Source organism: Cerasicoccus frondis (assembly GCA_031296915.1).
Classification (GTDB): Bacteria; Verrucomicrobiota; Verrucomicrobiia; order Opitutales; family Cerasicoccaceae; genus Cerasicoccus; species Cerasicoccus frondis.
In genome coordinates this window covers 1-48538 of record JAVDPC010000038.1, presented here as the reverse complement: position 1 = coordinate 48538, position 48538 = coordinate 1, and the positions used below count along the sequence as shown (strand labels likewise).

Below are 48538 nucleotides of genomic sequence, written 5' to 3'. Positions count from 1 at the left end.
CAGGATTTCCTTTTTTTCTTCTTCAGGAAATGGACTTAGAATCTTTGCATATTGTGATTTCATTCTATTCAGCGAACGCTAAGAGTAGCTGACCGTCATGGAGCGCCTAAAGGCGCGGGATGAAGGGTCAGCTACCTCGACTGGTTCGGTTGCTGGTTGCGGTTGCATGGTTGTGGAGTGGGAATCTTTGTAGGTGGGTTTCAGGCAGATGGCAATTCCTCAGTGTGATGGTATTACATTTTCTGTAGCGGAGTGGCTTTGGGTCTCCGGGTCTTGGCGTGAACCACTCATGCGTTTTTGAATCTCACGCAAAGACGCGAAGACCCAAAGGAAATACGAGAAAAAGTATTCTGACCGAACTTAAGTTATACATGAAATTTGTCATGTACAATCTCATGCTTGTGTTGATAGAATGTTGGCTCAATGGGCCTATGAGTCAAGCACTTAGCTTGATTGTAATCCCTGTTTGATGATATTTATGTACGCGAATTATCTTGCATAACATGAAATGGTTTCATCTATTGTTCGCGTACATGAGGGCATGGCTGGAGGAGTTATTGAGGGCGGATGAGCGGCTAAGTGCGAAGCAGCGAGAGCAGTGGATGATTACGCTCAAATGGTATCTTGGCTACTGCGCCAAGCATGGATTGGATTGGCCGGGGGATCGGGATAATGGTCGACGTTTTTGGCGGTCGGCGGTGATGGAGCGTAAGCCGGAGCCGTGGCAAGAAAAGCAGTGGGCGTCGGCGATGAAGTGGTTTTTTGAAAATGCGATGGCCATGGATGATGCGGGGCGGCAGATGCGTCGTCAAATGCGGCTGAAGCACCTGAGTTATCGTACTGAGCAGGGGTACTTGGCGTGGCTGAGGCGTTTTCAGGCTTTCTTGAATCCGGTTAATGCGATGGCTGCCAGTGCTGAGGACGCCGTGCGGTTTTTTAGTCAGTTGGCGGAGGTCGAGCAGGTCTCGGCAAGCACGCAAAAGCAGGCATTTAACGCATTGTTATTCTTTTACCGTCATGTGTTGGGGCAGGCTGAGGTGGAGTTTAAGGGGGCCACGCGTGCGCCGCAGCGCCGTCGCATGCCGGTGGTGCTTTCTACGGCTGAGGTGGAGCGTTTGCTGGGGGCCTTTACGCCGCAGTTTTCACTCATGGCTCGGCTTCAATACGGCTCGGGTCTTCGGATTTCCGAGTTGCTGCATATTCGGGTGATGGATCTGGATTTTGAGCGTGGCCAATTGGTGGTGCGCGGAGGCAAGGGGGACAAGGATCGGGTAACGGTGCTGCCCGGCTCGCTCGAGGCTCCCTTGCGCGAGCAGTTGAAGGCAGTGCGCCGGGTATTGCGGGGAGACTTGGCGACAGGTTTTGCGGGCACGAGTATGAAGACCGCGATGGAGCGCAAATACCGTCAACAGCGAAAAGACTTTAATTGGCAGTATTTGTTTCCCGCCAGCAAGTTGGCCACCGACCCTCGTAGCGGCGAGCAGAAGCGTCACCACGCACTGGAGAACTCCTATCAAACCGCAGTTCGGCGTGCGACAGTGGCTGCAGGCATTGATAAGCGTGTGACTTCGCACACCTTGCGCCACAGCTTTGCGACTCATTTGTTGGAAGGCGGTGTGGACATCCGAACGGTGCAGGAGCTCTTGGGGCATGAGCAGTTGGAAACCACGCAGATTTACACTCATGTCATGAAGAAACCCTTTGGCATCGTAAGTCCCATGGATCGTTTGGCTGGGTAGGCTTGAAAGCCCAAGGGCGACATTCAGTAACATCTCGGTTGTCTTGGAGAAGAAGTCGGCCTGTAGGTTGGATCAAACACGCCCGTATGTTACACTCACACCAGCTCGAAGGTGAGACCATCATACGGGCTTAAGTGTGCCGAAGCGTCGGCGATGCTCCGGAGAAGTGTCGGCGACACTTCGAGTGACAGTCGGCGACGCTTGGTCGCGCAGTCGGCGATACTTAAGGTAGTCTTGAGGGCTTACCTGACGCCTGAGCGGATGTTTTTTAATATGTCAGAAATGGGGGCGGAAGGCAAGATTTCTGAGTAGTAAATTCGCCGGGAGTTTGCTTTTTCCGCAGTGACTCTGGAGAGCTATGCTCACCGTTGCCTACCGCAGCGCTTCGGGGTCCACGCTTTCGACGAACTTGAAGTCGGCGCGGAGGAGGTCGACGAGGAGGTGTTCGGTGTCGCCAGCAATGGCTTCCATGGCGGCCTGAAACTCTTTGGTCTCAGGACCGTATTTGACGGCGTCAGCTTCGAGGGCGCGCTTCGGGCGGGCGACGGGAATTTCCTCGGCCAGGTCTTCGGGCGCTTCGTCGGCGGAGTCGGAGGTGCGGTTCCACTCGTCTTCGGTGGGGCCGTCGTCGTGGTCGCCGCCAGCGGGGTGCTCGGTGTCGATGCCGGTGGCGCGAGCAACGGGGCCTTTGGGCGGCGCAGCAGACTTGGGCATGGCGCCCAGCGGCGGGATCGGCCCGCTACTGGCGGGCGTTGCCGGTGTCTCTATTTTTTTTTGGCCGGCGTCTTGTGGGAGGCCGGCTGCGAGATTGCTAAGTTCCTTGATGACCGAGTCGATCGCCCGGGTGCGGCTTTGGTCGACCGCTCGCAGGAGCGCCACCTCGAAGTTCACGCGTTGGCTGAGGCCGCTGCGCACCTGGCTTTCGCCGGACTGCAGGGCGTCGAGCATGCGGGTGAGCGACTCCGCGGTGAGCGGGGCGCCGAGGCTGTCGGTCGAGCCGCCGTTGCGGATGGCCTCGATCATGGCCTCGCGGGTGCGGGACTGGATGTCGAGCAGCACGCGGTAGAGGTCGCGGCCTTCGGCGGCGATGGCCTCAATGGCGGCAAAAAGCTTTTGGTAGTCGGCAATCGCGATGGCCTTGACGATCTCATCGATGGTGGCCGGGGCAGCGAGGCCATAAACGTCGAGCGCCTTGGCTTCAGTGATGTCGTTGCCGCAGAAGGAAATGAGCTGGTCGAGGATGGACTGGGCGTCGCGCATGCCGCCATCGGCCATGCGGGCGATGGCTTTCAGGGCGCCGTCGTCGACCTTGATGTCGTCGGCCTGGGCAATGATGGTCAGGCGCTCGATGATCTTCTCGTCCGGGATTGGGCGGAACTCAAAGCGCTGGCAGCGGGAGACGACGGTCGGGAGCACCTTGTTGGCTTCCGTGGTCGCGAAAATAAACTTCACGTGCGAGGGCGGCTCTTCGAGGGTCTTCAGGAGCGCGTTCCACGCCTGATTGGAGAGCATGTGCACCTCGTCGATGATGTAGATCTTGAACTGGCCTTGCGTGGGGGCGTATTGGCACTCCTCGCGCAGGTCGCGGATCTGGTCGACGCCGTTGTTGCTGGCGCCGTCAATCTCGATGACGTCCATGCAGGAGCCGCTCATGATGGCCTGAGAAATCGGCGTGGAGTCGTCGGGCGCGACCTGGGGGCCGCCTTCGGCGTTGAGGGCCTTGGCGAAGATGCGGGCGGTGGTGGTCTTACCGGTGCCGCGGGGCCCGACAAACAGGTAGGCGTGCGCGATGCGGTTGGTTTCAATCGCGTTCTTCAGGGTGCGGACGATGTGCTCCTGTCCGACCATTTCGTCGAACTGTTTGGGGCGCCAGCGCCGCGCGATGACTTGATATGCCTCTTGCGCCATTTGGGAGAAGAAACATTGAAGCGCGACTTGCGAACCTGCAACCTCGAATCTACATTCTTCCGCAAAACCTTAACCCTCGGCGCGTAACGCCTTGATGAAACGTAAGATACTGAAAATCCTCGGCTGGTTCACGGCCGTCGTATGCGTGATTTTTCTCGTCACGCTGGCGACGGTGGACTCCTGGGCCCCGTCCGTGATGCGCCCACTGCTGAAGGAATATGGGGTGACGTTTGCGGAAATCTCGCGGGAGGACGGGCATTACACGTTGACGGATGTCTGGTATCTGGAGGACGGCCTCGAAGCGAAGGTCGATACCCTTGAAGCGCCGACGCCGTGGCGTCTCATTTCGAGACGTTGGTTCGGGAATGATTCAGATGCTAAAGTAGTGCTGAATGCTGTTCTGGTGAAGGCTGTGTCATCCGAAAAGCCTGATCAGGAACCCAGTGAGGAGGGGAGCTTGAACCTACCAGCGTTGATGACGGATGTTCTTGGGTATTGGGATGAGGCCTTTGGTTGGATTAACAGGGTGCATCTGAGTGACGTTGAATACCGCCAAGATGACGAAGAGCTGGTGAAGTGGCTTGATATCAGTGTGGGGCCGCAGCGAATTGAAGTGGATTATTTCAAAGCTGGCCGTAGCAACTTGCGCGGTTTGATTCAGCTTTTCGTCGAGCGTGAAGCCGAGGACCAATTGAGTTTTGAACTGAAGAAACCTGCGGATATGGAGCTTCCGCTCCTCTTGCAGGGAAAGGTTGTCGTAAGCGATCAGATAGAACTCACGGGTGATCTGCAGATCGAAAAAACTCCGAACAGAATGACTTTTTCAGCTGTTGTCGGCTCCGAAGGCTACATTCCGACCAGCGCGCATGCCGAGACGACGAACTTCATTTTCCCGGCTAACATCTATGACCTACCAGATTACGAGCAGCCGAGCATTAACCTGAAAGCGGACTGGGATGGCGCGAAAGCAGACATCTCACTCAACGCGGAGGCCGCGCCGGAGAAGCAGGATTTGCCGCCGCTCAAGGTGGCTTTGGAAGCACGCGGCGATGACCAAGTGGTTAACGTGGAGCAGTTGCTGGTGGATGCGTGGTCGAGCCACGTTGAGTTGTCGAAGCCGTTGCGGGTGGAGTTAAACAACCTCAAGGACCTGCCAGACGCCGAGCTGACCGTGGACTTGAACTTGAGCGACATTCCCGAGCAGAAGCTGGATGGGCGCTTGCAGGGCGCGTTGGTCGTCGACCACCGACCAGGCGAGGCTTGGCCGCTGTTTACGGCAAACTTTGCAGGACAAAGCTTGCGCTACGATGAATTCAAACTGGAGTCGCTGGCCTTCAAGGCGCAGTTGGATTACCCGCAATTGACGATTGAGGAGCTGGATGCGTCGACGGGGGAGGGGACATCGCTAACCGCCACGGGCAAGGCCGATGTCGAGCAGCGGCATGTGGAAGATTTGAACCTCGACCTCGTGGCGGACCCGAAATTTCTCAAAGCGCTGGAGCCGCTCATTGGCGAGCAGGCTATAGACTATGAAACGATCGAGCTGAAACTGACCGTGAATGGCGACATGGAAACCCCGACCCATTCTGGCACGGCGCGTATCGGTAGCTTGCAGCATCAAGAAAGCGCCCCCGCTCATTTGTCGATGGACTGGGAGGCGGACTGGTTGGAGTTTTCGCACTTGGCGATTCAGCTTAGCAGCGAGCGCAGTGGCATTGATTTAAAAGGCAGCGCATCGCTGGGGGGGACGACGCGCACGGTGACGATTGACGCGTTGAAGCTCGACGTGCAGGAGCAGCCGGAGCTGACGCTGGCCGCACCGTTTACGGTGACGCAGAGCGACGAGGGCGTGAGCATTTCGCCCTTGGAACTTGATGGCGAGGCTGGCGGCGCACTGAGCTTTAAGGGCGATATCGATTATCCGCGCGCCGGTAAGCTGAAGCTGGAGGCGCGCGATGTGTCGGCGGTTTGGCTGGATCTGGTGTTGGACAAACCGCTGCCCTATGACGTGAAGCTGGACTCGCTGACTTTGTTGGCTGGCTGGGATCAAGGGCCGCTGCAAGCCAAGCTCAAAGCGAAGGCAGGGCTTCAGCCCAAGGAGCAGGACGAGCTCACGTTGTCTGTCGACTTGACCTTGGATGAAGGTAAGCTGCTCCTGCCACAATTGCATGTTGCCCAGGGTGAGTTCACGCTGTTGCAGGCGCAGGGAGAGGCCCCGTTAATCATCACGCCCGCCGGTCCCAAGTTGTGGGATTTGAGCGAAGATGAACCCATCGATTTTACGTTAAAGGGCGAGCCGGACGAGTCGCCGGTTTGGAAATGGGTTGAGGCGCAGGCTGGAGTGGACTTCGTCGACCCTGTAATCGATTTTCGCATCACGGGCGACGTGACGGCGCCGGAAGGCAAGCTCGACCTGCGTTTTGCGGCGTTGGAGGCACTGGCGGACGCCGAGCGTAAGTTGCCTCGGGTGCAAAACGCCGAGATCGTGATCGACCTGTCGCCGGATCAGTTTGCAGTGACTACGGGCAAAGTAAACATCGCCGGAAAGCCCTTGACGGTCGTGGGGCAATTGCCGATGGGCCACGATGCCTGGCAGGCTTTGATCGAGGAGGGGCAGGCGCCGGATTGGTCGGAAGCAACCGGCGAAGTGAAGTTTACTGATGTTCCGCTGAACGCTTTTCGCGACTGGTTGCCGGATGTGTTGCGTGAAGACGGAACTTTGTCCGTGACGGCGAATTTATCGCGCGGTCATGACATCGTTGGGGCGCTGGATATCAAGGGCGTGAAGACGCGACCACTGGCGCAACTAGGTTCAGTGAACGACATCAACGCCGCGTTCCGTATGCAGGGACGAACGCTGACAGTGAAGCAGGCTGAGGGCCTCGTGGGAGGTGCGCCAATTGGCATTACGGGCACGGTCGATTTGGACCCGGAATGGAAACCCATCTTTAACCTGAAGCTGGCGGGTGATAATGTGCCATTGGCGCGGTCTCCGGGAATGATTTTACGGGGTACGCCAAAGATTACGTTGAAAACCGACAATGAAGGCGTCACCACGATTGGCGGCGAACTGAAGCTCAACGAAAGCTTTTTCACGAAGGACCTCGCTTCGTTCCAAACCGATGGCGGCGGGGCTGCAGCGGGTGGCGGTGCATTGCGGCCTCCCTATTTCTCAATCACCGATGAGCCGTTGTCCGACTGGCGTCTGAACTTGCAGATCGAAGGCGACCGCTTTCTACGCGTGCGAGTGCCTACTTTTGAGGGCGTTGTGTCGGCGGACTTCAGTTTGCGCGGCGCGCTGCGCAATCCCTACATGTATGGGCAGGCGGAGTTGGAGCAGGGGATCATCATGTTTCCGTTTGCGACACTGCGGGTGGATGGCGGCGCAGTGGAAATCCCGCAGAACAATCCCGATGTGCCGCGGTTAAATGTCACGGCCAGTGGTCGCGCCTACGGTTATGATTTACAGATGCGCGTGACGGGGACGGCGAACGAGCCTATAGTATCTTTTTCTTCGACGCCGAGTCTGGAGCAGTCGGATATTATCTTGATGGTTACGTCCGGCCAGATTCCGGACCACGCGCGCTCGACCGAGAGTCGCCTGAGCGGCATTGGCATTTACATCGGTCGTAGTTTCCTGGTGGACCTGGGCTTGATTGATCCGCTCGACGACACGTTACAGGTTAACATTGGTGAAGATGTTTCGTCTTCCGGCAAGGACACGATTAACATTCGCTATAAGATCAACGAAGATTTGGACATCGTGGGCGCCTACGACAAGTACGATGCTTACTACCTTGATTTGGAATGGAATATCTACCGCGACTGATCCGGCGCCTAGCGTTGCTTTGCCTTATGCTGGCTCCGGGAATGCTCGGAGCAGGCTCGTTTTTCGGGCTCATTGGCGACCCCAATGTGGAGGTGTCGGGCTTTGGCTATTTCTCGGATCTTTACCTGGAGCGCTCGCTGGAAATCCTAGATGTCGAGGGCAAGGAGCGTGAAGACTACGACGGCCTGTTTCTCGAAGACGCGGTGTGGATTCTAGCCGGTGAAATTAAGCAAAAAGGCTACCTCGATCCCGAGTTGGATGTTCAATTGCTGCAAGGCGAGGAGGTCGTCTTTACTTCTACCTGGGCGGATGGCGACCTCGATCCCAACCCGCCGCGTGATGTCGCTGGCGATTCCGTAAAGTTTAATGTCCGCGCCGGGCTCTTGTATTACATCAGCTCGATCAAGATCGAAGGCGTGCCTGATGACCTGCCTTCGAAGGTCGAGAGCTACTTTTACGCGACGGACCAAATGATCGTCAGCGACACGGATCGCTACTTCACGGAGGGGCGCTTTCAAGCGGGGCTCAACCGGATCGTGCAAACGTTGAAGGACCAGGGATATCGCCGCGTGGAGGTGGTGGAGAAAGATTTTTCAGTCAATGATGAGACAGGCGAGGTGAGTTGCACGGCAACGATAGAGCCTGGGCCGGTCTTCTACACTGATCAAATGGAAGTGGTGATGTTTAAGCCTGATCCGCCCGAGAACGCTAATTTGGATGCCGAGAGTGCGCCGGAAAATGTGGTCAACCAACTAGCCGATGGCAGGGTGGAGGAAGCGCCAAAAAGTCAGATTGAGGAAACGCGGGAAAAGACCTTTGCCGAAGCGCGCTTGCAGCCGGACTGGGTCGGTGAAGCGATCCAAAATCTGCGTCGTGAAGCCTTTGCAAAGGGCTATCCCGAAGCGCATGTAGAGGCGGATTTTGAAGTGATCGAAGAAGACGCGAACCGCATTTACGGAAAGCTGATTTTGAACGTTCACCCCGGTGCGCATGCGACCCTGCATGGCGTGAAGTTCGAGGGCGGCGAAGAAGTCGCGCCCTGGTTGCTGGAGCAGCAAGCCAACGCGAAGCCCGGTGAACCGCTCAACCGAACTGCCGTGGAAGAAGGCCGCAGCCGCTTGAGCAAACTCGGCATTTTTCGGCGTGTGCAGATTGACTACGAAGAGGTTGAGCCGGGGGAGTGGGACGTGGTTTACGAGCTTACGCCGAAAGGCCGCACCGAGATCGATTTGATCTTCGGCGTGGGCAGTTTCGACATCGTGCGGGGCGGCTTTCAAGTGGAGCGAAATAATCTCTGGAATATCGCGCATCGGGCGGATCTGCGTTTTGTGCAATCCTTCAAAGCCACTTATGCTGACGTGGATTACTGGATACCGCAGCTCTTGGGCTACGACCTGGATTTCTTCTCGAACATCAATTACCTACGCCGCGAGGAGTTGACTTTTAACCGGCAGGAATGGGGCGCCCGCGCGGGCTTTCAGCATTTCATTTCGGCGCTGAATATCAGCAGCTCGGTGAGCTATTCGCTGGACAATGTGAAGGCGACAAACCGCGACTTTCTGGTGCCACCGGGGCCGCTGGAGGCGCGGATTGGCGCGATGGGTTTTAAGTTCGTGCAAAGTGAGTTGGACAACCCGGTGTTCCCGACAAAGGGCTATCACTGGTTTTTAGCGACGGAGTTTGCCCGCCCGTTTTTCGGTGGAAACGTCAACTACGACAGCGCCGAGTTAGGCGGGGCTTATCACCACCCGCTGGGAAATTTTGGACTGACGCTGCACCTCGGCTTCAAGCATGGCGTGATTACCACGAGCGGTTCTGCGCAGGATGAAATTCCCGTGAACCGCCGCTTCTTCTTAGGCGGTGAAAACACGGTGCGCGGTTACAAGCGGGACCAGGCGTCACCCGTCAATGCGCAGGGGCAGCAGATCGGCGCGGTCAGCTACATGCTGTGGCAGGGGGAGCTTGAGCAGCGCATCAACGAAACTTTTTCTTTCGTGGTCTTCTGTGACACCGTAGGCAACGCGGCCCAGATCAGCGACTACCCGTTTAATGAAGTGCTGGTCAGCGTAGGCGCAGGCATCAGCATCCGCACGATTGTTGGTCCGCTGCGTTTCGAATACGGCTACAACGTCAAGAAGCGCGACATCGATCCGGACGGTCGCTTCCAAGTGGGGCTGGGCTTTCCGTTCTAAGAGGGCGTTCAAAAACTCAATTGACCTTCGTTGGAGAGCGTCTTCGTGGTCAAAATTCCATTTCTTCACCTCGACGAAACTGGTTTCGCCTCGCTTCAGAAGCCGAAATTTTGCCTCTCGAATACATCTCGCCGACTCGATCAGACTTTTTAGACGCCCTCTAAGAGGCGCCGGTCGCCGTTTGCTCAAATTACTTGCTTGGATAAATTGTCGCCCAATCGTCTTTCATGCTGACGACGAGCCAGCCTTCTTTGGTGGCGGCGTCCCAGGCCTTGTCCAATCGGCCAATGTGGGATTCGCGATCATAAGCCCATTCGCGTTCACCGTCATCGTGGTGGACAATCAGGCCAAAGTGCGCCTTGGTGTCGCTCTGACTGCGCGGGATGGTGGTGTATTCGAGCATCTGCATGTCTCCATCGGAGTTGCCTGCGGCAAAGACCGGGCGTTGGCCGATGTATTGATAAATGCCAACTGGCTTGCCTTCTTTATCATCGACCAGGATGATCTTATCCGTTTTGACGATGGTGGGAATGCCGTCGCGCATTTCGAACTTGGAATCCATGGTCGAGCCAATGACTTGGCTTGGCGGAATGCCATAAGACTTTTCCGCAAAGACACGGATGAAGTCCACGCCACCGCCGGAGACGATGTAAGTTTTGAAATCATTGGCGCGGAGGTAGGTGAGCAGCTCCAGCATCGGCTGGAAAACGAGGTCGGTATAAAGGACGTTTTTGGTCGGGTGTTTGGCGGTTTCGAGCCACTTGCTGACCGCTTCGTTAAACTCCTCATTGGTGATGCCGGTTTGAGTGGCTGCGGCCATTTCAACCAATGCTGGCGTGCCGCTGGCCATTGCCTGCTCGTAGTTGCCCTTGAGCACCGAGGCAAAAGGTTCCTTCTCAGCCCATTCAGGATGCTGCAGCGCCAGCTCCTTGACACGGTCAAAAATGAAGAATAGCTGAAAATAGAGTGGCTGCTCGGACCACAGGGTGCCGTCGTTGTCGAACACGGCGACCCGGTCGCTGGGGGGGATGTAATCGGTGGAGTCAGGATTGGTTGCTCCGTCAACGAAGGCCTTGATTTCTTTTTTCGCAGCGGTGTTATTCCAGGAGGGTAGCGGGTCGGCCATCAGCGGCAGGACCAGGAGATTCAGTGTCAGGATTGAGAGGGTGGCTATGAGAGCTTTCATGGGCGAAGGATGGTGAGAGATGCATGAGCCCTTGAGGTGGGCAGTAATATGATGTTCGGCTCAACTGAAATGTCGAACTTAAATGGCAATTCATATTATTGATGGTTTATTTTGATCAAAATTTCTTTGTTCGTGCAAAGCGACCTGTTTGGCCATTTCCGTGCCGAGAAAACTCTGGGCGCAATGGCTCACTTCAACGAAAAGCGAAGTCTTCAGAGATGATGCGTTCGCGGGGGATGCCGAGCTCAAGGAACTGCTTGGTGAAGGCTTTGTTGAAGGGCGTTGTGCCGCAGAGCATGACGGCGTAGTCGTCAATGTCGCCGATGTTCTCGTGAATCTGCTTGGCGGTTAGTCGGCCCCTTTGCTTTGTAATCCAAAGTTCGTAGTCGATGTAGGAATCGGCTTGTTGATAGCGTGAGCGGATTTCCGCATCGTAACCCGCGTCTTCGGGGGTGCGGACTATGTAGTAGAGCCAGATGCGGCGAAAGTCATTGTTAGTCAACTCGTAGGCGAGCATCGATAGAAACGGTGTGATGCCGATGCCGGCGCCGACTAGCACCAGCCGACGGTAGCGCACAAAGTGGTTGGGCGTGAAACCGCCAAATGGGCCATAGACATCCATCGCGGCGCCGGGCTCGATCTTGCGCAGGGCTTGCGTGTAGTCCCCAATGGCGCGGATCGAGAACCGTAGTTCACGGTTGACCGGCGTGGAAGAAATCGTGAACGGGTGAAGCTCAGTGGGGAGTGTTGGGTGCTCGACGGCGGAGATAAACGCGAACATGCCGGGATCGTAATTCATACGGCGTTCGGTGGGCAGCAAGACGAGGTCGAATGATTCGTTGGCCGTGCGCTGAACTGCTTCCACGCGGTAACGGTAGCGGGGGCCAAAGCGCTTGAAAAAGAGGATGCGGTAAAGCCAGGAAAGGCTGCCCGCAGCGCCGATAAGGACGATCCAGGTGCTGAGTGGTTCAAACTCAGTGATCGAGCCCGGCACAAAAATAATGTGCAAAAAGAAGAAGACGTAAAGGGCGCCAAAGAGCTGATGGATACCGAGCCAGCGTGCGTAGGGCAGGCTTTTGTTATAGGCGAGGAAGGCCAGTAGGAAAAAGCCGTAGGTAACGAGGATGTCTGGTGTGCGCGCGGTGGGAGAATACCACGGAATAAACAGATCGCCCACGAGCTTGCCTGCGGCCTTCCATGGTGGAATGAGCAGCAGTAGGTGGATAAATAGAATGATCATCGCCCAACGGCCGAGCTTTTTATGGAGTCTAACCGCGCGATCCAACCCGCCGAAAACGCCTTCCAGCGTGCGGCTGCGGGCGCCCGCTATGAGCGCCAGTCCCATGTAGACCAGCGACAGCAAGCCAAGCAATTGTGATGGACCGCGCCACGGCCAGAGATCAGGCGGTTGCACGGTCGCGAATTTTGCCATCAGCCAGAGCTTGGTGGTGATGATCGTGACCAGGCTCACGATGATCACTTCACGGCGCAGTAGTTGTTTCAAAGCCATGTCACGCGGGATCTAAACTCATCTAGGCGCCCACCGCTAGCGAAAAAGTTTCAAAGCTTAATCCGCCAACAACTTGGCGAGCGTCGCAGTCGTCTGGCGAAGGTTTTCACGCCAGGAGAGCCCTATGATGGGCTGGCCGGTTTCGGCGTCGTCGAATGGCAGGCGCTCGTGGTCGCCAACAATGAGACGGTAGTCGATGGTTAGCTCTTCGCCGGGAGCGATGTCGCGCAGCGCAAAGACAAAGCCCAGGTGCCAAAGGCCATTCGGCGTGAAGCTGTGGTTGATGTAGCACTCGTCTGGCCAGTCGAGGCTTACCGTGTAGTGGCCCTCAAACCAACGTACGGAGGCGGCGTCTTCGGGTGAGTCGGGCCCGAAGGCGTCTAAGTCCGCGCGGGTGTAAGTGCGGTCTATTTTATCCGGCGAGACAATGACCGAAGCCGCCTTGATTGCCTCAGTGAAGAACACGCCTTGTCCAGCGCCAGGGATGCCGGATGCGTCGATGCGGTAAGCAGGCAGTATCATCGTGAATGGTCGTTAGGCTTTGAGCGCGGTGCGTTGCTCCATGCGGCGGAGAAATTCGCTCATCACGCGGCGATAGAGTTCGTCGCGCAGAAGCTCGTCTTCGACGCCCGCATCGATGCTAGGGTTGTCGTTGACTTCGATAACCATGACTTCGCCGTTCACTTCCTTCAGGTCGACGCCGTAAAGACCGCGGCCAATCGCATTGGCGGCTCTGAGCGCGGCGCGCAGCACCTTGGAGGGAACTTGCCCGGGAGGGATGGCTTCGGATCGTCCGGCGCGGGTGTTGCGTTGGCTGGTCTGCTTGTAGATTTGCCAATGCTTGTGCGCCATGAAGTATTTGCATGCAAAGAGCAATTCGCCGCCGAGCACGGTGATGCGCCAGTCGAAGTCCGAAGGCGTGAAGCTTTGCGCCACAAGCAACTCCGACGACTCGAACATCGCGGTGGTTTCAGCCAGCCATTCTTCTTTGGTTTCGGCTTTCTTGACCCCCATGGAGAAGGACGAGTCCGGTTTTTTGATGACTACGGGCAGGCCGATCTGCGCCAAGGCGGCGTCGCGCATGTCCTTGTCGAAGAGAAAGGTTTGTGGCGTGGGGATTTTCAGGCGGGCTAGCAGTTCCGCCAGAAATACTTTGTTTGCGCACTTGAGAATGGACTGTGCGTCGTCCATCACCACGAGGCCTTCGCGCTCGGCCTTGCGGGCAAAGCGGTAGGTGTAGTGGTTGACTGCGGTCGTCTCACGGATGAAGAGCCCGTCGTATTCGGCAATGTCGCCGTAGTCGTCTTTACCGAGGAGGTCACACTCGATCCCCATTTTGCGCCCGGCGTCGATGAACTTATCAATTGCACGCTGGTTGGACGCCTTTTGCGCTGGGTCGTCTTTGTCGTAAAGAATGCCGAGGTAGTAGCGCGGGGCCTGCTTGCGTGGGGCGCTGGGCTGGCCGCGTGGAATGAAGTGGCGAATGGCGTCGGCCAGGAATTCGCGAGAGTCCTCCCCCACGCCGCTGAGCGCGACGAGGTCGATGTTGACCAATGCCCAGCCGTCCGACGTTTTGCGGAAATGCGCCTTGAGCAGCGGCGCTGGGAACAGATTGAAAATCTGGCGGCCCAAGCGTTCGAATGCTTTCTCCTTTGTGCGTGCAAAGAAGACTTCCAAATCGTAGGCACTGCCGCCGTGGCTGGAAAGCGCGCGTTTCATCGTTTCGTCGAGCTCAGACGACAGCAGGCGGATGATCGATGGCAGCTTGGTGTCCTGCACGGTGTCGATTGCGGGCAGCGGGCGGTGCTTACGCGCTTCGGCAACGAGTGACACGTAGTAGCCCTTGCTCTGGTAGCGGTAGGACGCGCACAGGTTGATCACGCGGGCGCCTTTCCGCGACGCGATTGACGGGTCCGTCAAATAATCACGGGCGGTAACCAGAGAGTCTGCGGGAAAGAGATTAGGCCACTTTTCAGGCCGATCAGTAACGAATAAATAGGGAATCATTTTTCCGACAATGGTCGGTATTGCTAAAGCCGACAGAGTCAGACATTTTCTGCTAAATTCTCAATGAAAAACAACGCCCCAAACGTAATCATTCGACTAGGCCAAGAGGCTGATTTTGATGCGATTCGTGAGCTGGATCGCCAGCTCATCGCGCATGACTTGCAGTTTGACCCGACGCTCGACGCTGGGTGGTCGGAAGGCGAGGAGGCGGCGGAGTTTTTTCGTGAACGCCTAGCCGGGGACGGCGTTTGCTGGGTCGCTGAGATCGACGGTGAGTTAGTCGGCGCCGCACTGGGGTGCCTGAGTGAATGCGCGAGTTATCGTCGCCCCTCGCCGATGGCGGAACTGGAGACTTTATTTGTGAGCTCGACGGTGCGCGGTGGCGGTGTGGGGCGCCAATTGGTCGAGGCGTTTCGTGCCTGGGCTCGGGAAAACGGAGCCGAGAAGATTAGTATTCGCGTCTCAGCGAGTAACCGTGACGCGATTGCATTCTATGAGCGCTTGGGCTTTGCGGCCTATGACTTGATACTGGAGCGAGGTTGCGAATAGCTCCCGTTACAGGTTGCCAGTGGGCTCGAAGGTTAGGCGAAGGAAAGGCGCGTTTCCAATGGGGGCGTCGGCTCGGGCGGTGACGACTTCCGTGGTCGTGTTCAGGGTCGTGACGGACAGTGTGTGAGCGCCGAGTGAGATGCTTTCCCAGGGCCCGGTTGGCGTTGGGGCCTGCCAAAGGTTAAAAGCAAAGTCGTCCATGAAGCGCCGTCGATTGAACGTGATCGTGGCATAAGTCTCATTTTCGATTTCGACGACGCCAGCGGTGGGATTACCGGTCAACAGACCGCTGTAGGGATTCTGGTTAAAGCCGTATTCCGCGAGCAGGCTGTAGCCATCTCCGTCGGTGTCGAGTCCGAGGGCATATTGATTGTAGACTGCCGCGTAGTTTGCGAAGTCGGGGTAAATATACTCGTAGATGTAATCGCGCAGGCGAAACACGCGGGTGTAAATCGCGGGGGGATCTTCACTGCCGCATTCGTCGCCAAAGCTGGTCAGCCCGGCAACGACCCAGGCGTCGTCGGTGTGGCGTTTGACCAGTAATGGGCTGCCGCTGTCATTGTAGCAGGTGTCCGGAATGCCGCCTTCGCCGACGGCGGGCAGCATACGATCCGTTAGGGTATATTGCCAAGCGGCATTGGCTTGGTCGTAGTTGCGGATGGATACATCGGCTTCCTGCAGCAGATTGGTGTAGTATCCATCGAGCGTGTATTGCCCCCAGCCAATGATGCGCGCAATAGTTCCTTCGACCTGCCATTCCTCCTGGTCACAAATATCAATCGGCTCGATGTCGGTGACTGGCGTTGCCAGGCGTAGCAGGGCGATATCGTAGTCCAACTCCACATTGTCATAAAGTGGGTGGACAATGATCTGGCTGATGTTGAGCCGCCTGCCTCCGGATTCCAGGTCGTCGGTTCCCACGAGCACATTCATCGAACTGGTGGTCTCTCCCTCGGTGCAATGTGCTGCTGTGAGGACGTAGTATGGGTGGATCAGCGCCCCGCCGCAAAATTGACCTGTGTAGTTATCGGGATTCGTGCGGTCCATTACGCCAACCATCCAAGGATATTCGTTGGGCGTCGCATCGTCCCCGCCAATTACGTTGATGGTGATCTCCAAGTCTTCCCACGTTCCGGGCTCCTGCGCGGCAAGCGGAAGGCACGCTAGGATGGCTGCTGAGAGGATAAGTCGCACAGATTAAGAGTAGCTACAGGCTGCGGTTATTCCCGTCAATGGCTATCAAAGTGAGCTTGAATCCGGGCAAGTTAATTTCTGGTGCCGTCTGGCTGCGCCAACTCAAAGATGAGGTAGACCTCATTGCTTCCCTCGACTGGAGACTGCCAAATGTTGATTCCATTGTGGCGAATGATTTCTAGATTTTGATGTGAAGAACAGATCCAGTAGTCGGCCTGCATTTCACTTAAGATCTCGCTGATAGAATTGAACTGCGTCGAATCTTCCAACTGGAAGTGAACGATTTCGAGGCCCTTGCCAGTGCGGTAAAATGCTGAGGAGGGAGAAAAAAGCGGAAGGGTGATTAACACGCGACTATTCTCCGCCAAGAGTTCGTTGACGATTTGTTTCTGGGCCCGGACTTGATTGCTGGTCGTGCGTTTGGTGTTTGCCTGCAGTCCGTTCCAACCAGTTGTCGCATCAGCAGTCATGCCAAGGTAAGCCGTCCAGGCAATGGCCGCCAGGCTGATCGCGGCCCAGATTGACGGCGCGCACCGCTGATTGCGGAATGCATAAAGACCGATTACGATCAAGAGCGGAACTAGCATCGAGAGAAAGCGTGAATTATACGGCCACCAGATGAAGGCGCCGTTTAACGTTGCCACATAGAAGAGAACGCTGATCGCCAGTCCGGTCAGGAGCCAGTCTTCATCGTTTGCTTCTCGGCGAAGCAGCCTGATGAAAAGGTAGAGCGCTCCCATGCCAAAGATGAGGAAGGGCAGTGCGCCAGTAGTGCCATAGATATGGCTCTGCCGAGGGATGTTCCCAGCCAGGTATTGCTCCAGGAAGCCTCGCCGATAAGTGACGGCGTGCGGATCATTGGTCTGCGGCATGGCCTCAATGCAGTATTGCATCAGCGGCTTGAGAGCCCAGTTAAGGGGGGGGAGGTCATCAGCTTGAGCAGTCGATTGGCTGAGCATGACCAGTAGCCCCAACTGGAGACGCTGCATGGAAAACGCGCCATCTTTGCTTTCTGAGTAACCGTGCACATGATCTGCAGAACCGAGCGCATGTCCGTAATGAATCTGGTTTTCAATATAGCGTGGCGCAGCAAAAACCAGCATGAGGGCTCCAGCGGTTAACGCTTGGGGGGCAAGTCTTTTCAGGCCGGGCTTTATACGCCATAGGTAGATGTAATAGGCTACGACCAAGCCAGGTCCCCAAAAGAGCACACTTGCCTTGGCGCCAATCGCCAGGCTGACGCCGAGCCAGCCCAGCCAGGCGTGGGGCCTTTGTAGGAATAGAAAATAGATGCCGACATTCATCATGGCCAGGGCAATCAGGTCGACTTGCGCCGTCATCATCTGGGCGTAGATAACGGGCGCCGCCAGAGTCAGCAAACAGGCGGCTAGTCGTAAGCGGAGCGGGAAATCGAGGCGCTTGCTCATGCAGTACGCCACCAGCAGGGTCACTGTTCCCGCCAGCCATTGGACGAGCTTGACCAGAGGAAATCCGATCGGAAAAGGACTGGCTATCCACAGCATGAGCAGGTCGCCATTAATGGGCGAGTAATTCATGCGCGGATCAGTGGTATGCAGCCATGAAAGGCGCCCTTCATAAAGCCATGTGGCAATACGGCTTAGCCGATAACTTAAGGTGTCCTGATCCAGTGGCTCGACCAACAGAGCAAAGGGCAAAGGCAGCAAGAGTGCCAAGAGTATTACAATCAGCAGGAGGCGATCGAATAAAGGCAATCTCTGCCAGGATTTTGGCCAACGCTTGGCGTAGGTTAGCTCTCGCCAGCACCATGTCTTTGGGCCCCGCAATCGGTAAGCGCTTACGGCAAGAACGAGAGACAGCAGAGTTAGGCTGTTTGCCGTCAACCAGCCTGCATAGCCTAGCGCCAGCGTCATAGTGACGATGGTCGCGCAACAGGTCAGGCACGCAGCCAGGAGACGATCAGTCCAGCAATTGAGGTCAGGCGCGAATCGCTGGGCCAGCAGGGCGCCAGCGATGATGGCTAAAAAGCTGTTGGCGAGCAGCTGTATCGCGCCCCAAAACATGGACTACGGACCAGCGCGACGCCACTCGTGCTTACGCTGCCAGAGCAAGCGGTCGGCAGCGAGAGGCCCCCAGGAGCCGGAGGTGTATTCTTCCAAGCCCTTGCGGCCGCATTCGGCCCAGTGTTCGAGCACCGGCGTGTAAAGTTTCCAGGAGGTCTCCGTTTCGTCACCGCGAATGAAGAGCGTGGAGTCGCCGACCATCGCATCAAGGATCAGACGCTCGTAGGCTTCCGGCGTGTTCGAGCCAAAGGTCGTCGCGTAGCGGAAGTGCATCTTCACCGGCTGCGTGCGGGTTTCGAGGCCCGGAATCTTGGAATTCATCAGCAGGGTGACGCCTTCGTCCGGTTGGATCTGGATGACCAATGTGTTCGAGGCCAAGTCAAAGCGGGCGGGATCGCTGAACAGGCTGCCTGAGGGCTGCTTGAACTGGATCGCGATCTCCGATACGCGTCGGGCGAGTCGCTTGCCGCTACGGAGGTAGAAGGGAACGCCCTGCCAGCGCCAGTTGTCGATCGACATGCGCAGCGCGGCGAAAGTTTCGGTGGCGGAAGTCGCCGGAATGTCCTTTTCCTGCATGTAGCCGGGAACGCGTTCACCGTCGATGAGGCCTTCGCCATACTGGGCGCGGACGACATCGCCATCGGGGCCGGTTTTCATTGGCTGAATCGCTTTGAGCAGCTTCACCTTTTCGTCGCGGATGTCCTCAGCGGACAGGGAGACGGGCGGCTCCATGGCGGTCAACGCAAGGAGCTGCATGGTGTGGTTCTGCAGCATGTCGCGAGTGGCGCCAGACTGATCGTAGTAACCGCCGCGCGTGCCTACGCCGAGGCTTTCCGCCACGGTGATCTGGACGCACTCTACGTAATTGCGGTTCCAGAGCGGCTCGAAGATGCTATTGGCAAAGCGCAGCACCATGAGGTCCTGGACGGTTTCTTTGCCCAAATAGTGATCGATGCGGTAGACCTGCTTTTCGTCAAATTGGTTGGTGATGATGGTGTTGAGCTCTTGTGCGGTTTTGAGGTCGCGACCGAAGGGCTTTTCGATGATCACCTTGGAGGCTAGGTCGGTGCCTTCGCCGTGTTTGGCGAGGCCACTGGCGCCGAGATTCTCCAGAATCGGCTTAAAGACCGATGGCGGAGTTGAAATATAGAACATGAACTGCACGTCGCGCCCCAAGTCCTTCTCGATGCCGAGCATTTTCTCGCGCAGAGATTCGAAGGCTGCGAGGTCATCATAGCCACCATCGTGGTAGTAAATATTCGGGCGCAGGTGCTGGAACAGTTCGTCGTTCAGTGGACGACGGGAGAACTTCTTCAGTGCGGCTTCAGAATCGTTGCGGAAATCTTCGTCAGGAATGGGCTTGCGGCCGTAACCGATCAGGTAGAAGTCGCGCGGGAGCAGGTTGTCGAGGCCCAGGTTGTAGAGCGCTGGGATCAGTTTGCGGGCTGTAAGGTCGCCTGAGGCGCCAAAAATAACAATCGCCGTGGGCGGTGCGCCGCGGTGTTTGCTCAAACCTTGCAGGAAAGGGTGACGTTCGGAAGCGTCCGTATTTAACATAGTGAGTGGTATTTCAGATGAAGCTGTCCGGGAACAGCGGAACGTTCTCGTAATGATGAATAGACAAATCCTTATCAATGCCAAGCCTGACTTCAACTATATCGAAGCGAAAATGAGTCGGGCGTGGGCGTTGTTGGCGCAGGTATGCGCGGCAAGCGCGGAGCAGGCAGGCTTTTTTCTTGGCCGTGACACTGTGGTAGCCGCTCACGAGCGCTTTGGCAGCGCGGCTACGGACCTCGACGAAGACGAAGGTTTTGCCGTCGAGGGCAATCAGGTCCAGTTCGTCTTTGCCTGCTCGCCAGTTGCGGTGGAGTATGCGCAGGCCTTTCGTTTTTAAGTGCTTTGCGGCCTCTTTTTCGCCCAATGCGCCACGGGCCGCGCGATCGTTGGGTGCGTCCTTGGGCGTGATGAGCTGTCGCAGTCGTTGTAGCATTTGCGCCAGTTTCTGACTTTTGGCGTGTGTCTGTAAAGGCCAACTATGTCGGCATTGAGTGAAGATTTTAATCCTAACCATGAATGCGGCTGATCTGAATCATCAAATTGAGTTAATTCTGCTACAAATGCTTGTCGTCGGGTGGGTTATTGAGCTAGGCTACGATCATGTCCACCGCCGAACCGCCTACTATTTTCGATGTGATGCCGGGCCAGCAAATGTCTGTCTCTGAGGTTTCGCCAATGCTGTCTTCGATGTGGAGCACGCAGTTTGACCCCGCTGCGGGCAACGCCAGCGAATTCCGCGCCTCGCAGATGAACATTATCCTGCACTTTGGCCTAAAAACCTCTTTGGAAGAAGCAAAAGCTCGCTTTGACGACGCCATCGAGTTTGCCCAGAAATACCCCTGCCGCATCATCACGCTTTGCCCGATGGGCCGTGAGCGTAGTGACCGCCTACTACAGGGTAAGATTTTCAGTCTGTGCTACATTGGCGAATCCATGCGCGACCAATGCTGCACGGAAGCGGTTATCCTCGGTTATCCGACGCGTGAAGCTGGTTTTCTCAGCAGCCAGGTGTCTATTTGGTTGGAAAATGACCTGCCAACCTATCATTGGTTTAACCGCATTCCTGCCGAGCGCATCACCGACCTACATATGGATTTTGTGAAGCGCTGCCGTCGGGTGATCTTTGACTCTTCCGTCGAGATGGAGGATGACAACAAGCTGGACAACATCGATTGGCCGCGCCCGGAAAGCGTGATCGACATTGCTTGGGCGCGTTTGCTGCCGGTGCGTCAATCTTTGGGGCAGTTTTTGAGCTCGGTGGAGCCAACTCGGTTGATTGACGGGCTGCAGAAGGTGGAAGCTCGCGGCAAGGTGAGCCACAAGGGAGAAGCTGTCAATTTGGTTAAGTGGTGCCGTGAATGCCTGACAAGCTGCGCGAAGGGCGGTGAGTTAAGCGTGGAATTCATCACTGGCAATTGCCCGGAAGAACATTTACTTGAGCTGGAGTGGACCTACAACGACGGGCGACACCTGTTCTGGACGTTGCAGGCCGATGGCTCAGGCGCCCAGGTTACGGCTGATTTTGGCAAAGGCCGACGGAGTGCGCCCATGCAGGTGAAATTACTCTCTGGAGACAAGGCATTGTCGGAAGCGATGTTTTTTGCCTGACGCTTTTATCTGAATTCATACCCCTGAACCCCCAGCCCCCTCCCGTTGCTATGAAGACTTTCGAAACCAATCTTGGGCAGGTGCATGTATTGCCCAAAGAGGCGATATACATTGAGACAATGCGCCTCATTAAAAACACCCTGAAGAATGCCTCAGGAGAGGTCGTTATTGGGTTGACCGGGGGCTCCACGCCCAAAGCCTTTTACGAATGGGCGGCCAACCATCAGGCGCTTGCCTCTGACCTGAAAGACCGCGTGGTCTGGTCTACCAGTGATGAGCGTTGCGTGCCGCTGAATCACGATGAGAGCAACTTTGGCCATGCGGACCGAGGCATGCTGACTCCACTCTCCGTGGCGACGGAGTACAAAATGCCTTGGGCCGTTGACCTGAATCCTCACGAATGCGCAGACGAGTTCAATCATCGCTGGAATGATCGATTTGGTGCGCATCGCGGCTTTGATATTTGCTTCCTGGGGATGGGGGGGGATAACCACACTGCGTCTCTATATCCGCATTGCCCTTTGATTGGCTCCAACCACCACGAGAACTTTGCGGCAATCGAATGGCCCGGCAAAGGCTGGCGGCTCACTATCACGCCGGAGGGGTTTTCACGCTGTAAACAGATCGTAGTGACGGTGCGTGGTGAAGTGAAGGAACATGCAATTTTTCAGGCTTTTCACGGCGACTTCAATCCACGCGAAAAGCCAGTCCACCTCTTGCGCGCTCATGCTCACAAGGTCCTTTGGCTGCTTGACCCGCCAGCGGCGGAAGGCCTGGATTTGGACTTAGGTTAATGAACGTGGGCAACTAGCCTGCGAAACCCCAGCGAATTGTTGGGGGTTACTTAAAGCTTTTCGGGGCGATTAAAGCAAGTTGACATAACGCGTTTTGGTTGGCTTTGTTGGAATGCAATTCATGCCCCATGTATATAAACAGTTTGGCGCCCTCATCTTTTTAATGCTTTCGTCGATTGCTGCGGCGCAAATCCCAGCAAGACCAAATGTTGTTCTGATCATGGCGGATGATCTGAGTCGCGATGAAGTCGGCGCATACGGCGGCAGGACATTGACGCCTCATATCGACCAACTTGCAGAGTCGGGACAGCTGTTTACGCAGGCTTACACGGTGGTGTCGGTTTGCTCTCCGAGCCGCTACACAACGTTAACCGGTCGATTCCCGGGGCGCTGCACTCACCCGGAATACCTGAAGCGCAATCCGCCCGGCGCGATTAACCGTCCCAGCAACCGGGCCATTGAGCTGGAGCGTGATCGACCGAACCTCATGAAGGCGTTGCAGGCCAATGGCTATGTAACTGGCTTGGTTGGTAAGTGGCATCTGGGCGAATGGATGTGCGGTTGGCAAGTCGACGGCGAATGGAAGTTTCCGCCTGGATTTTACGCGATGGGGCTGCAGGCGTATTCGCATGACGCCAGCTTCGATGACCCCGAATTCAATCAGGCGCTGAGGCACAATCAGGAAATATTCCGCGAAGAACTTCAAGCTGACGGTTGGGATGAAGCGGCCGCCATTTACTGGGCGAATCCCCGTGAACTACATCATGACCAGCTAAACAACCACAACGTGGAATGGCTGACTCATGCAGCGGTGGAGTTTATTCAGCGTCACCAGGGGGAGCCGTTCTTTCTGTATTTGGCTTCAACGATTCCCCACGTGCCTGAGCCGATTGAGACGTTGAAACGTGGTGATGATCCGCGCTTGACCGGCGAGGGAGTCACAGAAAAGCATTTGGGCGTTCAACCTGCGCGCGCTGACGTAATGGCTCGGGTGCAGGCGGCCGGATTGGCGCCTGAGACAGCCCCGATCACTTGGTTGGACGATGGGGTGGGGGCGGTCATGCAAACACTAGAAGACAGTGGCCTCGCAGCAAACACAGTCGTCATTTTCACTTCGGACCACGGCTTGCCGGGGAAGGCTACGCTATACCAAGATGGCGTATGGATTCCGCTGGTGATTAGCGGCGCAGGGATCCCTGAGGGGATTGAAAACTTGCCGGTTCAGTTGACGGATTTAACGCCAACAATTCTTGATTTAACTGATACTCCTCCTCAATCCGATTTAGGCGTAGATGGGCGCAGCCTGACCTCGCTTTGGAGGGATAAAGACGCTTCGCAGTGGCATGATGACTTGTACTTCGAGTATGGTTATGCACGCGCGGTAATTCATGACGACTGGAAATACATAGCAGTGCGTTACCCAGAGGAGGCGGTTGCCGCTTTTGAATTGGGTGAAACCGAGCACCTGCCTTATTTGGGGACGAACAGTAGCCTGGGCGCCTGGCAGGCAAGGCGTCGGCCAGATTCTTACTACGTCAAGGACCAGCTTTACAATTTGGCACAGGATCCGGAGGAGAAGCGAAACTTGGCGAACGATCCACGCTACTCAAAGGTGCTTGCTGAGATGCAAAAGAGATTGAGTCGATACTTGGCGACTTATCCTGAAAGGCCTTTTGGCGAACTGCATCTGGTGGAGGCGCGATGAGTGAGGCAACGATACATCTGGCGTTGGCCAGTGATTCCACCGTGGCTGCATATGCTGAAACGGACATTGCCCGAGGCTGGGGGCAGTACCTCGGCGAGTGCTTCAGCAATGTTCGCATTGCCAATCACGCAGCTTGCGGGCGCAGCACCAAGACGTTTCGAGAAGATGGATTCTGGGATGCATTGCTCTCGGAGGAGCCTGATATTGTTCTGATTCAGTTTGGACACAACGATTCACATAAGAAAGGGCTTCGAGAATCGACCGATGCCGAGACGGATTATAGGGAAAATCTATGCCGTTACATCGGGGAATGCCGGGAAGCAGGCGCGTTGCCGATCCTGGTGACGCCGCCTCACCGGCGCACATTTGATGCAGATGGCAGGCTGACGCGGGAGCTCTTGCCCTACGTGGAATCGATGCGAAGTGTGGCGCAGGAAATGTCGGTTTCGCTGATCGACCTTTATGAGCGCATTGGCGAGCGTTACGAGGCGCTAGGCGAGGAGGAGAGCACATATTTCACCCTGAACAGCGGGCAGAATGTGGATGTGCCGGGCGCCAATGATCGCACACATTTCACCGAGCGGGGCGCTCGGGAACTAGCTGTAATGGTGGCCGAAGAGCTGGCAGCTTTAGAGCCTCGCCTGGACGTTGCATTTGAGCAACTGGGTTAATCCCAACAAAAAAGCCCGACGCGTCGTCGGGCTTTTGTAAAATTTAGTCAGATCGTGTTAGCAGATTTCCAGAACCTTCTTGATGACGCGGTCGGCGTCCGGGATCTGGATCTTTTCGAGCGGCATCGAGTAGATCTGTGGCGCATCGATGGAGTTGACACGCTTGATCGGGGCGTCGAGGTGATCGAACGCTTCTTCCTGAATGATGCTGATGATCTGCGAACCAACGCTGGAGAATGGTTTGTTCTCTTCGACGTAGACAACGCGGTTGGTCTTCTTAACCGTTTGGAGGATCGCGTCTACATCTAGTGGGCGGATCGAACGGAGGTCGAGGACTTCAGCATCGATGTCGTATTCTTCAGCGAGCTTTTGAGCGGCTTCGAGGGCGGTGATGGCGCCACGGCCATGGGCGATCAGGGAGATGTCTTTGCCTTCCTTGAGGATGTTGGCCTTACCCATCGGGATCAGGTATTCCTCTTCGGGGACTTCCCATTTCTGGCCGTAGAGCAGGGTGTTTTCCATGACGAAGACCGGGTCGTTGTCGCGAATGGCAGTCTTCATCAGACCCTTGGCGTCTGCTGCATTAGACGGGCAGACGACCTTGATGCCAGGGTGGTTGGCGCAAAGGTTTTCCGGCGTGTGGGAGTGCGTCGCGCCGACATTGGTGCCGCCGTTGGCGGGACCGCGGACGACGATCGGCACGTTCATGAGACCACCGGACATGTAGCGGCAGAAGGAGCCGTTGTTGAGGAGTTGGTCAAAAGCCACGTAGCAGAAAGACCAGAACATGAACTCCATGACGGGGCGGAGGCCGAGCATCGAGGCGCCGATGCCCAAGCCGATGAAGCCAGCTTCGCTAATGGGGGCGTCGACCATGCGCTTGTCCCCGAATTTCTCCCAGAGGCCTTCCGTGACCTTGTAGGCGCCGTTGTATTGCGCGACTTCTTCACCCATGACGAACACGTTCGGGTCACGGGCGATTTCTTCGGCGAGCGCGTCTTTGACGGCTTGGCGGTAAGTAATTAATGCCATTGCTAATTCTGTCTAAAGGTTACTTGTCGAAGATGCCGCCGTCTTCAAAGATGAAGCGGCCTTGGTTGAGTTCATCGATGGCGGAGTCTTGTCCCTTGTTGTCCATGCTCCAGTAGGTGTCCTCAAGGATGGACTCGGCGGGCGGGAAGGGAGACTTGTCCGCGAATTCAGCAGCGGCGGTTGCCTCTGCGTTAGCGGCCTTGTCGATTTCCTTCGCCTGTTCTTCGGTTAGGACGCCTTCTTCCACGAGTTGCTTGCGCAGGAGGGTGATCGGATCCTTGTTCTCCTTGTAGTCGGAAATTTCGTCCTTGGAACGATACTTTTCGTGGTTGGCGTCGGCCACGGAGTGACCGCGGTAGCGATACGTGAAGATTTCCAGGACGGTTGGGCGAGACTCTTCGTGAGCGCGCTTGATGGCCTCGTAAGTCTTGGCGCGGACGTCGTAAAGGATGTTGCCGTTTACGGTGTCCCATTCCATGCCGTAAGCTTCGGCGCGCTGGGCGAGGCATTCCGGGTAAGCGGAGGAGCGAGCCTGGCTGGTGCCCATCGAGTAAGCGTTGTTCTCGATGATGAAGATCACGGGCAGGTCCCAGAGGCTAGCAAGGTTATAGGCTTCGTGAACTGCGCCCTGATTGATCGCGCCGTCACCCATGTAGGCGAGGCAGCAACCTTTCTTGCCCTGATACTTGAGGGCAAAGGCAAGGCCCGTGCCGAGCGGAATCTGACCGCCGACGATGCCGTGGCCGCCCCAGTAATTCTTATCTGGCGCAAAGAAGTGCATCGAGCCGCCTTTACCCTTGGAGCAGCCGGTGTGTTTGCCATACATTTCCGCCATACACTCATTCATGCCCATGCCAACGGCGAGTGCGTGACCGTGGTCGCGGTAGGCCGTGATCACGTGGTCGTCAGAGCCGAGCAGGGAGATGGTGCCAACGGCGCAGGCTTCCTGGCCTTCATAGAGGTGAAGGAAGCCGCCGATCTTGCCTTCCTGATAGCTTCGGAGGCTGCGGCCTTCAAAACGGCGGATGCGCACCATGTCGGTGAACAGGCGGATTTTTTCTTCCGCGCTCAGGCGTTGGTTGATCTCCAGCTTGGCCAGCTCGTGGACGTCAACGTCTTGCCAGCGTTCTGCTTTGGTGAATTTTTTCGACTTTTTTTTGGCGGTCACGGTGTGGTGATCGTTCGGATGGATGTATCGTTCGAGTGGACGTTCGCGTATGCCCCGGCGTTGGCCGGTTTATACGAGAAAGCGGCGCAGTTTCGCACACTATAAAGATTGTTCAACCACAATTTCCAAATCTCGTTCAGGATGGCAGTCCGCGCGCAGAGCAATGAAACGCTCACGATGGGTATCGTAGTAGGGCCAGACCAGTTGGTGGTCGGTGGGGGGGATTTTGATCTGATTGATTTCTTCGCGGGTGAAAAAGGCGAATCTGCCTTCATCGATTTCCGGGGGGAGGGCGGGGATATTTGCTTTACAGTCAAAAAGAAACATCAGCCAGTGCCCGTTGCCTTCAAAGCCTTTTTCGGAGACATAACCAAACAGGTGTAGGTCGCTGGTTTGAATTTTCAGGCGGACTTCTTCTTCGACTTCGCGCACTGCGCATTCAAATGGAGATTCGCCCTGCGCCATTTCCAATTTTCCGCCAATGGGGCTCCAACAGCCGAAATTGGGAGATTTTCGGCGCTGGATCATTAACAGGCGGCCATCTTCGCCCCGTAAAAAGACCAGGACGCTGATTTTAAAGGGCAGGATTTTTTCGGATTCACTCACGCTGCCTAACGGAAAGTTTCCCCGCTGGCATAGCAACGTTTTTGCATAAATATTAGTCAACAAGTTGATTAAATAGTGGAAATAATGGCCAAAGACTGGATTTCCTTACGTTTTCTTGTTGATTCGCTTCCTCGATTCTCTTTTACCATCGTGGATGCATCCCCGTATCGTTTCTATCTTTATCCTCGTTTCTATGTTGATTGGTGGTCTTACGCCGCACTTATCGGCGCAGAATGAGCCTGTCACCGTTTCAAATACAAAATTTTATAGCAAGGAGGGCTCATACGATGATTACCTCTTTGAGATTGAACTCACGGCGCTGGCGCCCACTGAGGCTTCCGTGAATCCAAAATACCTCGATAACATCGAAGTTGAAGTGATCATTGGGTATCCGCATCCGATCAAGGCTGGTGAATTCCTTTTCCACAAATCGACTGTCGCCATCGCGACTATGGAAGTGAAGCAAAAGCGAAAAATTGGTTTTTGGCTTCCTTATGATATCGCCCAGCGAGACAACATGAACAAAGAGCCTGAGTTCTGGTTGATCAACCTGAGCGTTGACGGTTCTGAAATTCCACTCACCGGGAAAAATTCTCGTAACCGCACCTCAAGCAACCTGACTAGCAAGCAAGCAGTCGATAAAATGATGAGCTTGGCTTCCAGTGCGACTGAAGGAGTCCTGCTGCCCGGATACCTCTCGGGCAATGGTTACCGGGAACGTGGCAGAGATCGTCCACCTTTTATCAGAATTGAAGAGAATTAACTCTTTGATAGTGATATACATTCCTCAAGTGCGGCATTTTGATTATGCTTGCGCCGATTCTAATCTCTTTTCAAATGGCCCCTTTCCTCGTTCATGAGCGCTGCTAAGAAACTTATTATTAATTGCGGAGCCGGTCACGTGACCGCTTCGGTTTTTAGCGAACGCAACAACGGCTTAGTGCTGGAAAGCTTCGCCCACCAGGACCTTGCATACGACCTTACCGACGAAAATGAATGGCTTCCCGCCGTCATGGACGCCGTGCGTAGCGTCAAAAGTCAGGTCAAGGGAGGCGATAAAGCTACGCTGATTGTTCCCGGATATCAGTTGCTGACGAAGCTCATCAATGTGCCCCACGTTGATGAGTCCAAGCGAGCGCAGATTATCGCTTTCGAAGCACAAAACAAAATTCCATTCCCGCTAAACGAAGTCGTCTGGGACCACCAAGTGATCGCTGACGACGGCGTGGAGACTGAAGTGGTTGTTATCGCGGTGAAGAGCGATGTGATCAACGGTTTCTGCACCGATATGCGCAAGAGCGGCATCACGCCACTCGACGTGGAAGCGGCTTCGATTCTCGATTACAACGCTTACAAATACTGCTATCCTGATGCCGAGGAAGACACGCTGCTGATCAACATCGGCGCCCGTTCTTCGAATCTGCTCTTCATTAATGAGCAGGGCTTCTTCATCCGTAACATCACGCTGGGCGGCAATACGCTGACGCAGAATCTCGCGGACAGCTTGGGTAAGAGCTTTGTCGAAGCGGAGCAGGTCAAAATCGCGTTTTTCTCCGGCCAAACGAGCATCGACGCAGACGACCCTAGCGCTCAGATTCTCCAGACCAACGCCCAGAATTTCCAGAAGAAGCTTAGCCAGGAAATTACGCGTTCGATTGTTAATTACCGACGTCAGAAAAGCGCCGCAGCGCCCAAGCGCATTATCCTGACTGGTCGCGGCGCTTTGTTGCCAGGCTTGGCCGAACAGCTTGAGCAATCTCAGCGCATGCCGGTTCAGTTCTTTGACCCGATTTCGAGCATCGAAGTGGGCGGCAGTGTTGACGCCATTTCACTCGAAGAGCATCAGCACGTGCTCAGTGAAGCGCTTGGCGAAGCTGCCCGCATGGTGGATTCTGACGCAGTTTTCATTAATTTGCTGCCACAGCAACTCGCGGACAAAATGCGGTTTGCCAAGCAAAAGCCGTTCATCCTGATCGGCGCGGCGTGTTTGGCTTTGGCTACGGTGCCGCCGATTCTCGGACAGCTCCAAGCGAAGGACGCCTATGCAAAGCAGGCCAAGGTGCTCAAGGGCAAGTCTCCGCCTTTGCAGTCCATGCATTCCGAGATCCTTAGTTTGCAGGAGCAGGCCGAAAAGCTGAAGGCGGATATTTCCAGCATCGAAGGTCTGGTGAATTCGCGTTCGAACTGGATCGCCTTTTTTGGCGATTTGCAGGAACGACTCCAGGCAGTGCAGGATGTATGGCTCGAAGATCTCAAGCTTGACCGCGCAACTTCGGGCGACCTCGACCTTTCCGGTCGCCTGCTTATTAAGAATTGGGACCCAACCAATCCTACCGAAAGCTACGAACAGGCTTACCAACGAGTGAATCAATTGCTCGAAAGTTTCAAGGCCTCCGAATTTATCAGCGACGTGAAGGACCAGAATTTCGATGAAAGCGATCCGCGCATTTTGAAGTTCGACTTCTCCTTGGTCATCAACCCCGAACGCCCTCTCTAAGCCCACATGAATAAATTGAAACAGAATCCGGTATTCAGCGCGCTCCTCGTGCTGTTCATACTGCTGTTCATCGGCGGGATCGCGATGTTCTTCGTTCTGAAGGGCCAAGTGGACAAAGAGCAGAAGACGCTCAAAAGCGCTGGCAACTCACTCAACGCAGCATTGTCGCTTAGCCCTGCGCCGACCGAAGAAAATCTCCAGTCCGCGGAGGAAAACGTCGCGTCGCTCACCAACGCATTGGATGCGCGCATTAAGTCCACTCTGGGAACCAAGCCAGGGCTGCTCAAGGCGACTCCGCCTTCCAGTGGCACGCAAATGTTGTTCCAGCTTCGCGCTTATCGCAACGAATTCGCACAAGTCGCCTCGCGAACAGTGCCCGTTGATATCAGTGACACCGAAGTGGAAAAGCTGAAGGAAGAGGGCAAGCCTGTTCCCAGCACTTCACTCCCGGATAACTTCGCTTTCGGCTTCAGTCGTTATATTGACTCCGGTGAACCGCCGGCCGACGACGATGTTGCCTTGGTAAACCGTCAAAAGGAAATTCTCACCTACATCCTCCGAAAGCTGTTCAATACGCGGCCGAAAGGCATTGTGGCAGTGGTGCGTAGCCCAGAGGAGATCGAAGCTCTGATGGTCAAGCCGACTGGCAACACCACTAGCTCCAACAAGGGGCCCGCGTTGAAATCCGACGAGTTTCGCATCGGCACGGAGACTGCGCATGTTCAAGACGCAGTGCAGACGCTGCCATTCAAGATCGTATTCACCGGCTTGACCGAAAACCTGCGATCATTCCTTAAGCAAATCGAAGAATTTGAGATTCCGCTGGTCGTTCGTTCCGTAGAAGTGAAGCCTCTCGAAAAGAGCACGAAAACAGCGTCTACTCAGACCAAGAATGATCCTCTTTCGATCTTCGGCGCATTTGGCGTTCAAGAGGATAAGAAAGAAGAGTCTAATGCGGACCCGGATCGTGAACCGATCGTTGAGGATAACATATCCGAGTTCACGGTCGTTTTGGAATACATTACGGTCAAACTCAATCAACCATCCAAGTCTTCCGGCGACAGCGCCAGTAACGGAGAGGAGGAGGAATAATCACGATGAACGCCTTTTACGACAAAATTATTCTCGCCGTTGGCGTCCTTGCTTTGGCCGGCAGCGCAGCTTATTACACCACCCTGAAAGTAGAGGCCAGCTCCGGCGCTAACCAGCAGCCTTTTGGCGAAGCATACGAGCCCTTTCAGGCCGCTGACTTTACTCCCTCCAGCGCACATTGGGGTGAGCCAGAGGCGCAGGATGCCGATGGGCTTGAACTCTATGACGTATTCACTCCGCCGAAAATCTGGTGGGACGAATCGACGAAGACATTTATTTTCCAGCCGCCACGCGGTGAGGAGCAAGTCCCACCGTTTGGTCTGCGTTTTGCCGGTATCGAACGGGAGTTGTTCCGTATTCAGTTAGAAGCTTATTTTGAAGGGCTTTCGGGTAAGAATAAGGACGCTACGGTTTCGTTATTCAATTACCAGAGCGATCAGGCTTTCCGTGGTAAGGTGGGCGATCAATTCACCGAGCACGATGTAGAGATCGTCGACTTCGTGGTGGAAAAGGTTGTCACCGAAGAAGGGTTGATCAGCCGTGTTCCCCGTGTGACCATTCGCGATGGCGTCAGTGGCGAATTGATCGTGCTGACCACAGAGGAGCGTCTTTACGTGCCCAATTCGTTCGACCTGACTTTCGATACCGTCAGCCCATACCCAGCGAAAACCATTGTCTGGGAAGAGAAGGGCGATAGCGAAACGGTGGGAGATGTCACCTGGAAATTACTTGACTTTGATTTTGACAAGCAATCGGCTACCGTCGAAAAAACGTTTGCTGATGACAGTCCCACTGAAACCAAAACCCTAACCGTTGCCAAGTCGGTCTCCCAGGAGAATATGGCTCCCACTGAAACCGACGACTCAGAAGAATCTTCTTCATCGGATGAAAATTCCGGTGTTTTTGACAGTATTTTTCAGAATTAAGTGATACTCCTAAATGCTAATTTTATGAACGACGTGCAATTCCTTGCCGTTGCTTGCTAACTTAAGAACCATGAAACGACTCCGGAAACTCCATCGCTTCGCCTCCACCTTCGCCGCTGCAACGCTCGTCGCATCGGCGTGCCTCAGTGTCTCTGAGGTCCATGCACAGAGCAGCGAAACTCAAGAAAAAATCCGCCTGATGGCGACCGCACTCCGCGCTCGTGAGTCCGGTGAACTCATGACGGCACAGGCAAATCTGGAAGAACTGCTTCGGAAAAATCCGGACGACCAGAATGTCCAGCGTCTGCTTGACGCTGTTAATAAGGACATTGAGCGCCAGAATGCTGGCCAGCCTACCGTTTATGGTCAGGCAGCAGGAGTATCCGACTACACGCCCAAAGATATTTCCGTAACCGACAGCACGACTGTCGTGTCGATGAGCAACAGTGATGGCACTGAAACGACTACGGAAGTCATCCTCACCGGTGGCGATGATGTGGACTACTTGATGGCGTCAGCTGCAACTGAGCAGCAAGCGGCTATTGCTCGTGGTGAGCAAGCTATCGCCGACGCCGAAGTGCTGGTGGAAAATGGCCGTAGCGACGAAGCAGACGCCATTCTCGCCGCCGCTCAGGAATCGATCCCGGAATCAACTGCGACAGAGTTTATCATTGAAGATCTCCGCACTGCACGTGGCGACATCATCCTCGCTGCTGGCAAGAAGGCCCTTAAGGAGCACAATGCAGTCGCTGCTGAAGCTGCCGCCTTGGCTTACCGCGATACGCTTGGTGAAGACGCCCGTTTGGCCACTTACGAAGAGAAGGTTGAGGAGCTGAAGATGGATCCTTGGCGTCAAGACCCGGAAAAGCTCAGCCCGGAATATGTTCAGCGTGTCAAGACAACTGATCAGTTACTCGTTACCGCCCGTGCGATGATGCTTTACGGTGACTACGAAGGCGCTCAAAGCAAGCTTCGTGAAGTGGAAGCGCGCGATCCTATCAACGCCGAAGCAAAGTCTCTGCAGATGGAAATCATGCAGCAAGTGCGCAAGTCTGCTTGGCTCGACCATGGTAAGACCCGCGACCAAATGCTTGAAGAGGTTTCACGTGGTTGGCAGCGTCCGCAAGTATATGACCTCGAGACTAACATCACGTCAGATCCCACTATCAGCCCAATCGAAGAAAAGCTGAAGTCGATTTACATTCCGCGTGTCAGTTTCTCCAGTGTGCCGCTTTCCCGCGTGATTGAAACTCTTTCCGAGCTTTCAGTAGAATACGATCCGGATGTAAACGCTGAAGACAAAGATCGCGGCGTGAACATTGTTCTCTTCAATAACAATGGACGCGACCCGAGTGTAAACATCACACTGCGTAGCTTGTCCCTCGACCGTATCCTTGATTTCGCCACGGAGTCAGTTGGCTTCACATGGGATATCAGCGACGAAACCGTCATTGTTTCCCCTGGGAACGAACAAGGCCAACTCCTCGAAACCGAATTCTTCCCGATTGGACGTCAAACCATCATTCGCCTGACTGGTGGTGGCGGTGACTCTGGCAGCAGCTCTTCGGCTGTTAGCGATCCTTTCTCGGCTCCAGCTGCACCCAGCGGTCCTTCCGGTGGTGATGAAGAAGAAGCAATCCGCGACTTCTTCAGCCGTGCGGGCATTAACTTTGATGAGCCGGGCGCCAGTCTCGTATTTGACGGCACTCAGTTGATCGTTACGCAGTCCCCTAAGAACCTCGAGAAAATGCGCAACATTCTGCGCCGCTACGACCAAACCAAGCAGGTCGAAATCGAAGCGAAGTTCCTCGACGTTATTCAGGGTAATCTTGATGAACTTGGTTTCAACTGGGGCATCGCAAATCCGAACTCACCCACGACGAAGGGCATCAGCTCAAGCAACCAAACGCTGGCTAATGTGTTCAGCACCGAGACCGAAGACTCCAACATTGTCATTAAGCAGCTTGGTCAACCTGACGATTCGATCGCTGCCGGTTCTCCATCGATCCCGAATGTAATTGACCTTGGCGCGCTTGGTGGTGTTGCCGGTACATTCATGGGAATCGTGGAAGGTGTAGACCTGAGCGTTACAGTTAATGCGTTGGCTCGCGAAGAAGGTAGCGATCTCTTGAGCGCTCCCAAGCTGACCGTTCTCTCAGGCCGCACTGCACAGATCGTCGTTGCTCAGGAACTTCGTTATCCTGAAAACTACGGTGACATTGAAGCCGAAGTTTCACCAGCTTCCAGCACTACAACAATTGGTGGCTCCAGTGGCTCCTCTGCTGTCGCGATCACTGCGGGAACGCCGCAAGACTTCTCGGTTCGCAACATCGGTGTGGAAATGGAAGTGACGCCTACGGTTGAAGAAAACGATAACATTTCGCTCAAGCTTGAGCCACGTGTAACCGAATTCGAAGGCTTCGTTGAATATGGTGGTCCTTCAGTCGCTATCGCTGGTGGCACAACCGTGACGGTTCCCTCTGGTTTCTACCAGCCGATCTTCTCGACTCGCGAAGTTCGCACGGAAGTGACGATTTTCGATGGCGCCACGGTGGTTATCGGTGGATTGACCCGCGAAGAAATCAAAACGATTGAAGACAAGGTGCCAGTTCTCGGCGACATTCCTTTCCTCGGCCGTTTGTTTATGAACAAGGGTGAAACCGCTCAGAAGCGCAACCTCCTGATCTTCGTGACCGCCAACCTGATTTCCCCCGGAGGCTCGCCTGCACGCCAGTCGATCGGTTCGGTTGAAGCAAATTCGCTCTTCCAAAGCCCGGTTGTCGTGACTCCTGGTGGCGGCGTAGGCCGTTCGATCAACGAGTAAGCGAAAGCAACATTCTTTCAGTCCCCAGCCTGCCAATGCAGCTGGGGACTTTTTTTGTCCAATTGCATTACATGCTGGAAGATCACAGATGGTCCCGGCTTACTGAATGACATGAGTAAGATACTCCTCGTTGATGGTTATAACCTGACTTTCCGCAGTTACTATGCTTTACCGGACCTGACTCGCTCAGATGGCCTGCCGACTGGGGCATTGCACGGCTGGGTCAAAGCAATGTGGAAGTTGGAGGATCTGGAGCAGCCTGATATTATTGCTGTTTTTTTCGATGAGGGTGGCTCTGATCGGCATTTGGCAATTTTGCCGGATTACAAAGCGAACCGCGATGAAACACCGGAAGCGCTTACTCAGCAGGTTCCAATGATTCGCGAACTCACGGGATTGCTTGGCTATCCGGTTCGTTCGCAGTTGGGAGTGGAAGCGGATGACCTGATTGGCTCGGCGGCGCTTCGGCTATCTCGTGAGGGGCATGAGGTCGTTATTGTCAGCGCAGACAAAGACCTGAGTCAGTGCGTAGGTGGAACGGTCAGTCAGCTCTTGCCAGCCCCAACCGCCAATCCACGAATTGGTTGGCGCAAGCTGGATGCTGCCGGGGTTACTGAAAAATTCGGGGTTGGACCCGAGCTTGTGGTGGATTACCTGGCGTTGATTGGCGATGCATCAGACAACATTCCTGGACTCAAGGGGTGTGGGCCAAAAACGGCAGCCAAGTGGCTCAATGAATATGGTTCGCTTGAGAATACGATTGCCCAGGCTGCTGATATAAAGCCCCCGCGTTTTCGAGAGCTTTTGCCGACCAATGCGGATAATCTCCGTCGCAATGTTGAGCTGGTCCGCTTGGATACGTCGTTCGATTGTGGCACTATTGAGCGTGCGCAGGTGGACATGCGCAAGCTGATCGATTTCTTGGAGTCGATGGAGATGAAAAACTCGGCCGATCAAGCTTACGAGCGCTATGGTTTGGGTTTGGGGTAAGCTTCCCCGATCCGGGTTCCTATTGTGGGTCGTAGATATAGCCAACGCCGTGCACTGTCCGGAAAATATCCGTGTTGCATTCGTGGGCGGAGAGAAGGTTGCGAATCTTCACCACGTATTGGTCAAGTGAGCGACTGCGGACGTCTGCATGGACGCCCCAGACGGCATGAATCAGGCTGCGGCGTGTGAGCACCGTGTTTGGGTAGGAAACCAAGTATGAGATGATGCCCAGTTCTTTGCGGCCAATCTTCTCGCTGTCGCCGTCGGGAAACTCGATTTCCATGCGTGTGGGGTTCACATTGGCGCCACAGAAATCAAATGGCTTTTCCGTGATTTCCACGTTGTTGGTAATGTGCTGGTCCTTGGCTGTCTCGGTGCGGCGGAGCACCGCCTTGATGCGGGCAGTGAGCTCCGGTAGGCTGAACGGCTTGGTCAAGTAGTCATCAGCGCCCAAATCGAGTCCCTTCACCTTGCTGACTTCGGAGTTATGGGCGGTTACGAAAATGATCGGGACCTGAATGTTGTTTTGACGAAGTTCCTCGATTAACTGAAAGCCAGTGGTGTCGGGGAGATTGACGTCGAGCAGCATCAGATTGGCGTGATTGCTCTTTAGGAAGCGAATCGCATTTTCGCCCCGGTGAAACATCTGGGGCAGCATGTCTTCGCTTTCGAGATGGTCGGCAACCATCTCGGCGATTTCTATCTCGTCTTCACAGATAAGGATGAGAGGCTTGGCTTCTTTCGGCATGATGTTTTTATAGATGTGCTTGGGCGTCCTGAAGGACTTCGGCGGCGTGTTCTTCCGGTTTTACTTTGGGATAAGTTTTCAGCACGACGCCATCCGGGCTGAGGAGGAAAGACATGCGGTGGATGCCTTCATATTCTTTGCCCATGAATTTTTTCAACCCCCACACGCCAAAGCTTTTAACCAGGGCTTGGTCGGTGTCGGCAGCCAGGGGGAAGGGTAGGCTGTATTTCTGGCGAAATTTATCATGCGATTGCTCATCATCGCAACTGACGCCAATGACAGTGATGCCCGCCTGCGTGTATTCGGCGAAGACGTCCCGAAAGGCGCACGCTTCCTTGGTGCAACCTGGCGTATCATCGCGAGGGTAGAAATAGACCAGATAGAGCTGAGTTAATTGGTCGGTGTGCCCAGGCTGACCATCGGCATACTGGAAAGCGAAGCCTGGCGTTTGGCTACCGGGGGGCAATGGTGTGGGCTGTTTCATCAAAATTTGGCGTGGATATAAATCGTTTATGCGCAGACTATTGCCCGCAAAGACGAAGGCAAAGCAAAATTAGCTTGTCTGAGTGGCCTGCTGCGGTTTGTCATGCGGGGGTTGTGACATCAGAAAAACCGCTTATCATGCTGGGTTTGCCCAAGGGCAGCCTGGAAGAATCCACCCTCACGCTTTTCGGCAAGGCTGGGTATAAGATCGCGAAAAGCTCGCGCTCTTACCGTCCTTCATTTGACGATCCGCAGCTTGACGGGCGCTTCATCCGCGCCCAGGAAATGAGTCGCTATGTCGAGCATGGGTTCTTCGACTGTGGTTTAACCGGCTATGACTGGGTCGTGGAAAACGGTTCGGATGTCGTCGAAGTTTGCGATCTGATCTATAGCCGCGCATCCAATGTCAAGAGTCGCTGGGTGCTGGTGGTGCCGGAAAATTCCCCGGTCCAGACCGTAAAGGATTTGGAGGGCAAGCTGATTGCGACCGAGGTGGTCAACATTGTGAAGCGCTATTTGGCGCAGAACGAAGTGAATGCTGATGTGGAGTTCTCTTGGGGCGCCACCGAAGTTAAGGTGCCGGAGATGGTCGATGCGATCGTGGACCTGACGGAGACTGGCAATTCTCTGCGTGCAAACAAGCTCCGCATCGTTGACGTTTTGTTGGAAACCAACACGAAGCTCATCGCCAACAAGGAAGCTTGGGCGAATCCAGAGAAGCGCGCCAAGATCGAGAGCATGGCCCTGCTGCTAACCTCCGCGCTTGAAGCCAATAAGAAGGTCGGACTCAAGTTAAACATCGAGAAAAGCAAGGTGCCGGACATTCTTCAGGAGTTGCCCGCTTTGCGCAACCCGACCATTTCCCAACTGACAGACGAGAATTACGTGGCTTTGGAAGTTGTCCTCGATGAAAAGGTGGTCCGCGAAATTATTCCCAGCCTCAAGGCGCATGGCGCCGAGGGGATCATCGAATACCCGCTTAATAAGGTCGTCCCGGATTAAGCAGGTTCGATTCTTCCTGGAAAAGAGTTTTGAGGCTACCTCCTGGTTAGCCTTTGTCGATCGCGGCATTGCGCATGGCGCAAAGTTCGTCCCAGTCGATCACGCCTACTCGGGTCGCCCAATTTTGCCAAAGTTCGGCTAATTCGGCGACCAGTTTAGGGTGCCCGGCGGCGAGGTCGTGCATCTCGGTGCGGTCGGCGTCCATGTCGAAGAGCTCCCAGTTGCCTGGGTGGCGGAGGACTAGTTTCCATTTACCGCGGCGAATGGCTTGATTGCCCTCGTGCTCCCAGCAGAGGACGTCGCGGTCGAAGTCATCATTCTTAAAGGTGGGCGCCATGCTGAAGCCTTCGAGCGCTTTGACGGATTGACCAAGGCGTTCGGTTGGATACTCGGCGCCTGCGAGGTCGAGGAAGGTCGCCATGACATCGGGTAGTTGTGCGCATTGCGTCCGAAGTTCCCCTTGGGACTCAATGCCTGCTGGCCAGTGGACAATGAATGGCGTGGAAATGCCACCTTCGTGCACCCAGTGCTTGTAGAGGCGAAAGGGGGTGTTGGAGACATTGGCCCATGGCACGCCGTAACTCGCATAGGTGTCCTCAGCTCCGGGCCAAATATCTGGGGTGTTGCCGAATCTTACTTGGCGTCCATCCCGGGTAAACTCAGTGGCGCTTTTGCCGATCATCCCGCTGGACCAGTCGGCGCCGATTTCCTCTGCACAGCCCCCGTTGTCGGCGAGAAAGATGATGACGGTATTGTCGTATTGGCCTGTGTCTTTGAGCGATTGAATGATGCGGCCGATGCCGCGGTCCATGCGCTCGATTTGTGCGGCGTAGACCTCCATACGGCGGGCCTCCCAATCTTTGTGTGGCTGGTCTGCCCAGGGACCTACCTCGGGGTCACGGTCGGTCAGGTCCCAACTTTCATCGATAATGCCCAGATCGATCATGCGTTGTAGGCGCTCTTCACGGAGCTGGTCCCAACCTGCGTCGAAGCGGCCTTGATAATTGGCGATGTCTTCCTCGTGCGCGTGGAGCGGCCAGTGTGGCGCGGTGAAGGCTACGTACTGGAAAAAGGGCTGGTCGTCGTGGTCTGCGGAGTGCTCGGTGATCTGCCTGATGGCGTGGTCACTGATCGCGTCGGTGAAGAAAAAGTCGTCCGGTGTATTAAGCGGATCGATGAGCTCATTGCCTACGGCGAGACTGGGAACTTGCCAGAAATTTGCGGCGCCGCCGATCATGCCAAAGAAGTCGTTAAATCCACGTTGCAGCGGCCAGTTGTGCTTGGGGGAGTCATTTTCAGCATGGCGGGTGACATGCCACTTACCCGACATGTAGCTGCGGTAGCCTGCAGGCTTGAGCGCTTCGGGAATGGTCACCGCCTGGGCGTTCAAATCGCCAAGATAGCCATCGACATCGTCATTGCCCATCATGTGACCTACGTCGGCTTGGTGCGGATGCAGACCAGTCAGCAATGACGCGCGGGAGGGACAACAGCGCGCAGTGTTATAAAATTGCGTGTAACGCAGGCCGCCTTCCGCCAGAGAGTTGAGATTGGGCGTGCGAACCTCGCCGCCGTAGCAGCCAAGATCGGAGTAGCCCATATCGTCGTTAAGGATGAGGATGAAGTTGGGGGATTTCGAAGGCATACGCGTCATCTACGCTGTGATACTGGGCAAGTCCAGTCACATTTGCTATCCCGGGACTATTTGTAGACTTTGGCGATCAAGCCAAGTGGGCACGCCGCTTTACCATTAAACAGGGCTAGTATTTCTGCTTATCTGCGACGTCGCAGGCGCCAAACAGTAAAGAGAGCGATGGCTCCACCGAACCAGGCAGACATGGTTTCGGGTTCAGGAACTGCGGCTACAGATACGCTGTTGAGCGTCAATGTATTGGCTGAGGAACTATTGCCAGGGTTGGCAGCAAAGCCCACGAAGAAGTAGCTGTAGTCCGCGCTTAAAGTAACGCTTTGCGTAAAAATACCGGTTCCAGTGATTGTGTTTTGATCTACATCGATCAGGGATGTAAATGAGTAATTAGCGCCTCCGGCGGGTAAACCGACGCCTGCGTTCAGATTAATGCCTTCTCCGGTAAAGGTTGCCCAGCTCGTGCCGTCGCGTGGTCCGGTTACGCCATAGAGAACTGCCTGCAAACTGCCAGTGTAGCTATCCAGGTCGTAGTCCAATGAGTAGGTGATGGTTTCGCCATTGGCAAAGCCGCCTTCTGCAGGGTTTGAAAAAAGTTGCCCTATGCCGATTGGGTTGAATGGGTTGGCCTCGGCTCCGCTGCGTGAAGCGCTGCCAGAGCCTACGATCCAGTTTACATCGCCTGGCCTTCCTTCAATCCAGCCGTCGTCGATGGGGCTGCCGTCTCCCCCTACATCGGGTGCAGAGCCGCTCATGGTCGTGGCTTCCCCGACGATGCCATTGGAGAAATCGCCGTTGATGACCATTTGGGCGGAGAGTGACGCACTGAAGGTTGCCAGTGCCGCGATAGACCAAACAGAAGACAGAGGGGTATTCATCTTGTATGCTTTTTTAATGGGATTGCTGATGTCGTTTCATTGAGCATAGCCAGCCATGGTCTTTGCTGCAATGCTATTTGGAAGACCGCTCAACAGCGCTCATCAGTTGATCCAGAAACGTGCTCTACAGTTTCGGCCTGTGCTTAATTACGCTGGCGGCGGCGCTGAATGATCAATCCGATCAACGCGGCGCAGCCAATCACGAGGGCGTATTCGGCTGGCTCCGGCACGGCGGATACTGTTAGCGCATCATAGATTACATGCCCATTCGTGTTGGTCTCTGAGGGAAGGACATATGACAGCGTCAATATGTCGTTATTATTGTCGGCTACTGCGACGATCGAGTAAACACCGCTTGGTTTGGGGATGGTTGGGGCGCCGTAAAAAGCGTCGTAGGTGTAGTCGGATGCCCCTGAGAGCGAGGCAGTGAAAATGCCGCCTGTATCACCGCTGGTTTGGGTGGCGTATTCGGATCCCCAAAGCGTGATGTAGTAGGTCGTCCCGGCCTCGGGTAAAACGATGTCGATGCTGATCCCAGCGCCTGCGGTCGCGATAGCCGAACTAAAAATACCAGACATGTTGTTACCTGATGCGGTCTCTGGGTTTGTGCCGTCGGTGTAGGAAATGTCTACTTCGGTGAGGCTGGACGAGCCACGCAAGTTACCACTACCAATCACCGTTGGGCTTTGGATGGCAGTGCCCCCATTTTTACGGTTAGTAATATTGGATGCAGGTTGAAAGGCTCCGTTGCTGTTGGTGTAGTTCCAATAGGCCCAGTCAACATCGCCCAATGCGGTCAAGTCGACGCGTTCATTATCATACACGGAAAAGGAACCGCTCAGTGTGGCGGCGCTTATTGTGGAAGTCAGCGCAATGCTAACTGTGGCTACTGCAAGGAGAGATGTGCGGATAAGGGGGTAAAAATCCATGCTAGTATGATGTCTTATTTCTACAACGATTCAAGGCTTTTGCCGTGATTTTCTTTTTCAATACAGGTTCTGCTGAGATCTCGTCACTACTGCTGATTAGTTCGAGTTAACCTGGATTGCTCGGGCATGGCTCAAGCTACATTCTTGACCTTAGCTAAATATTCAAGAGATTTACTTATCATGTCAGAAGCCATCTTGACTGGTTATAACGTCCACACTGCTGAAGATCGCCAAAAGATGCTCGCCGCGATGGGTAAGGAAACCATCGCCGACCTCTTTACGGAAGTGCCGGAGCACTTGCGGGTGCAAGGACTGCTCGATCTGCCCGACGCGCTCAATGAGTGGGAACTGGAGCGCCATCTGCGCGGCCTCGCCGGGGAGAATGAGACGACGATGGACACCCTGAGTTTCCTCGGCGCGGGCGCCTACGAGCATCACGTGCCCGCTGTGGTGGACGCCATTGCGACGCGCGGCGAGTTCCTGACCGCCTACACGCCTTACCAGCCGGAGATGGCGCAGGGCATCCTGCGCTTCCTGCACGACTTTCAGATTCTGTTCGGCAAGTTCCTCGGACTGCCCGCCGTCAACTGCTCGGTTTACGACGGCGCCACCGCGCTGGCGGAGTCCGCCTGGATGACGTGCCGCATCACTGGTAAGCGCAAGCTGGTCGTCAGCGAAGGCCTCTGGCCGGACTACCGCGAAGTGCTCGGCGTTTACCTTGCTGGCCGCGACGTGGAGCTGGTCACGGCGCCGATCAACGCCGAGACAGGCCAGCTCGACGAGGCCGCGCTCGCCGAGCTGCTCGATGGCGACACCGCGTCTTTCCTATACCAATCGCCGAACCGCTACGGCGTTGTCGAGCCGATGTCTCGCATTGGAAAGCTGGTCAAAAGCACCGACGCGCTCAACGTCATGGCGAGCTATCCGATGCTCTTTGGCATGACGAAAAATCCTGGCCAATTCGGCGTGGATATCGCGGTCTGCGAAGGCCAACCGCTCGGGTTGCACTTGAATGCTGGCGGACCGTTCCTCGGCATCATCGCGACCAAGGAAGAATACGAAATGCACCTGCCCGGTCGCATTGTCGGCCAGTGCCAGGACCTCAAGGGGGAAGAAGCCTTGGCCCTCGTTAAAGAAGAGCGTGAACAACATGTCGCCCGCCACAACGCCACGAGCCACATCTGCTCGAACCAAGCGAACCTCGCCCTGCGCGCGCTGATCTACATGACGCTCCGTGGCGAAAATGGCTTCAAGAACATCAGTGACCTTTGCGTGCAAAAGGCGCATTACCTCGCGGAGCGACTGACGAATATTGACGGCGTCACCCGCGTCCACAGCGGCCCGTTCTTCAACGAGTTCCTGCTGCAGCTCCCCGTGCCCGCGAAGGCGGTCTTAGCCACCCTGCGCGACGAAGGCATCTTCGGCGGCGTGGCGGTGACGGATCTCGATCCTGACGCGCCGGAGAACCAGTTGCTCATCGCAGTCACCGAAACCAAAACAAAAGCCGACCTCGACCGCATGGTCGAGTGTTTCGCGGCAGCGCTGTAAGGATGGGCTTTCTCAAAAAAATCTTTGGTGGTTCACAGCGAGACAAAGATGCTGTTGCGCCTCAAGCTTACACTTTGCCATTGGCGAGGGGAAATATCTTTGTGAGGAATGGCTCATTAGCTGCGGTTAAAAAAGCAATCATCGAGCACTCTGCATTAATCGAAGAAGAGGCCAAGGTTACAGTTGAGGTAGGGCTTCAGAAATACCAGTCAGGTTGGGTGGCGATTAGTTTACCTCAAGGCATGGTCGTATACGAATTGATTAATCTGATCGGCTGGCTGAATGCACCTCCTGGAATCGATGGAGTATCCGATTCCATCGGTGTTATCTCACCGCCTAACTCAAAAATCTGTTACACACTTCAACTAGATAGATTAAATGAATGGGGAGACACTCTGGTTGGATTCAGCAACAGCGGTAAGTCTGTGAGTGTTTATCTACCAGATGCTGGTCTCTGTGAGACAACTCGTGAACCGGGCCTGATTTTAATTCCAAATTTTGAATCGGACGCCGTTGTGGAAAAATGCTCCTTTACTGTCGAAGTAAACGCGAATTCAGATTTTGGAAACCCAGAATTTATCATCACCCATCCTACAGACACAAACTGGAATTCTTGAAATGACTCCCCAATCTATTTTCAAAAAGTCGCGTCCCAACGTCAGTGGCGCGACGGTGTTCGATAACGAGTTTCCGGTCGGTGAGAACCCCGGCGTTTGCTGCGAGGTCGAAGACCTGCGGGATGACCTGATCGGTATTCCCGAGCAGTCGGAGATCGATGTTGTGCGGCACTTCACGAACCTCTCGCGTCAGGCGCACGGTGTCGACAACGGGCCGTATCCGCTGGGCTCGTGCACGATGAAGTATAACCCGAAGCGCAACGACAAGCTCGCTATGCTGGATGGCTTCGGGAAGGTGCACCCGCGCCAGCCGGCGGACTCGATGCAAGGCGTTTGGCAGATGCTGTGGGACTTGCAAACTTACATTGCCGAGCTCACCGGGATGGACGCCGTGACGCTGCAGCCCGCCGCTGGCGCGCATGGCGAGTTCACGGGCCTGCTCGTGATGAAAAAGCATTTTGAAAAGATCGGGCAGGCGCACCGCAAGGTCATCCTGATCCCCGACACCGCGCACGGCACCAACCCGGCCAGCGCGGCGATGTGCGGCTTTACCTGCAAAATCATCGCCACGAGCAAAGAGGGCATGATGGACCTCGACGCCTTCGAGGCCGCGCTCGATGAGAACGTCGCCGGTCTGATGATCACCAACCCGTCGACGCTGGGCCTCTTCGAGCAGAACATCGAAACCATCGCCAACAAGATCCACGACAACGGCTCGCTGCTTTACTACGACGGCGCGAACCTGAACGCGATCATGGGCCTCATCCGCCCGGGCGACATGGGCTTCGACGTCATCCACATCAACACGCACAAAACGCTGTCTACCCCGCACGGTGGGGGCGGCCCCGGCGCGGGCCCTTGCGGCGTGAAGAAATTTCTCGAGCCGTATTTGCCGACGCCGGTCATCCGCCCGATCGACGGCGCGCCAATGCCGGACTACGACCGCCCGGATTCCGTGGGCAAGGTCAAGACGCACTTCGGGCACATCGAGGTGCTGCTCCGCGCGTATTGCTACATCCTGGCCAATGGCGCCATCGGCCTGAAAACGGCGACCGAAAACGCCGTGCTCAACGCCAACTACATCAAGCACCAGCTGCAGGATTTGCTGCCCAATGTGTTCCCGCAAAACTGCATGCATGAGTGCCTGCTGCACGGCGGCAGCCTCGACGTGCGCGGTGCGGATTTCGTGAAGCGACTGATCGACTTCGGGGTCCACCCGCCGACACTCGTGGGCGCGGGCTGCGTCCACTTCGCCGAGGAGTTCGACGACGCCATGCTCATCGAGCCGACCGAAACCGAAAGCCTTGAATCGCTCAACTTCATGATCGAGCAATTCCGCAAAGTCGCCAGCGAAGCAAAGGTCGCCCCCTACATGATCGAGACCGCCCCGCACACCGCCGCGACGGCCAAGATCATCCACAACGAATCTGCCTGGATGAGCATCTACGACCCGGAGGAGGGGAAGTAGGCGAGTTCTTTACCACGAAGGACACGAAGTTTTTTAGCGATGATCATTGGAGCGCAGACTAAAGATTTCTCATCCATAGTGGATGCTGCGCCGCCGTCGTTTGATATCTACTATATGCGATCCGATGCGATTCCAGAAGTGCGCGTGTCGGCAGTTATTTCGAAGTTACCTGAATCTTTTCTCTATGAATTTCGATTGGCTGAAGGGGAAGTGGTAGAATTCGAATTCACGGATAAGGTTGAATTGGTGAAACGAATGAGTGCGGACAATTCGCGTTACAACGCCAATGGTAAATGCACAGTTCAATTCTGAATTTAAGACCACTTGCATGCCCATCACCTACCAGAGTGACGCCCAGCTTGACCTCGATCAGTTCATCGAGCTTTACCGCGCTTCGACTTTGGGCGAGCGTCGGCCTGTGGAGAATCGCGTCATCATGCAGGCGATGATGGAACATGGCGACCTGACCATCACCGCGTGGGATGGCGAGAAGCTTGTTGGCATTGCGCGGACGCTGACGGATTTTGCCTACGTGGCCTATCTCGCGGACTTGGCCGTCCATGCTGATTACCAGAAGCGCGGCATTGGCGCGCGGCTTGTCGAGGAAACGCGGGCAGCACTAGCGCCGACGTGCTTTATCACGCTACTATCCGCGCCGACGGCGAATGAATTCTACCCGAAAATAGGGTTTGAGAAACATCCGCGCGCGTGGATGATGAAGCCCAGCCAATCCCCAGTATCATCAAGCTAGCCAAGTTTTTAACCACGAAGTTCACGAAGAGCACGAAGTTTTAAAAGAGGATCATCTGCCTGTGTATTTTCTTCGTGTCCTTAGTGCTCTTCGTGGCTAATAAAAAGTTTTGCCAATGAATCTCCCACCTTTTGAACCACGCAAGGCGCGCATCCTCGTTGTTGAGGATACGAATATGATGCGCGTGATGATGCTGCGGCATTTGTCGCAGGCCGGATATGAAAACGTCGACTCCGTGGAAGACGGTCAGCAGTGCCTGGACTACATTGCCGAGAAGCCAGTTGACTTGATCCTGCTTGATATCCAGATGCCGGTGCTCAACGGCTACGACACGCTCAAGGCGATCAAGGCCGATCCCACATACAAGGACATCGCCGTAATCATGGTTACCGCTGTGGACAACATCGAGAGCGTCGCCCAGTGCATTGCCGATGGCGCGGAGGACTACATGGCCAAGCTCTTTAATCCGATCCTGCTCACCGCCAAGATCGACACTTCACTCGAACTGCGCCATCTGCGCATGGCAGTCGCCGCCGACCAGATTTAAACTGATGGAACGCACCACGCTCCAGTTTCGCAGCATTCGATCCCAGATTATTGTCTGCGTGGCGCTGCCGGTTGTTGCGACGATCGCGCTGATCTGTTACCTGCTGCTGGGAGAGTTTTACAACCAGTTGGAAGCTGGAGCCATGGAGAACATCAATCTCACGACCGAGCGTGCGGCGCAGGAGATCGACAAAACCAACCTGGAGACCATTTCCTTCCCCAAGGCCATGGCGTTTGCGCAAAAGAATGGCATGTTTGGACAACGTCATTCATCGATTGCCTATGCGCGGGATATGCTGGCGGCCCATCCGCAACTGACTGGTTCTTATTTCGGCTATGAGCCCAATGCTGATGGCGCGGACACCGAGTTTCTTGAAACGGCCAGCGAAGAAGACAAACGAGCGTTGGAGCCCGATGGTCGCTTTTTACCCTACTGGTATCGTGATCACGACGATGATACCTTGCTTGAGCTCGAACCGCTGGTGGACATGGAGGAGAGCTTTTATTATCAGGGAGCGAAGAATTTGGCCCAAGGTGCGTCTGAGCTGCGTAATATTTCCTTCGCGAGCGAGCTGAGCAAACATTATAATCCCGCGCGCGCTCACTCGATGGACGACCCCACGAATGCGCTCGCGATGGTGACCGAGCCCTATGTTTACGAGGGAAAATTGATCGTCGAGCAGACTTACCCAATCGTCATCGATGGCGAGTTTAAGGGAATCGCTGGCGTTGACCGTGCACTGGCCTACATGCAGAGCTATCTGACCAGTCTGAAGCAATACGAGAGTGCGGAGTTCACGCTCATCAGCAAGCGAGGCCGCATCATTGCATCTACGGTCGACGGCGCCACGCAGTCTGCGCTGACTGAGGCGGAGCTATCCGGCGCTGGACAAGACGTCATCGAAGACTTGGAGGAAAAGCTTTGGAAAGCCAAGCGCATCGAGGACATCGATACGGATGATACGCTTTTGAATTTCTATAAAATGCATGGCAGTTCCAATGGACTGCTGATCAAAGGCGCAGATGGCGTGGAGCGCTTTTACGACGCGGCTAAGATTCCTACCGGGGACTGGACGCTGGTCATGAGCGTGAATAAGAGCGAGATTTACGAGCCCGTTAATGAGCGCATTGCATTTCTGGTGGCTGTTTCATGTTTTGGCGTTCTGGCTACGCTCGGCATCATGGTCTGGCTCGCAAATAACATTGCTCAGCGCATTTCCCACGCCGCCAAGCTAGCCAGCCGTGTGGCGGATGGCGACCTCACCGCCAAGGTTGAGGTGAATACCGAGGACGAAACTGGCACGCTGCTCCGCGCGATTAAGACCATGATCGGCAACCTCAACATCCTCATCAGCCAGGTGAAGGGCTCGAGCATGCAGCTGACTTCGACGGCGACCAAAATATCCTCCAACGCGAAAACACAGCAAACCGCCGTCAACGAATTCGAGTCGTCCACTAATTCTATCGCCGCAGCGGTAAAGGAGATTTCCACTACCTCGCAAGAGCTCTCCAACACGATGAGCGATGTGACCAACAGCGCCAATGAGACGAAGGCGCTGGCGGACTCCGGGCGCAAGGGCCTGGAGGAGATGGAGAAGATGATGAACAAACTTGCCGAGGCCAACGATGGCATTTCCGGCAAGTTGTCCGTGATCAGCGAGCGCGCCAAAAACGTGAATCGCGTGATCACGACGATTACGACAGTGGCTGACCAGACCAACCTGCTGTCGCTCAATGCAGCAATCGAGGCGGAAAAGGCCGGTGAATACGGATTGGGCTTTTCGGTGGTGGCGCGGGAAATCCGCCGACTATCAGACCAGACCGCCGTCGCCACGCTAGATATTGAGCAAATGATCAAAGAGATGCACGCTTCGGTCGACAGCGGCGTGGTGGAGATGGAGCACTTTAGCGCACAGATGAAGCAAAGCGTCACCGGCGTGCAGGCGGTCAGTAATCAACTGGCGTCTATCATCAAGCACGTTCAGGAGCTGACGGTTCAGTTTGGAGCGGTGAAGCAGGGCATGGACACGCAGTCGGTTGGCGCGCACCACATCGACGAGGCCATGCTCCAGCTAAAGGATGCCGCCCGCGCGACCACGGCATCGATCAGTGGTTTCAACCAGGCCACGATGGATCTTCAGCAAGCGGTCAAGGTCCTCCGTGCCGGCATCGACAAGTTCGACACTAAGAGCTAGAGCACTTTTCATCTAGATTGGCCGATCAGGTGGGGTATAGATTGGATGCAGCGCAAGGCGGCTTTGATTGAGCGGGCTGTAAGCCCGTGATTGAAATGCCAA

39 protein-coding genes are annotated in these 48538 nt (G+C 55.3%); 22 read left to right on the top strand and 17 right to left on the bottom strand.

Annotated elements, in window-relative coordinates:
- Positions 1-503: 503 nt before the first annotated feature.
- On the top strand, positions 504-1739 hold the full coding sequence (locus RBB63_RS21230) for an integron integrase (RefSeq protein ID WP_309387231.1): 1236 nt from the start codon (positions 504-506) through the stop codon (positions 1737-1739).
- 372 nt (positions 1740-2111) lie between these two features.
- Here RBB63_RS21230 and dnaX read toward each other — a convergent pair whose 3' ends face one another.
- Entirely contained in the window at positions 2112-3647 is a 1536-nt protein-coding gene (gene dnaX, locus RBB63_RS21225; protein WP_309387229.1) for a DNA polymerase III subunit gamma/tau, read from the bottom strand.
- A gap of 94 nt (positions 3648-3741) precedes the next feature.
- Between dnaX and RBB63_RS21220 the strand changes: the two genes are divergently transcribed.
- Positions 3742-7476, top strand: a complete 3735-nt coding sequence (locus RBB63_RS21220; RefSeq protein ID WP_309387228.1) for a translocation/assembly module TamB domain-containing protein — start codon at positions 3742-3744, stop codon at positions 7474-7476.
- On the top strand, positions 7455-9668 hold the full coding sequence (locus RBB63_RS21215) for a BamA/OMP85 family outer membrane protein (protein ID WP_309387226.1): 2214 nt from the start codon (positions 7455-7457) through the stop codon (positions 9666-9668). The genes RBB63_RS21220 and RBB63_RS21215 overlap by 22 nt, the downstream gene beginning before the upstream one ends.
- 190 nt (positions 9669-9858) lie before the next feature.
- Here the strand turns inward: RBB63_RS21215 and RBB63_RS21210 are convergent, their stop codons facing one another.
- The 4 genes from RBB63_RS21210 to RBB63_RS21195 all read right to left on the bottom strand — a co-directional run bounded on the left by RBB63_RS21210 (position 9859) and on the right by RBB63_RS21195 (position 14371).
- Positions 9859-10854 carry an HAD family hydrolase gene (locus RBB63_RS21210; RefSeq protein ID WP_309387225.1) on the bottom strand — a complete coding sequence of 332 codons (996 nt, stop codon included), beginning with the start codon at positions 10852-10854 and terminating at the stop codon, positions 9859-9861.
- Between the two features lie 193 nt (positions 10855-11047).
- The gene (locus RBB63_RS21205; RefSeq protein WP_309387223.1) at positions 11048-12364 is read right to left on the bottom strand and encodes a ferredoxin reductase family protein; all 1317 of its coding nucleotides are present in this window, start codon (positions 12362-12364) and stop codon (positions 11048-11050) included.
- 57 nt (positions 12365-12421) lie between these two features.
- The gene (locus RBB63_RS21200; RefSeq protein ID WP_309387222.1) at positions 12422-12886 is read right to left on the bottom strand and encodes an SET domain-containing protein-lysine N-methyltransferase; all 465 of its coding nucleotides are present in this window, start codon (positions 12884-12886) and stop codon (positions 12422-12424) included.
- A 12-nt stretch (positions 12887-12898) separates the two neighbouring features.
- Complete coding sequence (locus RBB63_RS21195; RefSeq protein WP_309387221.1) at positions 12899-14371, bottom strand: RimK family protein; 1473 nt, start codon at positions 14369-14371, stop codon at positions 12899-12901.
- Positions 14372-14434: 63 nt separating this feature from the next.
- On the opposite strand from RBB63_RS21195, the gene RBB63_RS21190 reads away from it, so the two are divergent.
- The gene (locus tag RBB63_RS21190) at positions 14435-14920 is read left to right on the top strand and encodes a GNAT family N-acetyltransferase (RefSeq protein ID WP_309387219.1); all 486 of its coding nucleotides are present in this window, start codon (positions 14435-14437) and stop codon (positions 14918-14920) included.
- A 6-nt stretch (positions 14921-14926) separates the two neighbouring features.
- Here RBB63_RS21190 and RBB63_RS21185 read toward each other — a convergent pair whose 3' ends face one another.
- From RBB63_RS21185 to RBB63_RS21170, 4 genes are all read right to left on the bottom strand, one after another.
- Positions 14927-16114, bottom strand: coding sequence for a serine protease (locus RBB63_RS21185; RefSeq protein ID WP_309387217.1), 1188 nt, complete (start codon positions 16112-16114; stop codon positions 14927-14929).
- A 71-nt stretch (positions 16115-16185) separates the two neighbouring features.
- Positions 16186-18156 carry a hypothetical protein gene (locus RBB63_RS21180; RefSeq protein ID WP_309387216.1) on the bottom strand — a complete coding sequence of 657 codons (1971 nt, stop codon included), beginning with the start codon at positions 18154-18156 and terminating at the stop codon, positions 16186-16188.
- A 3-nt stretch (positions 18157-18159) separates the two neighbouring features.
- The gene (zwf, locus tag RBB63_RS21175; protein ID WP_309387214.1) at positions 18160-19713 is read right to left on the bottom strand and encodes a glucose-6-phosphate dehydrogenase; all 1554 of its coding nucleotides are present in this window, start codon (positions 19711-19713) and stop codon (positions 18160-18162) included.
- Positions 19714-19726: 13 nt separating this feature from the next.
- Positions 19727-20146, bottom strand: coding sequence for a YraN family protein (locus RBB63_RS21170; protein ID WP_309387212.1), 420 nt, complete (start codon positions 20144-20146; stop codon positions 19727-19729).
- 167 nt (positions 20147-20313) lie between these two features.
- Between RBB63_RS21170 and RBB63_RS21165 the strand changes: the two genes are divergently transcribed.
- From RBB63_RS21165 to RBB63_RS21150, 4 genes are all read left to right on the top strand, one after another.
- Positions 20314-21321 carry a glucose-6-phosphate dehydrogenase assembly protein OpcA gene (locus tag RBB63_RS21165; protein WP_309387209.1) on the top strand — a complete coding sequence of 336 codons (1008 nt, stop codon included), beginning with the start codon at positions 20314-20316 and terminating at the stop codon, positions 21319-21321.
- 50 nt (positions 21322-21371) lie between these two features.
- Positions 21372-22115 (top strand): 6-phosphogluconolactonase, encoded by a 744-nt coding sequence (locus tag RBB63_RS21160; RefSeq protein WP_309387208.1) that lies wholly within the window; start codon positions 21372-21374, stop codon positions 22113-22115.
- A 121-nt stretch (positions 22116-22236) separates the two neighbouring features.
- Positions 22237-23820 (top strand): sulfatase family protein, encoded by a 1584-nt coding sequence (locus RBB63_RS21155; protein WP_309387207.1) that lies wholly within the window; start codon positions 22237-22239, stop codon positions 23818-23820.
- Positions 23817-24491 carry a rhamnogalacturonan acetylesterase gene (locus RBB63_RS21150; protein ID WP_309387206.1) on the top strand — a complete coding sequence of 225 codons (675 nt, stop codon included), beginning with the start codon at positions 23817-23819 and terminating at the stop codon, positions 24489-24491. Before RBB63_RS21155 ends, RBB63_RS21150 begins: the two co-directional genes overlap by 4 nt.
- A 57-nt stretch (positions 24492-24548) precedes the next feature.
- Here RBB63_RS21150 and RBB63_RS21145 read toward each other — a convergent pair whose 3' ends face one another.
- The 3 genes from RBB63_RS21145 to RBB63_RS21135 form a co-directional block, all read right to left on the bottom strand.
- Positions 24549-25523, bottom strand: coding sequence for an alpha-ketoacid dehydrogenase subunit beta (locus RBB63_RS21145; RefSeq protein WP_309387204.1), 975 nt, complete (start codon positions 25521-25523; stop codon positions 24549-24551).
- Positions 25524-25542: 19 nt separating this feature from the next.
- Positions 25543-26691 (bottom strand): pyruvate dehydrogenase (acetyl-transferring) E1 component subunit alpha, encoded by a 1149-nt coding sequence (pdhA, locus tag RBB63_RS21140; protein ID WP_309387202.1) that lies wholly within the window; start codon positions 26689-26691, stop codon positions 25543-25545.
- Positions 26692-26790: 99 nt separating this feature from the next.
- On the bottom strand, positions 26791-27297 hold the full coding sequence (locus tag RBB63_RS21135; RefSeq protein ID WP_309387201.1) for an NUDIX hydrolase: 507 nt from the start codon (positions 27295-27297) through the stop codon (positions 26791-26793).
- A gap of 118 nt (positions 27298-27415) precedes the next feature.
- Here RBB63_RS21135 and RBB63_RS21130 point away from each other — a divergent pair, with 118 nt between their 5' ends.
- The 6 genes from RBB63_RS21130 to RBB63_RS21105 all read left to right on the top strand — a co-directional run bounded on the left by RBB63_RS21130 (position 27416) and on the right by RBB63_RS21105 (position 35626).
- On the top strand, positions 27416-28060 hold the full coding sequence (locus tag RBB63_RS21130) for a hypothetical protein (RefSeq protein ID WP_309387200.1): 645 nt from the start codon (positions 27416-27418) through the stop codon (positions 28058-28060).
- A gap of 138 nt (positions 28061-28198) precedes the next feature.
- Positions 28199-29794 carry a pilus assembly protein PilM gene (gene pilM / locus RBB63_RS21125; RefSeq protein WP_309387198.1) on the top strand — a complete coding sequence of 532 codons (1596 nt, stop codon included), beginning with the start codon at positions 28199-28201 and terminating at the stop codon, positions 29792-29794.
- A 6-nt stretch (positions 29795-29800) separates the two neighbouring features.
- On the top strand, positions 29801-30886 hold the full coding sequence (locus tag RBB63_RS21120; RefSeq protein ID WP_309387197.1) for an Amuc_1100 family pilus-like protein: 1086 nt from the start codon (positions 29801-29803) through the stop codon (positions 30884-30886).
- 5 nt (positions 30887-30891) lie between these two features.
- Entirely contained in the window at positions 30892-31812 is a 921-nt protein-coding gene (locus tag RBB63_RS21115) for a hypothetical protein (RefSeq protein WP_309387196.1), read from the top strand.
- A 70-nt stretch (positions 31813-31882) separates the two neighbouring features.
- The gene (locus tag RBB63_RS21110) at positions 31883-34636 is read left to right on the top strand and encodes a type II secretion system protein GspD (protein WP_309387194.1); all 2754 of its coding nucleotides are present in this window, start codon (positions 31883-31885) and stop codon (positions 34634-34636) included.
- 111 nt (positions 34637-34747) lie between these two features.
- Entirely contained in the window at positions 34748-35626 is an 879-nt protein-coding gene (locus RBB63_RS21105) for a 5'-3' exonuclease (RefSeq protein ID WP_309387193.1), read from the top strand.
- 19 nt (positions 35627-35645) lie between these two features.
- Here RBB63_RS21105 and RBB63_RS21100 read toward each other — a convergent pair whose 3' ends face one another.
- On the bottom strand, positions 35646-36374 hold the full coding sequence (locus RBB63_RS21100; protein WP_309387192.1) for a response regulator transcription factor: 729 nt from the start codon (positions 36372-36374) through the stop codon (positions 35646-35648).
- A 7-nt stretch (positions 36375-36381) separates the two neighbouring features.
- Complete coding sequence (gene bcp / locus RBB63_RS21095) at positions 36382-36858, bottom strand: thioredoxin-dependent thiol peroxidase (protein ID WP_309387190.1); 477 nt, start codon at positions 36856-36858, stop codon at positions 36382-36384.
- 137 nt (positions 36859-36995) lie between these two features.
- Here bcp and hisG point away from each other — a divergent pair, with 137 nt between their 5' ends.
- On the top strand, positions 36996-37859 hold the full coding sequence (gene hisG / locus RBB63_RS21090; protein WP_309387188.1) for an ATP phosphoribosyltransferase: 864 nt from the start codon (positions 36996-36998) through the stop codon (positions 37857-37859).
- A gap of 46 nt (positions 37860-37905) precedes the next feature.
- Here hisG and RBB63_RS21085 read toward each other — a convergent pair whose 3' ends face one another.
- From RBB63_RS21085 to RBB63_RS21075, 3 genes are all read right to left on the bottom strand, one after another.
- Complete coding sequence (locus RBB63_RS21085) at positions 37906-39504, bottom strand: arylsulfatase (protein ID WP_309387187.1); 1599 nt, start codon at positions 39502-39504, stop codon at positions 37906-37908.
- Positions 39505-39632: 128 nt separating this feature from the next.
- Positions 39633-40382, bottom strand: coding sequence for a hypothetical protein (locus tag RBB63_RS21080; RefSeq protein WP_309387185.1), 750 nt, complete (start codon positions 40380-40382; stop codon positions 39633-39635).
- Between the two features lie 143 nt (positions 40383-40525).
- Entirely contained in the window at positions 40526-41311 is a 786-nt protein-coding gene (locus tag RBB63_RS21075; RefSeq protein ID WP_309387183.1) for a hypothetical protein, read from the bottom strand.
- Positions 41312-41491: 180 nt separating this feature from the next.
- Here RBB63_RS21075 and gcvPA point away from each other — a divergent pair, with 180 nt between their 5' ends.
- The 7 genes from gcvPA to RBB63_RS21040 all read left to right on the top strand — a co-directional run bounded on the left by gcvPA (position 41492) and on the right by RBB63_RS21040 (position 48436).
- On the top strand, positions 41492-42859 hold the full coding sequence (gene gcvPA / locus RBB63_RS21070) for an aminomethyl-transferring glycine dehydrogenase subunit GcvPA (RefSeq protein ID WP_309387182.1): 1368 nt from the start codon (positions 41492-41494) through the stop codon (positions 42857-42859).
- Entirely contained in the window at positions 42838-43476 is a 639-nt protein-coding gene (locus tag RBB63_RS21065; RefSeq protein WP_309387181.1) for a hypothetical protein, read from the top strand. Before gcvPA ends, RBB63_RS21065 begins: the two co-directional genes overlap by 22 nt.
- 1 nt (position 43477) lies before the next feature.
- Positions 43478-44944 (top strand): aminomethyl-transferring glycine dehydrogenase subunit GcvPB, encoded by a 1467-nt coding sequence (gcvPB, locus tag RBB63_RS21060; protein ID WP_309387180.1) that lies wholly within the window; start codon positions 43478-43480, stop codon positions 44942-44944.
- 39 nt (positions 44945-44983) lie between these two features.
- The gene (locus RBB63_RS21055; protein WP_309387178.1) at positions 44984-45256 is read left to right on the top strand and encodes a hypothetical protein; all 273 of its coding nucleotides are present in this window, start codon (positions 44984-44986) and stop codon (positions 45254-45256) included.
- A 16-nt stretch (positions 45257-45272) separates the two neighbouring features.
- Positions 45273-45695 (top strand): GNAT family N-acetyltransferase, encoded by a 423-nt coding sequence (locus RBB63_RS21050; protein WP_309387177.1) that lies wholly within the window; start codon positions 45273-45275, stop codon positions 45693-45695.
- Between the two features lie 115 nt (positions 45696-45810).
- Positions 45811-46242: a response regulator gene (locus RBB63_RS21045; RefSeq protein WP_309387175.1), complete on the top strand. Its 432-nt coding sequence runs from the start codon at positions 45811-45813 to the stop codon at positions 46240-46242.
- A 4-nt stretch (positions 46243-46246) separates the two neighbouring features.
- On the top strand, positions 46247-48436 hold the full coding sequence (locus tag RBB63_RS21040; RefSeq protein WP_309387174.1) for a methyl-accepting chemotaxis protein: 2190 nt from the start codon (positions 46247-46249) through the stop codon (positions 48434-48436).
- The last annotated feature ends 102 nt before the right edge of the window (positions 48437-48538 follow it).

Excerpts from the sequence above, each read along its gene's own strand:
- RBB63_RS21120 (WP_309387197.1), top strand. The coding sequence starts at position 29,801 with ATGAATAAATTGAAACAGAATCCGGTATTCAGCGCGCTCCTCGTGCTG.
- hisG (WP_309387188.1), top strand. The coding sequence starts at position 36,996 with ATGCTGGGTTTGCCCAAGGGCAGCCTGGAAGAATCCACCCTCACGCTT.
- RBB63_RS21200 (WP_309387222.1), bottom strand. The coding sequence starts at position 12,886 with ATGATACTGCCTGCTTACCGCATCGACGCATCCGGCATCCCTGGCGCT.
- RBB63_RS21195 (WP_309387221.1), bottom strand. The coding sequence starts at position 14,371 with ATGATTCCCTATTTATTCGTTACTGATCGGCCTGAAAAGTGGCCTAAT.
- RBB63_RS21050 (WP_309387177.1), top strand. The coding sequence starts at position 45,273 with ATGCCCATCACCTACCAGAGTGACGCCCAGCTTGACCTCGATCAGTTC.
- RBB63_RS21160 (WP_309387208.1), top strand. The coding sequence starts at position 21,372 with ATGAAGACTTTCGAAACCAATCTTGGGCAGGTGCATGTATTGCCCAAA.
- RBB63_RS21085 (WP_309387187.1), bottom strand. The coding sequence starts at position 39,504 with ATGCCTTCGAAATCCCCCAACTTCATCCTCATCCTTAACGACGATATG.
- RBB63_RS21180 (WP_309387216.1), bottom strand. The coding sequence starts at position 18,156 with ATGTTTTGGGGCGCGATACAGCTGCTCGCCAACAGCTTTTTAGCCATC.
- RBB63_RS21080 (WP_309387185.1), bottom strand. The coding sequence starts at position 40,382 with ATGAATACCCCTCTGTCTTCTGTTTGGTCTATCGCGGCACTGGCAACC.
- RBB63_RS21165 (WP_309387209.1), top strand. The coding sequence starts at position 20,314 with ATGTCCACCGCCGAACCGCCTACTATTTTCGATGTGATGCCGGGCCAG.
- gcvPA (WP_309387182.1), top strand. The coding sequence starts at position 41,492 with ATGTCAGAAGCCATCTTGACTGGTTATAACGTCCACACTGCTGAAGAT.
- RBB63_RS21150 (WP_309387206.1), top strand. The coding sequence starts at position 23,817 with ATGAGTGAGGCAACGATACATCTGGCGTTGGCCAGTGATTCCACCGTG.
- RBB63_RS21155 (WP_309387207.1), top strand. The coding sequence starts at position 22,237 with ATGCCCCATGTATATAAACAGTTTGGCGCCCTCATCTTTTTAATGCTT.
- RBB63_RS21205 (WP_309387223.1), bottom strand. The coding sequence starts at position 12,364 with ATGGCTTTGAAACAACTACTGCGCCGTGAAGTGATCATCGTGAGCCTG.
- dnaX (WP_309387229.1), bottom strand. The coding sequence starts at position 3,647 with ATGGCGCAAGAGGCATATCAAGTCATCGCGCGGCGCTGGCGCCCCAAA.
- RBB63_RS21145 (WP_309387204.1), bottom strand. The coding sequence starts at position 25,523 with ATGGCATTAATTACTTACCGCCAAGCCGTCAAAGACGCGCTCGCCGAA.
- gcvPB (WP_309387180.1), top strand. The coding sequence starts at position 43,478 with ATGACTCCCCAATCTATTTTCAAAAAGTCGCGTCCCAACGTCAGTGGC.
- RBB63_RS21215 (WP_309387226.1), top strand. The coding sequence starts at position 7,455 with ATGGAATATCTACCGCGACTGATCCGGCGCCTAGCGTTGCTTTGCCTT.
- RBB63_RS21170 (WP_309387212.1), bottom strand. The coding sequence starts at position 20,146 with ATGCTACAACGACTGCGACAGCTCATCACGCCCAAGGACGCACCCAAC.
- RBB63_RS21220 (WP_309387228.1), top strand. The coding sequence starts at position 3,742 with ATGAAACGTAAGATACTGAAAATCCTCGGCTGGTTCACGGCCGTCGTA.
- RBB63_RS21100 (WP_309387192.1), bottom strand. The coding sequence starts at position 36,374 with ATGCCGAAAGAAGCCAAGCCTCTCATCCTTATCTGTGAAGACGAGATA.
- bcp (WP_309387190.1), bottom strand. The coding sequence starts at position 36,858 with ATGAAACAGCCCACACCATTGCCCCCCGGTAGCCAAACGCCAGGCTTC.
- RBB63_RS21055 (WP_309387178.1), top strand. The coding sequence starts at position 44,984 with ATGATCATTGGAGCGCAGACTAAAGATTTCTCATCCATAGTGGATGCT.
- RBB63_RS21075 (WP_309387183.1), bottom strand. The coding sequence starts at position 41,311 with ATGGATTTTTACCCCCTTATCCGCACATCTCTCCTTGCAGTAGCCACA.
- RBB63_RS21045 (WP_309387175.1), top strand. The coding sequence starts at position 45,811 with ATGAATCTCCCACCTTTTGAACCACGCAAGGCGCGCATCCTCGTTGTT.
- RBB63_RS21040 (WP_309387174.1), top strand. The coding sequence starts at position 46,247 with ATGGAACGCACCACGCTCCAGTTTCGCAGCATTCGATCCCAGATTATT.
- RBB63_RS21105 (WP_309387193.1), top strand. The coding sequence starts at position 34,748 with ATGAGTAAGATACTCCTCGTTGATGGTTATAACCTGACTTTCCGCAGT.
- zwf (WP_309387214.1), bottom strand. The coding sequence starts at position 19,713 with ATGTTAAATACGGACGCTTCCGAACGTCACCCTTTCCTGCAAGGTTTG.
- RBB63_RS21110 (WP_309387194.1), top strand. The coding sequence starts at position 31,883 with ATGAAACGACTCCGGAAACTCCATCGCTTCGCCTCCACCTTCGCCGCT.
- RBB63_RS21230 (WP_309387231.1), top strand. The coding sequence starts at position 504 with ATGAAATGGTTTCATCTATTGTTCGCGTACATGAGGGCATGGCTGGAG.
- RBB63_RS21115 (WP_309387196.1), top strand. The coding sequence starts at position 30,892 with ATGAACGCCTTTTACGACAAAATTATTCTCGCCGTTGGCGTCCTTGCT.
- RBB63_RS21190 (WP_309387219.1), top strand. The coding sequence starts at position 14,435 with ATGAAAAACAACGCCCCAAACGTAATCATTCGACTAGGCCAAGAGGCT.
- RBB63_RS21210 (WP_309387225.1), bottom strand. The coding sequence starts at position 10,854 with ATGAAAGCTCTCATAGCCACCCTCTCAATCCTGACACTGAATCTCCTG.